General features: G+C 39.5%; 53 protein-coding genes and 1 pseudogene (1 of these 54 running past the window's edge). 25 read left to right on the top strand and 29 right to left on the bottom strand.

Features of this window, described 5'->3' with window-relative positions; genetic code table 11:
- Positions 1-256: 256 nt before the first annotated feature.
- From ggt to ACYUCW_RS08880, 3 genes are all read right to left on the bottom strand, one after another.
- The gene (gene ggt / locus ACYUCW_RS08870) at positions 257-2017 is read right to left on the bottom strand and encodes a gamma-glutamyltransferase (protein ID WP_036894229.1); all 1761 of its coding nucleotides are present in this window, start codon (positions 2015-2017) and stop codon (positions 257-259) included.
- 301 nt (positions 2018-2318) lie between these two features.
- Positions 2319-2921 (bottom strand): peroxiredoxin C, encoded by a 603-nt coding sequence (locus ACYUCW_RS08875; protein WP_460408408.1) that lies wholly within the window; start codon positions 2919-2921, stop codon positions 2319-2321.
- Positions 2922-3331: 410 nt separating this feature from the next.
- A complete protein-coding gene (locus ACYUCW_RS08880; protein WP_004245145.1) occupies positions 3332-3919 on the bottom strand; it encodes an acyl carrier protein phosphodiesterase in 588 nt (195 codons plus the stop codon).
- Between the two features lie 107 nt (positions 3920-4026).
- Between ACYUCW_RS08880 and queA the strand changes: the two genes are divergently transcribed.
- The 10 genes from queA to thiL all read left to right on the top strand — a co-directional run bounded on the left by queA (position 4027) and on the right by thiL (position 13678).
- Complete coding sequence (gene queA, locus ACYUCW_RS08885; protein ID WP_004245144.1) at positions 4027-5100, top strand: tRNA preQ1(34) S-adenosylmethionine ribosyltransferase-isomerase QueA; 1074 nt, start codon at positions 4027-4029, stop codon at positions 5098-5100.
- Positions 5101-5281: 181 nt separating this feature from the next.
- Complete coding sequence (gene tgt / locus ACYUCW_RS08890; protein WP_460408410.1) at positions 5282-6424, top strand: tRNA guanosine(34) transglycosylase Tgt; 1143 nt, start codon at positions 5282-5284, stop codon at positions 6422-6424.
- Positions 6425-6510: 86 nt separating this feature from the next.
- A complete protein-coding gene (yajC, locus tag ACYUCW_RS08895) occupies positions 6511-6846 on the top strand; it encodes a preprotein translocase subunit YajC (protein ID WP_004245142.1) in 336 nt (111 codons plus the stop codon).
- A gap of 32 nt (positions 6847-6878) precedes the next feature.
- Positions 6879-8726, top strand: a complete 1848-nt coding sequence (secD, locus tag ACYUCW_RS08900; protein WP_012367466.1) for a protein translocase subunit SecD — start codon at positions 6879-6881, stop codon at positions 8724-8726.
- A gap of 10 nt (positions 8727-8736) precedes the next feature.
- Positions 8737-9705, top strand: a complete 969-nt coding sequence (secF, locus tag ACYUCW_RS08905) for a protein translocase subunit SecF (RefSeq protein ID WP_004247209.1) — start codon at positions 8737-8739, stop codon at positions 9703-9705.
- Positions 9706-9823: 118 nt separating this feature from the next.
- Positions 9824-10273, top strand: a complete 450-nt coding sequence (nrdR, locus tag ACYUCW_RS08910) for a transcriptional regulator NrdR (protein WP_004245139.1) — start codon at positions 9824-9826, stop codon at positions 10271-10273.
- Positions 10274-10321: 48 nt separating this feature from the next.
- Positions 10322-11479 (top strand): bifunctional diaminohydroxyphosphoribosylaminopyrimidine deaminase/5-amino-6-(5-phosphoribosylamino)uracil reductase RibD, encoded by a 1158-nt coding sequence (gene ribD, locus ACYUCW_RS08915; RefSeq protein WP_004252583.1) that lies wholly within the window; start codon positions 10322-10324, stop codon positions 11477-11479.
- Positions 11480-11691: 212 nt separating this feature from the next.
- Positions 11692-12162 (top strand): 6,7-dimethyl-8-ribityllumazine synthase, encoded by a 471-nt coding sequence (gene ribH / locus ACYUCW_RS08920; protein WP_004245137.1) that lies wholly within the window; start codon positions 11692-11694, stop codon positions 12160-12162.
- A gap of 28 nt (positions 12163-12190) precedes the next feature.
- Positions 12191-12604, top strand: a complete 414-nt coding sequence (gene nusB / locus ACYUCW_RS08925; protein ID WP_004245136.1) for a transcription antitermination factor NusB — start codon at positions 12191-12193, stop codon at positions 12602-12604.
- Positions 12605-12697: 93 nt separating this feature from the next.
- Positions 12698-13678, top strand: coding sequence for a thiamine-phosphate kinase (thiL, locus tag ACYUCW_RS08930; RefSeq protein WP_012367469.1), 981 nt, complete (start codon positions 12698-12700; stop codon positions 13676-13678).
- Between the two features lie 85 nt (positions 13679-13763).
- Here the strand turns inward: thiL and ACYUCW_RS08935 are convergent, their stop codons facing one another.
- From ACYUCW_RS08935 to xseB, 12 genes and pseudogenes are all read right to left on the bottom strand, one after another.
- On the bottom strand, positions 13764-14099 hold the full coding sequence (locus ACYUCW_RS08935) for a zinc ribbon domain-containing protein YjdM (RefSeq protein WP_460408412.1): 336 nt from the start codon (positions 14097-14099) through the stop codon (positions 13764-13766).
- A gap of 427 nt (positions 14100-14526) precedes the next feature.
- Positions 14527-14953: pseudogene (gene vapC / locus ACYUCW_RS08940) on the bottom strand (type II toxin-antitoxin system tRNA(fMet)-specific endonuclease VapC).
- A complete protein-coding gene (gene vapB / locus ACYUCW_RS08945; RefSeq protein ID WP_004247212.1) occupies positions 14946-15188 on the bottom strand; it encodes a type II toxin-antitoxin system VapB family antitoxin in 243 nt (80 codons plus the stop codon). Before vapB ends, vapC begins: the two are co-directional and overlap by 8 nt.
- Before the next feature lie 102 nt (positions 15189-15290).
- Positions 15291-16298, bottom strand: a complete 1008-nt coding sequence (gene rbsR, locus ACYUCW_RS08950; RefSeq protein ID WP_012367471.1) for a ribose operon transcriptional repressor RbsR — start codon at positions 16296-16298, stop codon at positions 15291-15293.
- Positions 16299-16302: 4 nt separating this feature from the next.
- On the bottom strand, positions 16303-17229 hold the full coding sequence (gene rbsK, locus ACYUCW_RS08955; RefSeq protein WP_004245126.1) for a ribokinase: 927 nt from the start codon (positions 17227-17229) through the stop codon (positions 16303-16305).
- A 77-nt stretch (positions 17230-17306) separates the two neighbouring features.
- On the bottom strand, positions 17307-18197 hold the full coding sequence (rbsB, locus tag ACYUCW_RS08960) for a ribose ABC transporter substrate-binding protein RbsB (protein ID WP_004247214.1): 891 nt from the start codon (positions 18195-18197) through the stop codon (positions 17307-17309).
- A gap of 39 nt (positions 18198-18236) precedes the next feature.
- Positions 18237-19202, bottom strand: a complete 966-nt coding sequence (gene rbsC / locus ACYUCW_RS08965; protein ID WP_004245124.1) for a ribose ABC transporter permease — start codon at positions 19200-19202, stop codon at positions 18237-18239.
- 1 nt (position 19203) lies between these two features.
- Positions 19204-20712, bottom strand: a complete 1509-nt coding sequence (gene rbsA, locus ACYUCW_RS08970) for a ribose ABC transporter ATP-binding protein RbsA (protein WP_036908360.1) — start codon at positions 20710-20712, stop codon at positions 19204-19206.
- A 7-nt stretch (positions 20713-20719) separates the two neighbouring features.
- A complete protein-coding gene (gene rbsD / locus ACYUCW_RS08975; protein WP_460408413.1) occupies positions 20720-21139 on the bottom strand; it encodes a D-ribose pyranase in 420 nt (139 codons plus the stop codon).
- 340 nt (positions 21140-21479) lie between these two features.
- On the bottom strand, positions 21480-23354 hold the full coding sequence (gene dxs / locus ACYUCW_RS08980) for a 1-deoxy-D-xylulose-5-phosphate synthase (protein ID WP_460408415.1): 1875 nt from the start codon (positions 23352-23354) through the stop codon (positions 21480-21482).
- A gap of 66 nt (positions 23355-23420) precedes the next feature.
- Positions 23421-24344: a (2E,6E)-farnesyl diphosphate synthase gene (gene ispA / locus ACYUCW_RS08985; RefSeq protein ID WP_049203422.1), complete on the bottom strand. Its 924-nt coding sequence runs from the start codon at positions 24342-24344 to the stop codon at positions 23421-23423.
- Positions 24345-24608, bottom strand: coding sequence for an exodeoxyribonuclease VII small subunit (xseB, locus tag ACYUCW_RS08990; RefSeq protein ID WP_004247215.1), 264 nt, complete (start codon positions 24606-24608; stop codon positions 24345-24347). It abuts the gene before it with no gap.
- Positions 24609-24807: 199 nt separating this feature from the next.
- On the opposite strand from xseB, the gene thiI reads away from it, so the two are divergent.
- A complete protein-coding gene (gene thiI, locus ACYUCW_RS08995) occupies positions 24808-26259 on the top strand; it encodes a tRNA uracil 4-sulfurtransferase ThiI (RefSeq protein WP_460408418.1) in 1452 nt (483 codons plus the stop codon).
- Positions 26260-26364: 105 nt separating this feature from the next.
- Here thiI and ACYUCW_RS09000 read toward each other — a convergent pair whose 3' ends face one another.
- From ACYUCW_RS09000 to panE, 4 genes are all read right to left on the bottom strand, one after another.
- Positions 26365-26745, bottom strand: coding sequence for a type II toxin-antitoxin system YafO family toxin (locus ACYUCW_RS09000; protein WP_163748194.1), 381 nt, complete (start codon positions 26743-26745; stop codon positions 26365-26367).
- Between the two features lie 5 nt (positions 26746-26750).
- A complete protein-coding gene (locus ACYUCW_RS09005; protein WP_004245114.1) occupies positions 26751-27332 on the bottom strand; it encodes a hypothetical protein in 582 nt (193 codons plus the stop codon).
- Between the two features lie 170 nt (positions 27333-27502).
- Entirely contained in the window at positions 27503-28120 is a 618-nt protein-coding gene (gene yajL / locus ACYUCW_RS09010) for a protein deglycase YajL (RefSeq protein WP_004252560.1), read from the bottom strand.
- Positions 28089-29009: a 2-dehydropantoate 2-reductase gene (gene panE / locus ACYUCW_RS09015; RefSeq protein WP_004247218.1), complete on the bottom strand. Its 921-nt coding sequence runs from the start codon at positions 29007-29009 to the stop codon at positions 28089-28091. Before panE ends, yajL begins: the two co-directional genes overlap by 32 nt.
- Before the next feature lie 256 nt (positions 29010-29265).
- On the opposite strand from panE, the gene ACYUCW_RS09020 reads away from it, so the two are divergent.
- The gene (locus ACYUCW_RS09020; protein ID WP_004245110.1) at positions 29266-29757 is read left to right on the top strand and encodes a YajQ family cyclic di-GMP-binding protein; all 492 of its coding nucleotides are present in this window, start codon (positions 29266-29268) and stop codon (positions 29755-29757) included.
- A 63-nt stretch (positions 29758-29820) separates the two neighbouring features.
- Here the strand turns inward: ACYUCW_RS09020 and ACYUCW_RS09025 are convergent, their stop codons facing one another.
- The 7 genes from ACYUCW_RS09025 to ACYUCW_RS09055 all read right to left on the bottom strand — a co-directional run bounded on the left by ACYUCW_RS09025 (position 29821) and on the right by ACYUCW_RS09055 (position 37399).
- Positions 29821-31191, bottom strand: a complete 1371-nt coding sequence (locus ACYUCW_RS09025; protein WP_036919778.1) for an MFS transporter — start codon at positions 31189-31191, stop codon at positions 29821-29823.
- A gap of 173 nt (positions 31192-31364) precedes the next feature.
- A complete protein-coding gene (cyoE, locus tag ACYUCW_RS09030; RefSeq protein WP_004247221.1) occupies positions 31365-32249 on the bottom strand; it encodes a heme o synthase in 885 nt (294 codons plus the stop codon).
- Between the two features lie 11 nt (positions 32250-32260).
- Positions 32261-32593: a cytochrome o ubiquinol oxidase subunit IV gene (locus tag ACYUCW_RS09035; protein ID WP_004245105.1), complete on the bottom strand. Its 333-nt coding sequence runs from the start codon at positions 32591-32593 to the stop codon at positions 32261-32263.
- Positions 32593-33204 (bottom strand): cytochrome o ubiquinol oxidase subunit III, encoded by a 612-nt coding sequence (locus ACYUCW_RS09040; protein ID WP_004245104.1) that lies wholly within the window; start codon positions 33202-33204, stop codon positions 32593-32595. Before ACYUCW_RS09040 ends, ACYUCW_RS09035 begins: the two co-directional genes overlap by 1 nt.
- Entirely contained in the window at positions 33204-35186 is a 1983-nt protein-coding gene (gene cyoB, locus ACYUCW_RS09045; RefSeq protein WP_004247222.1) for a cytochrome o ubiquinol oxidase subunit I, read from the bottom strand. The genes ACYUCW_RS09040 and cyoB overlap by 1 nt, the downstream gene beginning before the upstream one ends.
- 4 nt (positions 35187-35190) lie before the next feature.
- Positions 35191-36141, bottom strand: coding sequence for a cytochrome o ubiquinol oxidase subunit II (gene cyoA / locus ACYUCW_RS09050; RefSeq protein ID WP_460408421.1), 951 nt, complete (start codon positions 36139-36141; stop codon positions 35191-35193).
- 496 nt (positions 36142-36637) lie between these two features.
- Positions 36638-37399: a nucleoside-specific channel-forming Tsx family protein gene (locus tag ACYUCW_RS09055; protein ID WP_004247224.1), complete on the bottom strand. Its 762-nt coding sequence runs from the start codon at positions 37397-37399 to the stop codon at positions 36638-36640.
- A gap of 356 nt (positions 37400-37755) precedes the next feature.
- Between ACYUCW_RS09055 and dbpA the strand changes: the two genes are divergently transcribed.
- Positions 37756-39129, top strand: a complete 1374-nt coding sequence (dbpA, locus tag ACYUCW_RS09060; protein ID WP_004247225.1) for an ATP-dependent RNA helicase DbpA — start codon at positions 37756-37758, stop codon at positions 39127-39129.
- A 99-nt stretch (positions 39130-39228) separates the two neighbouring features.
- Here dbpA and ampG read toward each other — a convergent pair whose 3' ends face one another.
- The gene (gene ampG / locus ACYUCW_RS09065; RefSeq protein ID WP_036919780.1) at positions 39229-40749 is read right to left on the bottom strand and encodes a muropeptide MFS transporter AmpG; all 1521 of its coding nucleotides are present in this window, start codon (positions 40747-40749) and stop codon (positions 39229-39231) included.
- Between the two features lie 57 nt (positions 40750-40806).
- Positions 40807-41385 (bottom strand): YajG family lipoprotein, encoded by a 579-nt coding sequence (locus tag ACYUCW_RS09070; RefSeq protein ID WP_460408423.1) that lies wholly within the window; start codon positions 41383-41385, stop codon positions 40807-40809.
- A gap of 330 nt (positions 41386-41715) precedes the next feature.
- On the opposite strand from ACYUCW_RS09070, the gene bolA reads away from it, so the two are divergent.
- From bolA to ACYUCW_RS09115, 9 genes are all read left to right on the top strand, one after another.
- A complete protein-coding gene (bolA, locus tag ACYUCW_RS09075; RefSeq protein ID WP_004247228.1) occupies positions 41716-42030 on the top strand; it encodes a transcriptional regulator BolA in 315 nt (104 codons plus the stop codon).
- Between the two features lie 322 nt (positions 42031-42352).
- Positions 42353-43657 carry a trigger factor gene (gene tig, locus ACYUCW_RS09080; protein WP_004245089.1) on the top strand — a complete coding sequence of 435 codons (1305 nt, stop codon included), beginning with the start codon at positions 42353-42355 and terminating at the stop codon, positions 43655-43657.
- Positions 43658-43913: 256 nt separating this feature from the next.
- Positions 43914-44537 (top strand): ATP-dependent Clp endopeptidase proteolytic subunit ClpP, encoded by a 624-nt coding sequence (gene clpP, locus ACYUCW_RS09085; protein WP_004245088.1) that lies wholly within the window; start codon positions 43914-43916, stop codon positions 44535-44537.
- A gap of 144 nt (positions 44538-44681) precedes the next feature.
- On the top strand, positions 44682-45953 hold the full coding sequence (gene clpX, locus ACYUCW_RS09090) for an ATP-dependent protease ATP-binding subunit ClpX (RefSeq protein ID WP_460408427.1): 1272 nt from the start codon (positions 44682-44684) through the stop codon (positions 45951-45953).
- 257 nt (positions 45954-46210) lie between these two features.
- Positions 46211-48565 carry an endopeptidase La gene (lon, locus tag ACYUCW_RS09095; RefSeq protein WP_004245086.1) on the top strand — a complete coding sequence of 785 codons (2355 nt, stop codon included), beginning with the start codon at positions 46211-46213 and terminating at the stop codon, positions 48563-48565.
- A gap of 221 nt (positions 48566-48786) precedes the next feature.
- On the top strand, positions 48787-49062 hold the full coding sequence (hupB, locus tag ACYUCW_RS09100) for a nucleoid-associated protein HU-beta (protein WP_004247229.1): 276 nt from the start codon (positions 48787-48789) through the stop codon (positions 49060-49062).
- Positions 49063-49529: 467 nt separating this feature from the next.
- The gene (gene ppiD / locus ACYUCW_RS09105) at positions 49530-51407 is read left to right on the top strand and encodes a peptidylprolyl isomerase (RefSeq protein ID WP_004247230.1); all 1878 of its coding nucleotides are present in this window, start codon (positions 49530-49532) and stop codon (positions 51405-51407) included.
- A 254-nt stretch (positions 51408-51661) separates the two neighbouring features.
- On the top strand, positions 51662-52036 hold the full coding sequence (locus ACYUCW_RS09110; RefSeq protein WP_460408429.1) for a ComEA family DNA-binding protein: 375 nt from the start codon (positions 51662-51664) through the stop codon (positions 52034-52036).
- A 212-nt stretch (positions 52037-52248) separates the two neighbouring features.
- On the top strand, positions 52249-52656 hold the full coding sequence (locus ACYUCW_RS09115) for an acyl-CoA thioesterase (RefSeq protein WP_004245082.1): 408 nt from the start codon (positions 52249-52251) through the stop codon (positions 52654-52656).
- Positions 52657-53048: 392 nt separating this feature from the next.
- Here the strand turns inward: ACYUCW_RS09115 and queC are convergent, their stop codons facing one another.
- Positions 53049-53747: a 7-cyano-7-deazaguanine synthase QueC gene (gene queC / locus ACYUCW_RS09120; protein ID WP_004252552.1), complete on the bottom strand. Its 699-nt coding sequence runs from the start codon at positions 53745-53747 to the stop codon at positions 53049-53051.
- Positions 53748-53904: 157 nt separating this feature from the next.
- Between queC and ACYUCW_RS09125 the strand changes: the two genes are divergently transcribed.
- The 3 genes in view from ACYUCW_RS09125 to ACYUCW_RS09135 are tightly spaced (at most 55 nt apart) and all read left to right on the top strand, a layout consistent with a single transcriptional unit that may run on beyond the window.
- Positions 53905-54366 (top strand): Lrp/AsnC family transcriptional regulator, encoded by a 462-nt coding sequence (locus ACYUCW_RS09125; RefSeq protein WP_004245080.1) that lies wholly within the window; start codon positions 53905-53907, stop codon positions 54364-54366.
- Between the two features lie 55 nt (positions 54367-54421).
- Positions 54422-56167 carry a SmdA family multidrug ABC transporter permease/ATP-binding protein gene (locus tag ACYUCW_RS09130; protein ID WP_049257567.1) on the top strand — a complete coding sequence of 582 codons (1746 nt, stop codon included), beginning with the start codon at positions 54422-54424 and terminating at the stop codon, positions 56165-56167.
- Positions 56154-57671: the 5' portion of a SmdB family multidrug efflux ABC transporter permease/ATP-binding protein gene (locus ACYUCW_RS09135; protein ID WP_163748202.1), read on the top strand. Its footprint extends 270 nt past the window's final position; 1518 of the gene's 1788 nt are visible here — the first part of the coding sequence; the start codon lies at positions 56154-56156; its stop codon lies off the right edge, out of view. The genes ACYUCW_RS09130 and ACYUCW_RS09135 overlap by 14 nt, the downstream gene beginning before the upstream one ends.

The raw sequence follows: 57671 nt of genomic DNA on the forward strand, positions 1-57671 counted from the left end.
TTGTTTATATATATTCTATTATTTAAATAGAATATAAAGATATTTGTTCTTATATTACGTTTGAAATTATTGTTTTAATGATGAATTGATATTTAATATTAATTATTTATTTAATGAAAAATGAATCTTGATTATTATTAATAAAAAAAGATATTAATAAATTGTAAAACAGTGACGAGATCATTTTCATAAAAAAAGAAACCTTGTCTAATAAAGAGAAGGTTTCTTTTGCCAATGGTATTATATAATTTTATGGTTAGTAGCCCACGGCTTTACCTGCTGGACGTCGAACATCATTTGAACCATAAAGATAACCTTCGCGTATCGCCCCTGAAACAGCAGAATCATTACCTGACGAAGCAGGGATCACTCCTTGTTCTCCTGGAAGGCCGACCATAATCAATTCAGCCGCGCCCCATGGCGTTTGTTCGACCATTTTATATCCCATGGCAGAAAGTTTTTCTAAGGTATCTTTTGATAATCCTCGTTGTTCATAATAAACCTCATCAGGTAGCCATTGATGATGAATTCGGGGGCTATTGACGGCTTCTTGGGGGGACATACCAAACTCAATAATATTAAGTGCCGTTTGTAAGGTGATTGAGATAATACGAGAGCCTCCCGGTGAGCCTAATACAAGAAAGGGTTTGCCATCTTTAGTCACAATGGTTGGACTCATTGAGGACAGTGGACGTTTTAATGGGGCAATACTATTTCGTTCACCTTGTACTAAGCCATAAAGATTTTTCTCGCCAACTTTAGTTGTAAAATCATCCATCTCATTATTGAGGAAAAAGCCAGTCCCCGGGGCGATAACGACAGCACCAAAACGACCATTGATGGTGTAAGTGGTTGAAACGGCATTACCATCTTTATCAATCACCGAATAATGGGTGGTTTCAGGGCTTTCATGAGGTGCAATACCGGGTTGTACCTTTTCTGATGGGGTGGCTTTATTCGGTGTAATTTGTTGGCGAAGCTCTGCGGCGTAGGCTTTACTTAATAACTTTTCTGTTGGATTGTTTATAAATTGCGGATCGCCAAGAAAGGTGTTTCTATCCATATAAGCATGACGCATAGCTTCTGTGAGCGTGTGAACATATTCGGCAGAGTTAAAACCCATCGATTTCAGATCGTAGCCTTCTAAAATATTCAGTGTTTGGCAAATAGTGACGCCCCCTGAACTGGGAGGAGGAGCAGAGATAAATTCATAACCTCGATAAGTACAGGTAATGGGAGGTGTTTCGGTAATAGTGAAGTTCGCAAAATCTTCTTTGGTTAATAACCCATTATGCTGTTTTGAAGCTTGTTCTACTTTTTTAGGGATTTCCCCTTGATAGAAAGCATCAGCACCTTGGTTGGCGATAAGTTCAAGTGTATTGGCTAAGTCTGTTTGAATGAGGCGATCGCCAGGCTGCCATGGTGTTCCATCAGGCTTTAAGAAAATTTTTGCTGATTCAGGATCTTGTTTAAATCGCTCTGTGGTGGTGTCTAATACGTCAGTATCAGCACGGGTTAAAATATAGCCTTCTCTGGCTAGTTTAATAGCGGGAGCCATCACTTCTTGGCGTGAAAGTGTGCCATATTTTTCTAATGCAGCATCAAGTCCTTTCACTGTACCCGGCACCCCTGAGGCAAGATAGCCGTATAGGCTTGCCTCTTTAATCAAGTTACCGTCTTTATCTAAATACATATTTTTAGACGCTGCCGTAGGCGCCGTTTCTCGAAAATTAATAAAGGTATTGGTGCCATCAGCAAGGTGTATAGTCATAAAACCACCACCGCCAATATTTCCACAACAAGCATTTACCACAGCTTGTGCATAGCCAACAGCAACAGCTGCATCAATGGCATTCCCTCCTTTTTGCAAAATATCTTTTCCTACTTGTGAGGCTAAATGTTGTGAAGAGACCACCATACCTTGTTGTGCTTCAACCGCTGGCTCATAGGCGGCATAGAGTGCAGGTGAAAAAAGTGTGGTAAGTAACAGCAGGTGCGTTTTTTTTATAGTAATCATGATTATATCCATTAATAACAGTGGGTTAGTTTCAATAGAGATAAGTGAAAGTAGGTGTGTATACGCTAGTATTAATGTGGTTAACAATTACGTAACAATAAGTATAGAGAGAAGTTATTAATGACGAGAATTTTTTTTGAAGAGATGATCACAAAATCATCTTTAAGCGAATAAATAATAATGTTATGTACAAATAGTAATCTTAATAAATTGAGTTGAAAGACAAAAGAATAGATGGAGTATTAATAAAAAAGCCTGTTTCACAGGCTTTTAGCAAATATTTGTTTAGCTTACTGGAATATTACAGTTTGCCTGAGTTCGCTTTCAGATATTTAGCAACACCGTCTGGAGATGCGCCCATACCTTCTTGGCCTTTTTCCCATTGTGTAGGGCAAACATCACCGTGCTCTTCGTGGAATTGTAGTGCATCAACCATACGGATCATTTCGTCAATATTACGGCCTAATGGCAGGTCGTTTACCACTTGGTGACGAACGACACCTTCTTTGTCGATCAGGAATGAACCACGTAGTGCAACACCCGCTTCTGGATGTTCGATACCGTATGCTTTAATGATATCGTGTTTGATATCAGCAACCATTGGGTATCTTACTTCACCAATACCGCCATCATCGATAGCTGTTTTACGCCATGCGTTATGTACGAATTCTGAGTCCATAGAAACGCCGATGATTTCAACACCACGTTTTTGGAACTCTTCAAAACGGTGATCAAATGCAATCAGTTCTGAAGGGCAAACAAAAGTGAAGTCCATTGGCCAGAAGAAAATAACCGCAGGTTTGCCTTTGATAAATGAATGCAGGTTGAAATCATTAACAATTTCACCGTTACCTAAAACAGCAGCTGCTGTGAAATCTGGGGCTTTGCGAGTAACCAGAACCATAATGTACTCCTGTAAATTGAAAGAGTTTATACTCGTCATATTTCAAGTTGTCGCGTTGTTGACTGCGTTCACTCGAACTATTTAGAGTAAATTTAGGGGATACCCTGTTTTTAAATTTAGGGTGATGCCCTGTTTTTAAATGATGTATACAGCATAAATAATCAATCGTTATTGATAAAATCATACAGAACAATCTATTTGATAGGTTATAACGATGAATTTTATACAACAAAAATGACTTATTTATGACTCCTTGTATAACTATCTATTCTAATCAACTTTATAAATGAATACTACGCTTGTTAACGGATCGTTACCAATAAAAAGATAAATTGACGTAGTCTCTGTTTGCTCGATTCAATGTAATGCTTAACCATGACAAACAGATGAATAAAAAGAGCCTTAATGTATCAGTCATCCAGCTGATGATGTTGTGCTCTTTCTAACAATTGTGGATAAAATTGCCAAAAAATCTCACTTAACTCTTTATAATGCGTTTCTAGTGCAATATAAGAGCCTGCAAGCGCACTTAAACGCGGTCTTCTTTTTGCCATGCCTTTTAACGTCTGTGCTATATAAGTTTTATCAGCATAACGAGTCAACCACGCTTGGGGCCATAAATATTCATTGAGCTCTTGAAATTTTTCCGGAGTTCGCCATAAATCCGGTTCAATGGTATTGCGCACATAAGTAACAAATTCCAAGAGCGGTATGTCAGGTTCAAATTTATCCCAATGTAGTGAGAGAAAATGATCCCAAAATATATCCAAAGTAATGGGTGCAACGCGGCGGTATTCATTCGGAAAAAGTTGTCGAGCTTGTTTAACTAATGGATGAGTATCAGTCAGCACATCAATACGCCTATGCATGCGAATGCCGTCAATTACCGCTTGGCTGTAATCGTTACTCGGCGTACCTTTTACATAGTCCGCCATCATATTGCCTAATAAGGAGCTTTTCGCTCTAAAGGCGAGGTGTAAGTGAGCAAGATAGTTCATTGTACTATCATAGCGCTTTTTAAATAAAAAAGTGCTTCTTTGTTGCACTGATTAACATGCAGCACTAGACTAGTGCGCCTGTTTTTTATGAAAGTAGTCGTTTAATTATGCGTGTATCCGATTTTAGATTTGACCTGCCTGAGTCCTTAATTGCTCACTATCCTCACCCCCAACGTAGTGGGTGCCGATTATTATCCCTAGAGGGGAAAACGGGCAATTTATCTCACGGTGTCTTTACGGATGTATTAGATAAACTCAATGCCGGTGATTTACTTGTATTTAATAATACTAGAGTGATCCCCGCGCGTATTTATGGTCGTAAAGCCTCCGGTGGCAAGATAGAAGTATTAGTGGAGCGTATGCTAGATGAACATCGTGTGTTAGCCCATGTTCGTGCATCAAAGTCACCCAAAGAGGGCGCATCACTGATTTTAGGGGAAGACGAAAGTGTACAAGCAACCATGATTGCACGCCATGATACACTATTTGAAATCCGTTTTGATGATGAAAGAGATGTGCTGACTATTTTAAATAGTATCGGTCATATGCCTCTTCCTCCTTATATTGATCGTCCAGATGAAAGATCCGATAAAGAGCTTTATCAAACGGTCTATAATGAGCGTCCCGGTGCAGTAGCTGCACCCACAGCCGGATTGCATTTTGATGAGCCGTTATTAGAAGCGTTACGTAACAAAGGCGTTGAGATGGCTTTTGTCACTTTGCATGTTGGTGCTGGTACTTTCCAGCCTGTTCGTGTGGATAATATCGAAGAACACACTATGCATTCCGAGTATGCTGAAGTCCCTCAAGAGGTGGTAGATGCCGTGCTCGCTTGTAAGGCACGAGGTAATCGGGTGATTGCCGTGGGTACAACGTCTGTTCGCTCTTTAGAGAGTGCGGCTAAAGCTGCCAAAGATGCATTAATTGCTCCTTTTTTTGATGATACGCAAATTTTTATTTATCCAGGTTACCAATATCAAGTTATTGATGCTTTGATAACTAACTTCCATTTGCCAGAATCAACCTTAATTATGCTGGTTTCTGCATTTGCTGGTTATAAAAATACCATGAATGCTTATAACGTAGCGGTTGAACAGAAGTATCGTTTTTTCAGTTATGGTGATGCGATGTTTATTACGCGTAATCCTTTAGCTATCAATGAAAAAGTGGGTGAAGAGTAGGGCTTTATTCTATTTTTTAACGTTTTTTTTCATTTTATGACCGGTTATGTCAATTTTGCTGCTTGATCTCTTTGACTAAGCACAGCTTTTGTTGATGTAACATATACAGCCGTCTAACAAATGATTAGAATGTGCTGTTTTTATTATGCATTGGACTGTTTTTCTGATGCTTGGAGGATGAGTGAAATACGAATTAGATAAAACAGATGGTCATGCCCGTCGTGGTCGTCTTAAGTTTGAACGCGGTGTCGTTGAAACACCTGCATTTATGCCTGTAGGGACATACGGTACAGTTAAAGGGATGACACCTGAAGAAGTTGAAGCCACAGGTGCACAAATCCTTTTAGGCAATACTTTCCATTTATGGTTACGTCCTGGTCAAGAGATCATGAAATTACACGGTGATTTGCATGACTTTATGCAGTGGAAAGGGCCAATTTTAACCGATTCAGGTGGTTTCCAAGTCTTTAGTTTAGGCGCAATGCGTAAAATTAAAGAAGAAGGTGTGCATTTCCGTAACCCAATTAATGGTGAAAAGATTTTCTTAAGCCCAGAAAAATCAATGGAAATTCAGTACGATCTTGGATCAGATATTGTGATGATCTTCGATGAGTGTACGCCATATCCATCAGATTGGGATTATGCTAAAAATTCCATGGAGATGTCATTACGCTGGGCTAAACGTAGTCGTCAACGCTTTGATGAATTAAACAACAAAAATGCATTATTCGGTATTATTCAAGGCGGCGTTTACGAAGATTTACGTGATATCTCGGTGAAAGGGCTAGTGGAAATCGGCTTTGACGGTTACGCTGTTGGGGGCCTAGCTGTTGGTGAACCTAAAGAAGATATGCACCGTATTTTAGAACATGCTTGTCCACAAATCCCTGCGGATAAACCTCGTTATTTAATGGGTGTAGGTAAACCTGAAGATTTAGTTGAAGGTGTTCGTCGTGGTATCGATATGTTTGACTGTGTGATGCCAACACGAAATGCACGTAATGGACATCTGTTTGTAACAAATGGTGTCATTAAAATTCGTAATGCTAAACATCGTTCAGATACATCAACTCTGGATGAACATTGTGATTGCTACACCTGTAAAAATTATAGTCGCGCTTACCTACATCATCTTGATCGCTGTAACGAAATTTTAGGAGCAAGGCTGAATACTATCCATAACTTACGCTATTATCAGCGTCTAATGGCTGAAATTCGTCAAGCAATTGATGAGTCACGTTTCGAAGATTTCGTGCATGAGTTCTACGAACGTATTGGTAAACCAGTTCCACCGCTAAATAGCAGTGCGAGTAAGTGCGATTAATGTATACGAGAAAGCCCAATTCTGTGTATGATATTGGGCTTATAACTTGAGTATCGTCGATATCGACAACAATGAGGAAAAAGTGAATGAGTTTTTTCATTTCTGATGCTGTTGCTTCTGCTGGACAAGCAGCACCTGAAGCAAGCTTTATGTCTATTTTACCGATGTTAGTGATCTTTATTTTAATTTTCTATTTTATGATCCTACGTCCTCAGCAAAAACGTACTAAAGAACACCGTAAACTGATGGAATCTATTGGTAAAGGTGATGAAGTGTTAACTACTGGTGGTTTAATCGGCCGCGTTGTTAAAGTTTCAGATAACGGCTATATCGTTGTTGCTCTGAATGAAACAACTGAAGTAACTATCAAACGTGACTTTGTTGCCGCTGTATTACCAAAAGGCACAATGAAAGCTATTTAATTTGATTTCCCCAAAGGGAAAAGGGAACTGCCGTGCTAAACCGTTATCCTTTGTGGAAGTATCTGATGTTGATATTCGCTATCCTCATCGGTCTGCTTTACGCACTTCCTAACCTATATGGTGAGGATCCGGCTGTTCAAATCACTGGCGCGCGGGGAACCGCCGCCAATGAGCAAACACTGGATCAAGTTCGATCTTTATTAGATAAAGAAAAAATTGAAGCGAAATCAATCGCCCTTGAAAATGGTGCGATTTTGGCTCGTTTCAGTAACCCTGACATTCAGTTACGTGCCCGTGAAGCGTTGTTACCTGCGTTAGGTGACAAGTTCGTTGTTGCACTTAACCTTGCACCAGCTACGCCAAAATGGTTAGAAGCCATTGGCGGTGAGCCGATGAAATTAGGGTTAGACTTACGTGGTGGTGTTCACTTCTTAATGGAAGTTGATATGGAAACCGCGTTAGGTAAACTTCAAGAACAAAATGTTGATAGTTTACGTACTTTATTACGTGACGAAGGCATTCCATATTCTTCTATCCGCAAAACGGATAATTATGGTGTTGAAATCCGTTTCCGCAACGCTGATGACCGTTCTAAAGCATCAGATTATCTTGCGCGTCGTAACCAAGATCTCATTTTTAGAAATGGGGATAATAACTCGTTAAAAGCTATTTTTACCGACGAGCGTTTACGTGATGCGCGTACTTATGCGGTACAACAAAATATCACCATCCTACGTAACCGTGTCAACCAATTAGGGGTTGCTGAGCCATTAGTTCAACGCCAAGGTGCTGACCGCATTGTTGTTGAATTACCGGGTATTCAAGATACGGCTCGTGCGAAAGAAATCCTAGGTGCAACAGCAACATTAGAATTCCGTTTAGTGAATACTAATGTTGATCCTTCCGCCTTAGAAACAGGACGCATCCCGGGTGACTCAGAAGTGAAATACACTCGAGATGGTAGACCAACCATTCTTTATAAACGTGTTGTATTGACGGGTGACCATATTACCGATTCAACGTCACAAGCCGATGAGTACGGCCAGCCTCAAGTAAGTATTTCACTTGATAGTGCTGGTGGCTCTATTATGTCTAACTTTACCAAAGATAACGTCGGTAAACCGATGGCTACTCTTTTTGTAGAGTATAAAGACAGCGGTAAACGTGATGAAAACGATCGCGCAATTTTGGTAAAAAATGAAGAAGTTATTAACGTGGCTAATATTCAAACCCGTTTAGGTAATAACTTCCGCATTACTGGTATCTCTAATGCGAATGAAGCACGTCAATTATCTCTGTTATTACGTGCTGGAGCATTGATTGCACCTATTCAAATCGTTGAAGAGAGAACCATTGGGCCAACATTAGGTCTTCAGAACATAACTCAAGGTTTAGAAGCTTGTTTATGGGGTCTGATAGCCTCTGTTGCCTTTATGATTATTTATTATCGTAAATTTGGTGTGATCGCGAGTACGGCGCTATTAGCAAACTTGGTGTTAATTGTGGGGGTCATGTCATTATTACCCGGTGCAACGTTAACCATGCCTGGTATTGCGGGTATTGTCTTAACCCTTGCGGTTGCGGTCGATGCTAACGTACTGATCAACGAGCGTATTAAAGAAGAGTTACGTAATGGTCGCTCAGTACAACAAGCTATCCATGAAGGTTATAAAGGTGCCTTCTCCAGTATTATTGATGCGAACTTAACCACGTTAATTACTGCCGTGATCCTTTATGCAGTCGGTACTGGCTCCATTAAAGGGTTTGCTATCACAACTGCTATCGGGGTTGCGACATCCATGTTTACCGCTATTGTGGGTACACGTGCGATTGTAAACCTGCTGTATGGCGGTAAACGCATCAAGAAACTGTCTATTTAAGGAGCACGTTGTGGCACAGGATTATACTGTTGAACAATTAAACCATGGTCGTAAAGTCATTGACTTTATGCGTTGGGACAACGTCGCCTTTACTATTTCGTTTCTGCTTTTGGTAGCATCTATTGCTATCATTTCCGTGAAAGGATTTAACTGGGGATTAGATTTTACTGGAGGAACGGTTATTGAGATCAATCTCAGTCAACCGGCCGATCTAGATAAAATGCGTGATAGCTTGGCAGCCGCCGGCTATAAAGATCCTCTGTTACAAAACTTTGGTAGCAGCCGCGATATTATGGTGCGTATGCCTCCTGTTGAAGGACAGGCTGGTCAAGAATTAGGTAAGAAAGTCATCGATATTATCAATGTTGAAATTGATAATGATGCAACAGTCAAACGTATTGAATTTGTTGGGCCAAGTGTCGGGAGTGAATTGGCTCAAACAGGGGCAATGGCGTTACTTTCTGCACTTATCTGTATTCTGATCTATGTTGGATTCCGTTTTGAGTGGCGTCTAGCATTAGGGGCTGTTATTTCACTTGCCCATGACGTGGTGATCACTTTGGGTATTTTATCACTCTTCCAAATTGAGGTTGATTTAACCATTGTCGCGTCATTGATGTCTGTTATCGGTTATTCCTTGAACGATAGTATCGTGGTATCAGATCGTATTCGTGAGAATTTCCGTAAAATTCGTCGTGGTACCTCTTATGAGATCATGAACGTTTCACTAACACAGACATTAAGCCGTACCATCATGACATCAGCAACAACATTATTAGTTGTGTTGATGCTCTATATCTTTGGTGGTTCAATGCTTAAAGGCTTCTCTTTAGTGATGTTAATCGGTGTTTCATTCGGTACTGTTTCATCTATTTATGTGGCTTCTGCATTAGCACTGAAAATGGGCATGAAACGCGAACACCTGATTGTTCAAAAAGTGGAAAAAGAGGGTGCAGATCAGACAACACTCTTACCTTAATAGAGCGTTTTTCTGACATAAACATCGCAAACACCCTGCCAGTTAATGACTGACAGGGTGTTTTTTGTTCACTGAACAGGTACACTGTTTAGGAGTTTTGTCAACAGTAGGAATAACTATGCATTGTCCATTTTGCACAGCCGTAGATACCAAAGTAATTGATTCGAGACTTGTTGGTGATGGCTCACAAGTGCGCCGTCGTCGTCAATGCCTTGTTTGCCATGAGCGCTTTACTACCTTTGAAGTCGCAGAGCTTGTGATGCCTCGTGTTGTGAAAAGTGATGAAATCCGTGAGCCTTTTGATGAAGAAAAGCTACGTAGAGGAATGCTCAAAGCATTAGAAAAACGCCCTGTGAGTTCTGATGATGTTGAAGCTGCCATTAATCATATCAAATCACAATTAAGGGCAACGGGCGAAAGAGAGATACCTTCCAAACAGATCGGTAATTTTGTTATGGAACAATTAAAGAAACTGGATAAAGTTGCTTATATCCGTTTTGCTTCGGTTTATCGCAGTTTTGAAGATGTGCGCGATTTTGGCGAAGAAATTGCAAAATTACAAGATTAATCATTCGCTTCACACGACTATTTGAAAATAACGATAAATAATAAATCTATGATGACAATTAACAACAGCAACAATCCTACGGGCAATGAGCCGGCTAATGATGAAACCTATATGCGTCGAGCGATAGAGTTAGCTGCATTAGGACGTTTTACAACATCACCTAACCCAAATGTGGGATGCGTGATTGTGAAAGAAGGGAAGATTATAGGTGAAGGTTATCACCATCATGCAGGTGGTCCACATGCCGAAGTGAATGCATTAAATATGGCGGGTGAAAATGCCAAAGGTGCTACTGTCTATGTTACGCTTGAGCCATGTAGCCACTTTGGTAAAACGCCTCCTTGTGCTGATGCTTTAATCAACGCCGGGGTAAAACGTGTTGTTGCTGCAATGCAAGATCCCAATCCTCAAGTGGCAGGACGTGGTTTACATAAATTAGTCGCTGCAGGTATTGATGTTTCTCATGGCGTATTAATGCAAGAAGCTGAAAAATTGAATATCGGCTTTTTTAAACGTATGAGAACAGGGTTTCCTTATATCCAATTAAAACTGGCCGCCTCTTTAGACGGTAAAACGGCATTAGCATCAGGGGAAAGTCAATGGATAACCTCTAACGCTTCGCGACAAGATGTGCAAAACTTTCGCGCGCAAGCTAGTGCTATTTTAACAACGAGTGCCACTGTTTTAGCCGATGATCCTGCAATGAATGTGCGTTGGGAAGCATTATCCGATGAGATAAAAGCGATTTATCCACTAGAGTCATTACGCCAGCCTATTCGCATTATTACCGATAGCCAAAATAGGGTAACTCCCGACTATAAAATTACACAACTTGCAGGTGAGTGCTTGCTTGCTCGGACTCACTCTCAGCAAGAAGATTGGCAAGGTGATGTCTCAGAAATTTTGCTTCCTACTAATGGCAAAAATAGTAGTGTCGATTTAGTGTTATTAATGATGCAGTTAGGTAAACGCAATATTAATAGTGTATGGGTTGAGAGTGGCGCACATTTTGCTGGCGCACTATTAGAGCTTGGTCTTGTTGATGAGCTTATCATTTATATTGCTCCGAAAATTTTAGGCAATGATGCTCGAGGTTTATTATCCATTTCACCACTGTCGTCATTATCTGAAGCCCCTGAATTTACAATAGATTCTCTTCAACAAATCGGTCCTGATATCCGCGTTTGTTTAAAACCTCGTTATTAATAGATGCAAATATGTGTGTCTATGGCGCTATTTGTAGTAAAATAGCGCCGTGTGTGTTATTCCCTGTCGTTACGACATTGTTATCAGCCAACTAACTACCTTGATTTATCAAGGATTTTTGGCTCCTTTGCTGTGTTATCATAAAACTGAGCGCAGTAAAGGAAAGAATGTGATAAAATCCGCGCCCCGCGGATAGGAGAAAAAGGTAACCTATGAACGTAATCAAAGGTGTTGTCGCGGCGCCAAACGCACGTGTAGCGATTGCAATTGCCCGTTTTAATAATTTTATTAATGATAGCTTGTTAGAAGGTGCCGTTGATGCACTTGAGCGTATCGGACAAGTTTCCTCAGAAAATATTACCGTCGTTTGGGTTCCTGGCGCTTATGAGTTGCCATTAACTGTAAAAGCATTAGCAGAAAGCGACAAATATGATGCAGTTATCGCGTTAGGCACTGTTATCCGTGGTGGAACCGCACATTTTGAATACGTTGCTGGCGAATGCAGCTCTGGCCTTTCTCATGTTGCAATGCAAAGTGAGATCCCTGTGACTTTTGGTGTATTAACCACTGAAAGCATTGAGCAGGCAATTGAACGAGCTGGTACTAAAGCGGGCAATAAAGGTGCTGAAGCTGCAATGACAGCACTTGAAATGATCAATGTACTTAAAGCCATTAAAGGCTAATCATCTGTTTTAACTAAAGGGGAATTTTGTGAAACCTGCTGCTCGTCGTCGTGCTCGTGAGTGTGCTGTACAAGCTATCTACTCATGGCAATTATCCGGAAATGACATCGCGGATGTGGAATTGGAGTTTTTATCCGAGCAGGATACCCAAGGTGTAGATATTGCTTATTTCCGTGAGCTTTTAGTGGGTGTTGCAATCAATGCAGCACGTTTAGATAAGGCGATGGAGCCTTATTTATCACGTCAACTGGAAGAGCTAGGCCAAGTTGAAAAAGCGATTTTACGTTTAGCTATGTTTGAACTCAGCTTCCGTGAAGATGTTCCTTATAAAGTAGCCATTAACGAAGCGATTGAATTGGCTAAGGTGTTTGGTGCTGATGACAGCCATAAATTTGTCAATGGCGTGTTAGATAAAGCTGCACCAACTGTACGTAAAAAATAACGTTCTTCACGTTTCCTCTATGGTAAATTAATAATCCAAGGCCGGTTACTCCGGCCTTTTATTTAATAAGCATTGCTTCATAGGAAATTGATAATGCCTTGTGGTGAATTCTCCCTCATTAAACAATATTTCACTTCTCAGCCAGTTAAACGCAAAGATGTGAGTACGGGAATTGGGGATGACTGTGCAATATTGACTGTACCTGAAAAGCAACAAGTGGCAATTAGTACTGATACCTTAGTCAGTGGAATACACTTCCTGCCAACCATTTCCCCTGAAGATTTAGCGTATAAAGCATTAGCGGTCAATATTAGTGACTTAGCCGCGGTGGGGGCAGATCCTGCTTGGGCTTCATTAGCTTTAACATTGCCAAAAGTTGATAATGATTGGCTTGAGGCCTTTAGTCGCTCTCTATTTGCATTAGCAGAGTATTATTCTATTCAATTGATTGGTGGGGATACAACCAAAGGGCCATTGAGCTTAACCATCACAATACAAGGTTTAGTTCCTCAAGGTATGGCTCTATTACGCTCAGGGGCTAAAATTGGTGACTGGATCTATGTTACAGGCTTTTTAGGTGATAGCGCGGCAGGACTCGCGGTTTTACAAAATAGATTACAACCTAGTCAACCAGAAAGCCGAGACTATTTTATTACTAGGCATTTGCGTCCGCAGCCTCGTCTTTTACAGGGGCAAGCATTAAGATCTTTAGCAAGTGCTGCTATTGATATTTCTGATGGTCTTATTTCAGATCTAAACCATATTTTAACGGCAAGTGGTTGTGGTGCTCGTATTAACTTAGATGCGTTGCCTTATTCTGCGGCAATGAAATCACAGGTGAGTAAAGAGCAAGCTGAAATTTGGGCATTAAGTGGTGGCGAAGACTATGAACTATGCTTTACCGTGCCTGAAATAAATCGTGGGGCTTTAGATATTGCTTTAGCCCATACGGGCGCTGACTTTCATTGCATAGGGCAAATTATGCCAATTGCAGAAGGTATACGTTATTTACGTGAAGGTAAAGAAGTGCACCCTAATCTGAAAGGGTTTGATCACTTTGGTGATAATAAATAAATCATATCGCTATAAACAAAAGGCGCTTAATGAGCGCCTCTGAAATCAAAATAATGTTATTAATCATTTTAATGATAATTCAAGATTAGCTTTTCTTCACAAATTCAGATTTTAATTTCATTTGTCCAAAGCCATCAATTTTACAATCAATATTATGATCGCCTTCCACTAAACGTATCCCTTTAACTTTTGCACCAATTTTGAGCGGCGTTGAGCTACCTTTTACTTTTAGATCTTTAATGACTGTCACTGAATCCCCATCGGCTAATAAATTACCATGGGCATCTTTAACAATCAGCTCATCGCTATCAGTTGTTGGCTCAGCATCGTTCCATTCGTGGGCACATTCAGGGCAAACATACATTGCCCCATCTTCATAGGTATACTCTGAGTTGCATTTAGGACAAGAAGGTAATGACATAATAATACTCTCAAATTTTTTCAAAATGGGAAGTGATTAATCGTCACAAAGAGGATAACACTTGCCCGATAAACAAAAGGACACATTATCGTTTTAGCGTAAAAAGTCTAATATGATGACCCAAATGACCAAAAATAGTATTGCCACAGATAATGCGAAAGAATAAGAGTATAATAGATCTGATAGAGTTTTGCATCTTTCATGGATTATTGGATAAAAGATGAGAAAAAGTAGATTAAATATAGAAGGTAATACACAAAATAATAAGAAATAATATCATTTAAAAACATAAATTAACTTATTGATTTTATAATTATTTATTTTGTTAACTTAGATAAAATAACTACTCTCTCTTTAAAAGAGAGTATCAGTAATAATAGTGTTAATCTTCTTGTTGTTATTTTATAAAATTTATCACCAGCCTCGTTCAATCAGTTTGGGGGTCTGAGTTAATAACGGTCCAATCCTCAATTCTTAAACCATCAACTCTTTCAAATTCTCGAGTATTATTGGTAACGACTATTAGCCCCTTACTTCTAGTATGTGCTGCTATATGTAAGTGGTTATCACCAACGTGTTTTCCCTGTTTTTCTAGTGTTGCTCTAATGTCTCCATAATGAAAAGCTGCTAAGTCATCGTAAGATAAAACAGTCAGTCGAGAAACAAAGTCGTTAACCGTAGCTAAGTTTTTGGCTGGATTTACACTTTTTTCAGCACCAAAAATGAGCTCAGCGAGTGTAATTGTAGAAATAGCTAATTGTTCAGCATGTTGGTTGAATTTTGGTAATAAAAACTCAGGCTTGCGTTTAATAGTGAATATAACAATAATTTGTATCTAATAGATATTTAATCATAAAAGGATCCTCTTTCACTTGTGGCTTGATCAGGCCTTTCAGATAAGAAATCATCTGTTACAGACTTTTCTGATAAGAAAAAGCTATCCCATGCATTTTGTATAGGTGTGATTATTCTCTCTTTGCCTTTGACGCGAACAAAAACTTCTTTTACATCATCCGGAAATCGAGTCTCAGCGGGTAATCGAACATTTTGTGTTCTATTGCTCATAAATACTTTGCCATACTGGATCATAGTAATAGCTCCCATAAAAACTGCCATATAGCAGTTTTTATAGGATACCAAATAGGTTGTGTGAAATATATACACAACCTATTAACCTATTAATGTAAAAGATTATTTCCTATGAGCTATCACCGAGCCTCGTTCAATCAGTTTGGGTGTTAACACTAATAGATTGGCTTGTGCTTCAATATCTTCCATACGACGTAATAATTGGCTTACAGCAAGTTTGCCCAATTCATCTTTGGGTTGATGAATAGTCGTTAAAGGGGGGATCATATAAGAGGCTAAATCGATGTCATCATAACCGACGATAGAAATATCATCAGGTACACGTAGTCCTTTTTGATAAATCGCTTGGTAAGCACCGACCGCCATTGCATCATTACAGGTAAATACGGCCTGTGGTTGTATAGGGAGTGAGAGCAGTGTTTGCATTGCACTAAAGCCACCCGCAAACTCAAAATCACTGGTTAAAACCAGCTCTTTACGAATGGGTAACCCAGCTTGTTGCATCGCATTATAGTAGCCTTGTAGGCGATGTTTAGCGGGAAGTTTATCTTGGGGACCCGCAATACAGGCGATGTCAGTAAAACCTTTTTCAATTAAATAATTCGTGGCTAATTCTCCCCCTAATAGGGAGTTATCTTGAATAATATCGCTACTGTATTCAAATGGAGACCAATCCATCATCACCATGGGTAACCGTGGATAACGATTTAATACTTCACTTGATGGTGCGCGGGCTTCAGTACACATTAATAACAGCCCATCGACACGCTTTTGTAGCAAGGTTTCCAGGCTAGTATCCATGCGCTCATAGTCGCCTTCGGTGTTGCATAAAATGAGGCTATAGCCTTGTTCATAGCAACTTCGTTCAACACCTCGAACGACTTCAGCATAAAAGGGGTTATTACTGGCGGTAACTAACATCCCTATGGTACGTGTGCAGTTCATTTTTAAACTACGAGCTAATGCTGAAGGGGCGTAATTTAAGGTTGCTATTGCATGATTAACCTTTGCGCGGATACCTTCACTCACATAACGATTGTTATTGATAACATGGGAAACGGTGGATGTTGAAACACCCGCTAAACGGGCGACATCTTTCATTGTTGCCAAAATATTATGCTCGCTCTGCTAAAAATGACTTAATTTCATCACGCCAAGGGACGGAGGATTGCGCGCCATGACGTGTCACTGCAATTGCCGCGGCTGCATGGGCAAAACGGATCGCATCATGAGCTGATTTACCTTCTAATATCGCTGTAACAAATGCACCGTTAAAGGTATCACCTGCGGCAATAGTATCAACTGCTTCAACACGAAAACCGGGAATGATCATACCGGTGCCTTGTTCACTAAACCATACTCCACGACTGCCTAAAGTGATTAAAACGTGTTTTATGCCTTTGCTGTGCAAAATATTAGCCGCTTTAGCTGCACCCACTTCATCATGCACAGAAATACCGGTTAATATTTCGGCTTCTGTCTCATTTGGCGTAATAATATCAATAAAACTCAGAAATTCATCAGATAACGGCTGTGCAGGAGCGGGATTTAAAATCACTTTTGTTTGATGTGCTTTGGCTTGTTTTGCTGCCTCAAAGACAGTGTCTAGAGGGGATTCTAATTGCATTAATAAAGCATCTGCTTGTTCAATAATATGACGATACTGATGCAAATGGCTTGGAGTGAGTGCACTATTTGCTCCGGCAACAATGCTAATGACATTTTCGCCTTGTTCATTAACTAGGATCATTGCTACACCTGTAGGTGTCTTGGGAATAATACGAATTGCATCAGTATCAATATTATCTGTTTTTAATTGAGCGATGATTTCGCGACCAATAGCATCATCTCCCACACAGGCTATAAACGTGATATCGGCACCACTACGTCCACAAGCGACGGCTTGATTTGCCCCTTTACCACCAAATGCTATTTTATAGTCATGACCAATCACGGTTTCTCCGGGCTTGGGAAATTGTGCAATATTCATAATATGGTCAACATTGATGCTACCTAAAACAGCAAGGCGGGGAGTTGTCATAGCCTTTTATCCTTTGAAAGCCTAGTTTATAACGAAACTAACCACGCAGCGAAAGTACTACGTGGTTAGATGGGTGATTATTTTTGAGTGACTAATTCAAGCTCAACAGGAATAGTGGGATCCACTTTTTCCCCTTTCAGAATTTTATCAGCGGTTTGAATACCAATAATACCAATTTGATCGGGGCGTTGTGCAATAGTCGCACCTAAAACACCTCGGTTAACCGCTTTAATGCCATCATTTGTGCCATCAAAGCCAACGACTAAGACATCGGTACGACCTGCTGTTTGTAATGCACGCAATGCCCCTAATGCCATTTCATCGTTTTGAGCAAATACCGCTTGCACTGAAGGATTAGCGGTTAATAGATTTTGCATAACATTAAGGCCTTTAGTACGGTCAAAGTCAGCAGGTTGGCTTGCTAATATATTAAGTTTGTGAGCATCAACAGCTTGTTTAAAGCCTTCTCCACGCTCACGAGAAGCGGAGGTTCCGGCGATCCCTTCTAGTTGGATCACTTTGGCATCATTACCCACTTTTTCCGCAATATAATCTCCCGCCATTTTTCCTCCTAGGCGGTTATCAGAAGCAACATGGCTAACAACCTCACCTTTATTGGCTACTCTATCTAGGGTTACTACAGGAATTTTAGCTTTATTTGCCATTAACACGGCATTACCTACAGCATCAGAATCCGTTGGATTAATGAGCATTAAACGGGTGCCTTTTACGGTTAAGTCCTGCACATTTGCCAATTCTTTGGCCGGATTATCCATTGAATCAAGTACGACTAAGTCATAACCTAATTTATCCGCCTCTTTTTGTGCACTGTCTTTCATGGTGACAAAGAAAGGATTATTGAGCGTTGAAATAACGAGGGCGATAGACTCTTTTGCTAATGCATTGGCACTTATGGTAGCGCTTAGAGCAACCACTGAGAGAAGCGTTGCTATTTTTTTTAGTTTCATAATATATTCCTGTCGGGGTTCGGATTAAGAGAAAGCGTATTATTTTTTGTTATCAACCAGCACGGCAAGTAAGATGACAACAGCTTTGACTATCATTTGATAATTGGATGATATGCCTAATAAATTGAGTGCATTATTGAGAAAGCCTAAAATTAACGCACCAATAAGTGTGCCCATTATGCGTCCTTTACCGCCAGCAAGACTGGTACCACCTAAGACGACAGCGGCGATAGCATCCAGTTCATAACCATTGCCTGCCATTGGTTGGGCGGAAGAAAGACGAGCAACTTCAATGACACTGGCAAGGGCCGCTAATAAACCGCAAAGCGCATAAACAATAATTTTGATTTTATCGACACTAATACCAGATAAACGGGTTGCTGCTTCGTTTCCTCCAAGGGCATAGATATAGCGACCCAAGCGTGTGTGATGCAATACATACCACGCGCTTAAAAAGACAATCATCATCAGCCAAATAGGGGTGGGGATCCCAAAGGGGCGTCCAATACCAAACCAGCTAAACAGGTCGGCATTATCGCTAAATCCTGTATTTATTGGACTGCCATCAGTATAAACACGCGTGACACCACGCAATAACAGCATCATCACTAATGTGGCAATAAATGCCTGCACTTTACCTTTAGCGATAATGACACCTGTAACGCCACCAATAGCGGCTCCTAATGCTAAAGCACCGACAACAGCCACTAACGCATTAACATCAGCCCCTACCATAGAAGCAGCAACAGCACCGGTTAAAGCGAGTAATGAGCCTACCGATAAATCGATACCAGAAGTTAAAATGACTAATGTCATACCCACAGCCATAATCGCGTTAACAGAGGTTTGTTGTAGGATGTTAAAAATATTATTTAAGGTAAAAAAATTCGGGCTGAGTGTTGAAACCACGACAATAAGCAACAATAAGGCAATGAGTGATTTTTGTTCTAATAACCAAGCCTTAGAGAACCATCGTTTTGACGCTGGTATTGATTTTGTACTCATCTCAAACTCCTACTGTAGCACCATATTGTTTACCAACAGCCGCCGCCATTAGCATCTCTTGTGTGACATTATTGGCAGAAAACTCACCGCTGATACGACCTTCATGCATAACTAAAATGCGGTCACTCATTCCCATTACCTCTGGCATTTCTGAAGAGATCAAAATGATGCTTAATCCCTCTTGTTTAAACTTATTAATTAATTGGTAAATCTCTTTTTTCGCCCCCACATCGACACCGCGGGTAGGCTCATCAAGAATAAGCACTTTAGGACGAGTCATTAGTCCGCGAGCAATAGCGACTTTTTGCTGATTACCGCCTGATAAAAAACCAATGATCTGATTGATGGACGGGGTTTTTATGTTGAACAATTTAATAAAGTCACTGACAGTTAATTGCTCTTCTTTATGATTTAAGATCCCCATAGTGCGACTAAAATAAGGTAGCGCCGTCAGTGACATATTCTCTTTTACTGACATACCTAGCACTAAACCATCGCGTTTTCTGTCTTCAGAGATATAAACAATACCTTGGGCAAGTGCATCTGCAGGCTTTTTGATCTGACAAATTTTACCTTCTAACGCCACGCTACCTTGTGTTTTTGGCAATGCACCGTAAATCATTTTCATTAATTCAGTACGGCCTGCGCCCATTAACCCTGAAATACCTAAAATTTCATTTTCATGTAGGGAAAAGCTGACATCATGTATATCTGCACCACTTAAGTGAGAGACATTAAGTTTAGTTTTTCCTGCAGGAATATGGATGCGAGGGTATTGATCTTCTAATTTACGGCCTACCATCATTTCAATAAGTGTCTCTTCTTGTAGTGAAGAAACGGGCTTTTCGCCAATAAATTGACCATCGCGCAACACAGTGACATCATCACAAATATCAAAAATTTCTTTTAATCGATGTGAGATATAGACAATGCCACAACCTTGATTTCTTAATTCAGTTATCACACTAAACAGAGAGCGAGTTTCGGTGTCTGTCAATGCATCTGTCGGTTCATCCATAATAATCACTTTAGAGCCAAAACTGAGTACTTTGGCAATTTCAACCATTTGCTGATCACCAATGGATAATTCAGAAACTAAGCGATGACTGCGATAAGGAAGGTTTAAGCGAGCAAGTAATTTATCCGCTTCTGCATACATTTTTTTCCAATCAATGGCACCAAATGCACGGGTAAACTCGCGACCTAAAAAGATATTTTCTGCAATGGTTAATTCAGGGATAAGATTGAGTTCTTGATGGATAATACCTATTCCGGCTTCTTGAGAAGACTTAGGACCATTAAAAGAGCAACGTTCCCCTTGATAAATAATTTCACCTGCGTCTTTTTGGTAGATACCTGTTAGCACTTTCATTAGTGTGGATTTACCTGCGCCATTTTCACCAACAAGTGCCATCACTCGGCCAGGATAAATTCGTAACGTCGCACCAGATAATGCTTTTACGCCTGGAAATGATTTATCAATATTTTTTAATTCAAGTAATGCTTCCATATTGGCCTCAGAAAGTCACACCAGAAAACAGCACGATATTGGCATAAGGAGAGCATTCACCTGTTCTTATCACCGCTTTATTATCTGGAAGTTGTGTTTTAAATTCTTCATGAGTGACATAAATGATCTCGATAGGTTTTTTTTGTTGTTGTTCTAATAAATGCAAATAACGGGTTATCCCACTAAAAAGAAGTGGGTTTATATTTTTAATTTCTATGGCAAGCATAACGGCTTCGACTTGCATTTCATGGGTGATCGTTTGTAACACTGACATAAAGTCAGGGATCCCCTGAGTTAAAGCAAGATCGATACGCTCAACAGAGGAGGGTATGGGTAATCCAGCATCTGCAATCGTTATTTTGTCAGTATGTCCTAAACGTGCAATTACGCTAGAAATTGAACTATTAAGTAATACACCTTTTTTCATCTTTGCCTCCTCAGCGAAACGTTTCGCTGTTCTACATAGTAGGAAATGAAAATAGGAAAACAAGTTGGATTTATTTATATTGTGAAGGTGATCGAAACGTTTCGTTAAAGGAAAGAAAAAAGGAAAAATCTAACTGATTGAATCAATTAACGCTGAATGGATTTAATTTTAAAATTGATAAATTACAGTTAATTTCATTAAAAAGTGATCTTTAACAAGATTTGAAAATAATTAAAAAAGAAAAGAAATAAGGGCAGTTTTTACAAGAAAATAAAGTCAGAATTTATTAACCTTATCAATAGTCTCTCCGGCTTTACAAGCAAGAGAGACTTTTGAAATATTAGCTCAAAGAATGAGCCTGATAAGCTTTAATCGATTTTTCAATGCCTGTTGCATCAAGTCCTAAATCGGCTCTGATCTCTTCTTGTCCACCTTGTGGCACAAAAAGATCAGGTAACCCTAAATTGAGTACGGGCACTAAACAACGCTCTTGCATTAATAACTCGTTAACGCCGCTACCTGCGCCACCCATAATGGCATTTTCTTCTAAGGTGACCAGTATGTCGTGTTGTTTGGCAAGAGAAAGGATCAGTTCTTTATCTAGTGGTTTGATAAAGCGCATGTCTGCAACTGTTGCATCCAGTTTTTCTGCAACATCTAAGGCTTCGGGTAATAAGGTTCCGAAGTTTAAAATTGCAATACTTTTACCTTGGCGACGAATAATACCTTTTCCTATAGGAAGTTCGCTCAGCGGTTGTAATAGCGCACCAACCCCTGATCCTCTAGGATAACGTACAGCGACAGGCCCTTCTTGATAATGGTAACCTGTGTGCAACATTTGGCGACACTCATTTTCATCGCTAGGTGCCATAATAATCATATTAGGGATACAGCGTAAGAAAGAGAGATCAAAAGCTCCTTGGTGGGTCTGACCATCCGCACCAACAATGCCACCACGATCGATAGCAAAGAGTACCGGGAGTTTTTGGATAGCCACATCGTGGATCACTTGATCATAAGCGCGTTGTAAGAAGGTGGAGTAAATAGCCACGATCGGCTTATAACCACCAATGGCTAATCCAGCAGCGAAGGTGACGGCGTGTTGCTCCGCAATTGCGACATCAAAGTATTGTGCGGGGTACTCTTTAGAAAAGCGCACCATACCAGAGCCTTCACGCATAGCAGGGGTGATTGCCATTAACTTTTCATCAGTGGCGGCTTCTTCACATAACCAGTCCCCAAAAATTTTTGAAAACGTCGGGCGTGCATTCGGGCTTTTAGGTAAAGTACCTGTCTTTGGATCAAATTTAGGTACCGCATGCCAACTGATTGGATCTTGCTCTGCGGGAGCGTAACCCCGACCTTTTTTGGTCATAATATGTAAAAGTTGCGGCCCTTTTAGATCGCGCATATTCGTGAGCGTTTGTACTAAAGCAATAACATCGTGACCATCAACTGGACCAATATAGTTAAAACCTAACTCTTCAAACATGGTGCCGGGCACAACCATGCCTTTAATATGTTCTTCTGTCTTTTTCAGTAATTCTTTAATTGGGGGAATACCAGAAAAGACTTTTTTGCCACCTTCACGTAGCGTGGTATACAGTTTGCCAGATAGAAGTTGTGCAAGGTGGTTATTTAGTGCCCCGACATTTTCTGAAATCGACATTTCATTATCGTTAAGTACCACTAGCATATCTGGATTAATATCACCGGCATGATTCATGGCTTCAAATGCCATTCCTGCCGTAATTGCACCGTCACCAATCACACAAACAGTCTTTCTGTCTAGTTTTTCTTGCTCTGCAGCAACAGCCATACCCAGTCCAGCACTGATAGAGGTGGATGAATGACCAACACAGAGTTTGTCATATTCACTCTCATCACGCCAAGGGAAGGGATGTAAGCCGTTTTTTTGACGAATAGTATCAATGCGATCACGACGACCCGTTAATATTTTATGAGGATAAGCCTGATGGCCCACATCCCAAATCAGATTGTCAAAGGGAGTTTTATAAACGTAATGAAGCGCAACCGTTAACTCAATAGCACCTAAACCTGAGGCGAAGTGACCACTTGAGCGGCTGACACTGTTAAGAAGATATAGCCTTAGCTCATCACAGAGTTTAGGTAAACTCTCTTTTGGTAATAGGCGTAAATCTTCGGGTGTTTCAACCAACGCCAATGTGGGATATTTTTCGATATCAATGCTCATGTGATGCCTATTAATTAATGACTTGTAATAGGGAAAGAGCAGGTAAGCTGCTCTTTTTATTTTTTATTAGTTTTTCCGTTCTACGATAAAATTCGCTAATTGTTTTAGCGTAGAGGTATCGTACTCGTATTGTTCAAGAAACGCTAAGGCATCCAATGCTTCGTTATACAATTCCTGTGCTTTCTTTTGTGCTTGTGCTAAACCAAGTAGAGCCGGATAAGTACTTTTTCCAGCTTCTTGATCACTTCCCTGTCGCTTTCCAGTCTCTTCAGTGTTCCCAATAACATCTAAAATGTCATCCTGAACTTGGAAAGCCAAGCCTATAGAGTGGGCATATTTATCCAGTGCAGGTAACACATCGTGCCCTTTTTGCCCTGCGCTAAGTGCCCCTAGGCGAACCGCTGCACGAATTAACGCACCTGTTTTATGTAAATGAATTTTCTCAAGAGCGACAAGATCAATTGATTTATCTTCGGCATCAAGATCAAGTGCCTGTCCACCACACATACCCGCTAAACCACTGGCTGTGGCTAATTCAGCAATCATGGCTACGCGATCGGCAATGGCGACATCAGGCATCGCATTTTTGGCTAAAATTTCAAAGGCCAAGGTTTGTAATGCATCACCCGCTAAAATGGCATTGGCTTCGCCAAACTCAATATGACAAGTGGGTTTTCCTCGACGTAAATCATCATTGTCCATTGCAGGTAAGTCGTCATGGATCAGTGAATATGCATGAATACACTCAATAGCGGCTGCTGGCACATCAAGATTAGCAACAGGTACGTTAAACATTTCTCCTACCGCATAAACGAGAAATGGGCGTAAACGTTTCCCCCCCAAGAGTGCTCCGTAGCGCATTGCTTGGCTGAGTGGCATATCAGAAAAAGGCAACGTTTGTAGCGCTTGGTTGAGTGCTTCATCAACACGCTGATGTGCAGAATGTAATTTTTGACGGAACGCATCCGTACATAAAGTTGCGTTACTCAATTATTCAGCCTCTTGGATAAAATCATCAGGTGTAGCGTCATCATCCTCTTTGAGTAAGATGCGAACACGTTGTTCAGCATCTTGTAATGTTTTTTGTCCCACACGAGCTAAACGAACACCATGTTCGAACTCATTAAGGGCCTCTTCTAAAGGTAATTCACCTGATTCTAAGCGGTTAACTATTTGCTCAAGTTCTTGCATCGAAGCTTCAAAACTTGGAGTTTGCGTGGTGTCTTGGTTAATTGATGTCGTTTTTTTAGCCATAATATTTTTGATGATAAAGCATGTTAGCTGAATAATAGTGATCATCTTACTACAATTGAGAAGAAAATTTCTTATTCAGTCAGCGATTTTTGCGGGTGAGGCCTAAATATTGGTGATATACTTTGTGACTTTTATAAACTCCAGTCAATTAATATCACTGTAGTTTATGTCTCTACTTAATAACCTATGACCATTGACTATGAAGTTTATTATTAAATTATTCCCCGAAATCACGATCAAAAGCCAATCTGTTCGTATACGTTTTATCAAAATTCTGACCAGTAATATTCGCAATGTATTAAGTACATTAGGTGATGATATCACGGTTGTTCGCCACTGGGACAACATTGTGGTTGTCAGTAAAGACGAAAGTAAAAGCGAAGCGGTGTGTGATGCGCTAACTCGTATCCCAGGTATTCATCACTTTTTACAAGTTGAAGAGCATAGCTATACCGATTTACATAATATTTTTGAACAGACCTTTGCTGCCTTTGGTCATTTAGTTGAAAACAAAACGTTTTGCGTAAGAGCTAAACGCCGTGGTAAACACAGTTTTACTTCTAATGAAGTAGAGCGTTATGTGGGTGGTGGTTTTAACCAACACGTTGAAAGTGCAAAAGTAAAATTAACTCGTCCGGATGTGACCATTAATCTAGAAATTGAAGATGATAAGCTGATCCTAGTTAATGCTCGCTATGAAGGTATTGGTGGTTTCCCTATTGGTACACAAGAAGATGTATTATCACTTATCTCTGGTGGTTATGATTCTGGTGTATCAAGTTATATGTTGATGCGCCGCGGTAGTCGTGTTCATTACTGCTTTTTTAATCTTGGTGGTTCAGCCCACGAAATTGGCGTTAAACAAGTTGCACATTATCTTTGGAACCGCTTTGGACGCTCTCATAAAGTACATTTTGTTGCCGTTGATTTTGAACCCGTTGTGGCAGAAATTTTAGAGAAAATTGATGATGGCCAGATGGGGGTTGTTCTGAAACGTATGATGGTGCGTGCGGCATCTCGTGTTGCTGAGCGTTATGGCGTACAAGCTATTGTAACAGGTGAAGCATTAGGGCAGGTTTCTAGCCAAACATTAACCAATCTACGTTTAATTGATAATGCGACGGATACCTTAATTCTGCGTCCTCTTATCACACACGATAAAGAAAATATCATTAATATCGCTCGCCAAATTGGTACGGAAGATTTTGCTCGTACTATGCCAGAGTTTTGTGGTGTTATCTCCAAGAATCCTACAGTAAAAGCGGTTAAAGCCAAAATCGAAGCTGAAGAAGAAAAATTTGATTTTTCTATTCTCGATAGTGTTGTTGAAAATGCTAAGAATATGGATATTCGCCGTATTGCTGAAGAGACGGTACAGCAAGTAACAGAAGTTGAAATGGTCTCTGAGTTTGCAACGAATGACGTTGTACTGGATATTCGCTCTCCAGAAGAGCAAGAAAACTCACCATTAAAATTAGAGTGTGTAGATGTTAAAGAATTACCATTTTATAAATTAAGTACACAATTTGGTGATTTAGATAACAGCAAAACTTATTTGCTCTATTGTGAGCGAGGTATGATGAGTCGTTTACAAGCACTGTATTTACGTGAACAAGGCTTTAATAACGTAAAAGTGTATCGTAAGAAGTAATATAGTTATTTTTTATGAAAGTCGTATTAATAATATAATAGAGATACCCCCAATAATTAGGATGCTAATATGATTTTGGGGGGATATATTAAAATGCAGTGTTTATTAAAAATTATTTTGAAATTCTTCAGCCCTTTTTTCCAACTCTGCTAGGAATGATGTTTTTGCTAACTCGTGTGCATTAGGTGACATAATAGCAATAATTTTATATCTATTTGGGTAAAGCCAATGTTGACAATAAACTAAGTAATGATTTGATTTTCTTTGTATTTGAGGCATATTTTCATGCCACTTAGGTTCATTAGGTATTCTGATATGTATTTTAGAAATGAGAGATTGACATAATTTCGCACTATTTTCCCATTTACCATCAGCACCTAAATAACAAGATAATACTTTTTTTTCTTTCCAAAGTTTTAATAATTTAGCGTATTCATTAGCAATAGTTTTATTTTCAATATCAGGATGTATTGAAATTTCGATCATATTTATTAATGGTTATTAAATTTAGGTTTACTTAGACCTAACTTTTTATGCTCTGTTTGTATTAATCTTTGCATATCAGCACTTATTATATTAGGTTTCTTATTAGTTGTTTTTGATGGTTGATGAGTTTGTTCTATAAATGAAATAAACTCTGTTAATACACTCCGATAATGAGCTAAAGAACGACCAAATAAGAGTACACTTTGTTTTTTTTGTGTATCACTCTTTGGTAATGAAAGAAGAATATTTTTGATATCAGTTAAAGAATTATCTAAACGTTTTATACTTTTGTTTATTTGATAATAATCATCTTCATTAATAAAATAATGAGGAGGATTTATCCATTTCTCTTTTAAATGAATTAAATGTTTATTAATTGATTCGGCTAAAATATTCATTTTTTCAGTAGCTTCATCAATAGGGATAGCAACGAATTGGTTAAATTGCGCTGAACTGAAAGAATATTGGATATCCGGTGTAAATGATAGTTGGTTATGTTTGAAGCTTTCTGCTGGCACTGAGGCTAATCCCATAGAAATTAAAGTAACAAGTTTGGGTAAGTTCTTGTGATATTGGAGAGTTTTCATTATGCCTTATCCTCCAGAAGTTATTTTACATTTTAACCTGTTAGTATGTTTTTTGAAATCAAAAACAAGAAACAAACATTGAAATAAGTCTTAAAAATAGATTTATAACTATTAAATAATATGTTTATTAATAAGATTAGGTGTTAAGTAAGAGATCCTATATATGGTATTTACCTATCCCCAAACCCAGTAAATTCATCTTGATAATTATAAATACCTGGTGGTAATACAAGTTGTTTAGCGACATCAGCTGCAACTGCTTTACCTTTTAGGCGCTCAATAATTTTAAGTGCGAAATCTATAGTGGTAGCAGGGGCTTGGCTAGTAATCAGATTGACTCTTTCGTCAAAGTAAACCCGATAATCAACCCATTTTTTAGGTTCGATTTTATCTTTTAAGCCGGGGAAACCTGTCATATTGCCTATTGGAAAGAGGTTATGAGACTCTAAGATGATCGCAGGAGCTGCGCAAATAGCGGCAACTAGTCTATTTTCACTGTGCATGCGGCGTACTTTTTCAACCACAAGAGGACTATCTCGTAAGGTTTCTGCACCTATTAATCCTCCGGGTAAAATAATGGCATCATAATGGTGATCAACAACACGAACTAATGGGACATCAGCAATTAATTTGATCCCTCGTGAGCAGGTGATCACTAAGTCATCAACATCATCTTCAGCACTAGCAAGTATGACCTTAATTCCAGCTCTAACGAGTAAATCAGCGGTGGTAACAACCTCTGTTTCTTCACTACCATTAGCTAGACAGATGAGTGCGGATATGGTCATAATTGCCTTCCTTCTGTTTTATAAATTGAAAAAGTCGCTTATTTTCGGGTAACACGAGTCCTTGCTCTGATGCCCTACGTAATAGATAGCCTGTAATATAATCGATTTCGGTATGGCGTTGATATTTCACATCTTGATACATAGATGAGTAATTATTAGCAGTTTGCTCTATGGTATCGATAATATAACCATGTAAATGTGATCTAGAGGTAGGTATAACACCTTCTCGCTCCATTACCTGATAAACTTCATCACAGACTTTCTGGATATGCTCAGGGTATTTTAATAAATCACCATTGCGACATTGATAAAACACCGTTAAAGGGTTGATAACACAATTTACGGCTAATTTTAGCCAGCTAATAGTATGAATATCATTGTGCCAAGCTACATCCGGTAAAGCTTGATGTAAAATTTCAGCTAAATAACCGTATTGACGTGCTGTTGTATTTAGTGGGCCAATGTGGGTGATCCCTTCTGCTGTATGGAGCACTTTTTGATCTTGTTGATAAGCACCATGAGTTATTATACCTTGTAATATCGCTCTTTTAGTCGGTGTTTCAGGTAGGGTGAGTTCATCTAGTGTTCCCATACCATTATGGATCAGTAAAATCGGGCAATCAGCAGAGAGGTGAGGGATAAGTGCATTAACCGCGTCTGAAACTTGCCAAGACTTTAAGCAAACAAGCAGTAACTCACTGTGTTGTAGCCATGTTTTTTGGTTGGCTATAATGCGTTGTTGAAATGGGATACCATTAATGGAGTCAACGTTAACGTCAAAATCAGGTTGAGGTATTCTTAACCATCCTTGTACTTCATGGGCTTGTTGCGTTAATCCTGCAATCCAAAGTTTACCAATTGAACCACATCCTAATACGGTTATTTTCATCATTTTTCTCCTGCTAAATGGTAAACAGGCGCTCCATATTATTCATCTAACATTAACCTAATATTATTAACAGTTCGGTAATTTTATCAATGCAAATTGAGAGCTATATCAAATTATAACATCGTTTATCTTCACTTGCTGAAGCTATCTCTGCTTTGTTATATGGAAAGTCAAGAGTAATGACATGAGTATGGCTTTTTTGCTGAGTGAAAAACAGCTATTATTCAGGTTGTTTTTATTTATTGAGGAAGAACGAATGCCATCTTTTGATATCGTATCTGAAGTTGACTTACATGAAGTGCGCAATGCGGTAGAGAACGCACAACGTGAACTGACTACTCGTTGGGATTTTCGTAATGTTGAAGCAAGTTTTGAATTAAACGAAAAAACTGAGTCAGTAAAAACAACTAGTGTATCTGAATTTCAGGTGCAGCAGTTATTAGATATTCTGCGTGAGAAAATGGCAAAAAGAGGGATTGATGGTGCTGTTTTAAATATCCCTGAAGAGATGACTCACAGCGGAAAAACATACAGTGTAGAAGCGACCTTAAAACAAGGTATTGATACTCCTTTAGCGAAAAAAATCGTTAAAATGATCAAAGACAGCAAATTAAAAGTACAAGCACAGATCCAAGGTGAGCAAGTACGAGTAACAGGTAAATCACGTGATGATTTGCAAGCTGTGATGAAATTAGTTAGAGAGGGTGAATTAGGTCAGCCTTTCCAATTTACCAATTTTCGTGATTAATGACGAAAGTATAAAAAAATGCGCTGTTTGGTTTATTCAGCGCATTTACAGGGTATATGAGGTTTAAACGCCGAGCACTAACGATTCTAATGTCGCTCTTGGTGTCTGCTTGGTATCCACTTTAATATAAGCACTTTGTTCGTGTGCCATAATTACCACTTCATTAACACCAGGTTGTTGCTTAAATTTCTGCTCTAATTGTTGTTGTTGAGCATTTGATAAATGTGCCGGCAATTCTATACGTAAGCTACTAACATAAGGTGGTTGACGTAATGTTAAGCTAATGGCAAACCAAACTAAGCCAATCAATAAACATCCAGCAAAGACTGCTTGAGCATCGTAATGTTGGTAGAGCCATCCACCTAAAATACCACCTAATGCTACACCTAGAAATTGGCTGGTGGAATAAATCCCCATTGCCGTGCCTTTATAACCTGCCGGTGCTTCTTTACTAATTAATGAAGGTAGCAGTGCCTCCATAATATTAAAACCAATAAAGAATATCTGAATACCTAAAATAATTAGCCACAAGCTGGTTCCTGAAATCATAAAAATAGCTTGAGCAATAATCAGCAGAAAGATACACAGTAAGAACACTTGTTTCATTTTACGTTTTTTTTCTGCATAGATAATAAAGGGTAATACTGAAATAAAGGCAATCAGCATAGTGACTAGATAGACAACCCAATGTTTCTCATTAACTAATCCGGCATTATGCATGATCAAAGGAAGTGCGACAAAAGCGGCCATCAATAAAGTGTGTAGTGAAAAAATCCCGACATTAAGCTTTAATAATTGCGCATCAAATAAAACTTTTTTGACACTTCCTCGTACAAAACTTGATTCTCGATTAAGTATATGATGTTCGCTATTCGGTACGGTAATGAGGGTGATCATAATCCCGCCGAAAGCGAGTAGGGCAATGCCCCAAAATAGACCTTGTAAGCCAAAAATATGTGTGAGTATTGGCCCTAAAACAAGGGCTAAGGCAAACGTAATACCAAAGCTAATGCCAATAAAGGCCATTGCTTTGGTTCTATTTTGTTCGCGGGTCAGATCAGATAACAGAGCCATCACTGCGGCAGATATAGCTCCAGCACCTTGTAATGCTCGCCCGATGATAATGCCATAAATGCTGTCACTTAAAGCAGCAATAAGGCTACCAACAATAAAAATAATTAAGCCGAAAACAATCATTGATTTTCGGCCAAATTTGTCTGAGAAAAATCCAAAAGGAATTTGGAAGATTGCTTGAGTTAATCCATAAATACCAATAGCTAATCCAATTAGCGATTCTGTCGCATGTTGTAGTTGCAGTCCGTAGGTGGTTAAAACGGGAAGTACCATAAACATGCCAAGCATGCGAAGAGAGAAAACAGCTCCTAGTCCCCATGTCGCTTTGCGCTCTAATGGAGTCATTTTATTATCATTCATGGATTACCTCGTATTACTGATACCTCATTGTAATAGTATTTTGTCACGAGGTTAATCAATAAATGGGATACAAAAAAAGACGAAATTGTACTGATAAGGCTGAATGTGGCATTTAAACTAAAAATGCCAGTCATGATTGACTGGCATTAGCATTTTTTGCAATTGAAATTACATTATCTCAGATAAGCGAGAACCGTTTCTGTTGAACTGGTGGGATCAACAGACATCATTACACTTAATGATGTAATGGCAATGATAGAAAATATAAATAATTTTCTTGCCCACACTTTATCATTGGTTGCTTTATAACCAGATAATGCCATGCCCAACCACCAGATACTGACTGCAGAGGCAACAATCAGGTATTTATACCCTGCATATCCCACTAAAGTCAGCATCAGCGTTGCAACCATAAAGGCCAGAATATAGAGAATAATATGGCGCTTAGCGACTGAGATCCCTTTAATAACAGGTAATACGGGGATATTGGCTGCTTGGTAGTCTTTAAAACGGAAAATCGCAATGGCATAAGAGTGAGGCATTTGCCACAAACTAAAGATAAGTAATAAAATTGCTGCACCCGCATCAAATTCACCGCTAACAGCACAGTAGCCGATAACCGGTGGTGCAGAGCCTGATAAACTACCGATCAGTGTGCCATAAACAGATTTACGTTTCATATAGAGGCTATAAACCCCAACATAAATAATAAAGCCGAATACAGCGATAAACATTGCAAGTGGGTTGGCTGCTACATAGAGCAGCACAACACCTGCAATACCTAATACTGAGGCATAAATAAGGCTAATTTGCGGGTCGATTAATCCTTGAACTAATGGACGATTCTTCGTTCTTTCCATGATACGGTCAATATCACGGTCAATATAGTTGTTAAAAACACAACCAGAAGCAACGACCAGAGACACCCCAAGTAGAGTCGCGAAAAATAGGGGGTAGTCAATCTCGCCTTTTGAGGCGAGAAGGAAACCACCTATCACAGAAATTAAATTTCCGAAAATAATTCCTGGTTTGGTGACTTGTAGGTATTGCTTAATCATAGCGACAACTCTTAATCCATCATCATATTGATGTTCAGGTTGTACATAATCCACAGTGAGCCAATCACAACAATGCCGATAATCAACAAGGTGAATAGGAATGCGATAACGTTCCAGCGCTCTTCTGAGGACGTGTTCATATGTAAGAAACAGACTAAATGAACAACAATCTGTACGACGGCCATACCAACGACTGTCCATAAGATAGTTGAGGTTGTAGCTGTTCCTTCCATCACCATCCAAAATGGGATCACGGTGAGGATAACGGACAGAATAAAGCCAATCAGATAGGACTTCATGCTGCCGTGGCTTGCGCCTGAAGGAGAAGTATTTGGATGACTCATTACATCGCTCCCATCAGATAAACTACGGTGAACACACAGATCCAGACAACATCAAGGAAGTGCCAGAACAGGCTTAAGCAACTTAAACGGGTGCGATTAACATCAGTTAAACCACGGCGTGATACTTGGATCATCATAATAATAATCCAAACTAATCCCGCTGTTACGTGCAGACCGTGTGTTGATACTAAGGCAAAGAATGCCGATAAGAATGCACTGCGATCTGGGCCATAACCTTCAGCGATAAGTTCATGGAACTCATACACTTCCATTACCACGAAGCCTAAACCGAATAAGAAGGTAACGAATAGCCACAGATTGACTTGGCTAACACTACCTTTATTCATGCTAAGCATGGCGAAACCAAAAGTGATACTACTAAACAGTAGTAAGAAGGTTTCAACTAAAACAAAAGGCAGGCTAAAGATTTCTTTACCAGAAGGACCATCAGCAATCCCGTTAACAAGCACCGCATAAGTGGCGAATAAGCTGGCAAACAGGATAAGGTCGCTCATTAGATAGATCCAGAAGCCGAAAACTTTCGTCGCTCCTGCATCGTGGTGCCCATGATGCTCATGGGCGTTTGCGTTATTTAAAGTTTGAGTTGACATTATTTCACACCTGCTTTTTTCAGTTCTTCATAATGCTTATTCTCGATGGCTTCAATTTCAGGTACTTGGACATAGTAATCAACATCTGTATCGAAGCTTTTCGCGATCCAAGTGACTATCATTCCTGCGAACCCAACAATAGCTAACCACCAGATATGCCAGATCATGGCAAAGCCAAACACTAAGCTAAATGCAGAGATAATGACGCCTGCTGCGGTATTTTTTGGCATATGGATAGGTTCATATTTTGCAGGGCGCTGATAAGCAGTACCTTTTTCTTTCTGATCCCACCACTCATCACGAGCTTTCACTTGCGGTTCAACGGCAAAGTTATAGAAAGGTGCAGGAGAAGAAATTGACCATTCCAGAGTACGTCCACCCCATGGATCACCTGTTAAATCACGGTTTAAGTGGCGGTCGCGGATACTGACGTAAATTTGGATAACTTGGCAAACAATACCAAGAGCAATCAGAGCGGCACCACCAGCAGCAACCATCAGCATTGGGTGGAATTCTGGGTTGATATTTTGGCTTAAACGGCGAGTCATACCCATAAAGCCAAGGATATACAGTGGCATAAAGGCCATAAAGAAACCGATAAACCAGAACCAGAATGCGCGGATACCCCATTTTTCATTAAGCGTGAAGCCAAATGCTTTAGGGAACCAGTAAGTCATACCAGCAAAACAACCGAACACCACACCACCGATAATGACGTTGTGGAAGTGAGCGATTAAGAACAAGCTGTTATGTAATACAAAGTTTGCGCCAGGAACCGCTAATAGTACCCCAGTCATCCCCCCTACTGAGAAGGTGACTAAGAAACCGATTGTCCATAGCATAGGGCTTTTATACTCGATACGGCCCTGATACATGGTAAACAGCCAGTTAAAGATTTTAACCCCTGTGGGTATAGCGATGATCATGGTGGCTATACCGAAGAAGGCATTAACGTTGGCACCTGAGCCCATGGTAAAGAAGTGGTGTAACCAAACGATAAATGATAAGACGGTGATAACAACGGTCGCACCGACTAAAGAGGTATAACCGAATAGACGTTTTTTAGAGAACGTCGCGGTAACTTCAGAGAACACACCAAAGACTGGCAGAATAAGAATATAAACTTCTGGATGACCCCAAGCCCAAACAAGGTTGATGTACATCATCATGTTACCGCCCATATCATTGGTAAAGAAGTGTGTACCAAGATAGCGGTCTAACGTCAGTAGTGTGATAGTGACGGTTAAAATTGGGAATGCAGCGATAATCAGTACGTTAGTACATAATGCAGCCCATGAGAACACTGGCATTTTCATCATTGTCATGCCTGGTGCACGCATACGCAGGATAGTGGCGAAGAAGTTAACCCCCGTTAGAAGCGTACCAATACCGGATATCTGTAAACTCCATATCCAATAGTCGACCCCGACCCCAGGATTGTACTCCAAGCCCGAAAGTGGTGGGTAAGCTAACCAACCTGTTTGAGCGAATTCACCAATACCTAAAGAGATATTGATAAGCAGTACACCGACGACAAAGAACCAGAAACTCAGTGAGTTTAGGAATGGGAATGCCACATCACGCGCACCAATTTGTAAAGGTACAACAAGGTTCATCAGACCGACAACGAAAGGTGTTGCCATGAAGAAAATCATGATAACGCCGTGTGCGGTAAAAATCTGATCGTAGTGATGAGGTGGTAAGAAACCAGCTTCACCCGCTGAGGCGAGTGCCTGTTGGCTTCTCATCATAATGGCATCGGCAAAGCCACGGAACATCATGACCATTGCAACGATGATATACATAATACCAATTTTTTTATGGTCAACACTGGTTAACCATTCGCTCCATAGCCATTTCCACTTACGGAAATAGGTTAAAGCGCCAACAACAGCAAGACCGCCAAGAATGATGCCGATTAGGGTTACGACAACAATGGGTTCTTGTAGCGGGATTGCATCGAGAGTTAATTTTCCGAACATGCCTTTATTCCTCTGCTCCTGCATGTGCCGCGTGGCTCATGTTCATATTCATTGTTGCATCAGAGTGTTCAGTCTGATTGCTACCGGTGTGAGCGCCATGACCTGTATGACCAAATTTAGAGATGGTCTCTTGGAATAACATCGGCTTCACGCTTGAATAGTAGGTCACTGGATTTTTCTGGCTTGGTTTAGCAAGTTCATCAAATGCAGCGGTGGTATTTAACGTATCTGATGACTGTTTTACTTTTGCAACCCATGCATCAAAGCCTGCACGATCAGGTGTCGCAATGGCGGTAAACTTCATGTCAGAGAAACCGTGTCCGCTATAACTTGCTGACATACCTTGGTATTCACCTGGTTCATTAGCAATTAAGTGAAGTTTGGTTTGCATTCCAGCCATGGCATAGATTTGTCCACCTAAGCGCGGGATAAAGAATGAGTTCATGACAGAATCAGAGGTAATTTTGAAATTAACAGGAACATTGGTTGGGAAAGCCAGTTCGTTAACGGTTGCAATACCTTGTTCTGGATAGATAAACAACCATTTCCAGTCCATTGAAACCACTTCAATGGTAACCGGTTTCTCATCTGAAACTAGTGGTTTATAGGGATCAAGTTCATGGGTTGTTTTCCATGTGATGGTTGCCAATATCACGATAATGATAATCGGCACGGTCCATACGACAGGCTCAATTTTATTTGAGTGAGCCCAATTAGGGCGATAAGTTGCTTTAGTATTGGATTCACGGTAGCGATAAGCGAAAACAATCACCATCAGAATTACCGGTATCACAACAATCAACATTAAACCAAGCGCAATGAGGATTAATGTTTTTTGCTCAGCGCCGATAGCGCCTTTGGGATTCATTAACGCCATATCGCAACCACTTAAAAGAACAGCGGCTGCTAATAGCGAGAGTGTCCCAATACTTTTTATGTATTTCATAAGTCTCATCCAACGACCCAAATGATAAAGGTTCTATTGTTGTTTCATCAGTATCAGTAAGGACATTTTACGGTAAGGTTGCGACAGTGTAAACAATTGTAATGGTAAGTAAGTGATTGGTTAGTCTTTTGTGTTAATGTGATCACAAGTAATTAAACTATTAAATAAATGTTAATTTAATTATTGTGAATTAACTATAATTTCATAAAGTAGCATGTTTTTAAAATAAATACATATTTTTACAAAAAAAATTACAGCAAAAAGTGTAAGAAAACGTTTTTTGTTTAAAAAGTAAACACAATACAGATCTGAGGAGTATTAGAAAGCAAATTTCGTTTTATCTTGATGTTTCGTATCTTTATTTAATCGCTATATGATTTTTTATATCGCAGATTGATTGTTTGTTGAATATTTCTATTATAGAAGAAATTTTTTTATTAACTGCTAAAAATGACAAACAGCGAATAAAAAGTGATTCGCTGTCACAAAAATTAACAATTAGCCATCAGAAGTTATATTTTAAGCTATAGATCACACCATCTTGTAAAAAGTTTTCTCCTAACTTTTTATAAGCATAGCGGTATTGAATACCTGTAGTAATGGAAGCGGTGGGGTGCCACCAAATAGCGACAGCTCCATTAAAGCCATTTTTTCCGCCATTGCCATAACGTTTATTACGATCAAACTCCATCTCATGCCAATTTGTGATGCTAAATTTTTGATTTACCAGGTTAAAATCGTAACCGGCAACCCAACCAACCACATAGCCATTATTTCCTGAATAATAAGTTTGATCGACATAATGTAAAGCTATAAAAGGTTTAAACCAGATATCTGCTAATTGTGTGTTATACCCAATACCATAAAGTGTATTAACCTCATGGAAATTACCGCCATATTCTTTTCCGGGCAGTGACCAAGTACCATATACATGGCCATAAAGGTTTAATCCACTGTCAGCTAAATAAATACGGCTAGTTCCTTTGACGGTATAGCGCTGATTATCGCCGGGCTGTGTTTGTCGATTATTAAAAGGATTTTCTAAGTCAAAAAAGCCATAAAACTCACCCCATGAAAAGTGGGCTCCCCCTTCAAGTTCTAAATAAGCAAAATCATCTTTATGGGAAGTTTGGCCTGTTTTATGGGTGGTATGTGTCGTCCAGTCAAGATAATTGATACTGATATTAGCAAATCCACCGAGATAATTAGCCTGTGCAGGTAAAGTGCATGTTGTTGTAATAAACAATAAAATTGATTTTCTTATCATAATATATAATTAGTTTTTCTGTTGTATTGTTTGTGGTGTGAATTATTCTCACTGTTTGTTTTGATACTATAATTTATAAAGTGTTTTTTTTATAGTGTTTTGTATCTAAAATATGATCACATTCTAGAATATTGATCTGGATTTTCTTTATCGGAAGTTTAGTATTGATTAGTTTATTTTTATTATTTTGGTATGTTAATGAAAAGAATATAGAGTGGGAGAAGAAAAATAATGATGGCAATAAGTTTTAATTAACAGAAATGACGAAGGTGAGGCGAAATATCTCACGACACCATAAAAAAGGGATAGTATCATGGCAGATAACTGTTTTTTTCTTATTAATTCGGAATTTTATTGTGACCTCATTTGCTGATCTTCATGCACTTCCTGCTGAGCAACTTACTAATCTTAATGAGCTTGGCTATTTAACGATGACTCCCGTCCAAGAAGCGTCTTTACCTGCTATTCTTGCCGGGAAAGATGTTCGAGCCCAAGCAAAAACCGGAAGTGGTAAAACAGCAGCTTTTGGCTTAGGTTTATTGCAACGTATTGATGCAAAACAATTTAATACTCAATCATTAGTATTATGTCCAACACGAGAATTAGCTGACCAAGTCGCTAATGAGTTACGTCGACTGGCTCGTTTTCTGCCTAACATTAAAATTCTGACTCTGTGTGGTGGTGTGCCTTTTAGCATTCAACGGGATTCATTAATTCATGCTGCTCATATTATTGTCGCGACTCCGGGGCGTTTGTTAGATCATTTAAACAAGCAGACTGTCACACTTGCTGATGTAAAAACATTGGTACTTGATGAAGCAGATAGAATGCTGGATATGGGATTTTTTGATGATATTAGCGACATCATTTCTCAAATGTCGACACAACGTCAAACTTTGCTCTTTTCTGCAACTTGGCCGGATGAAATCGCTAAAATTAGTCGAAAAATTCAACAAGATCCTGTCACTATTGAGATTAATTCACCGGATGAATTGCCAGCGGTTGAACAACAATTTTATGAGATCTCCCGTTATGGCAAATTGGGATTATTACAAAAGCTTTTGAGTCATCATCAACCTAATTCTTGTGTGGTATTTTGTAATACCAAAAGAGATTGCCAAGATGTGTATGAAGCTTTGACCGAAAGCAACCAAAGTGTCCTTGCGTTACATGGCGATATGGAGCAAAAAGAGCGCGACCAAACATTGATCCGTTTTGCTAATGGTAGCTGTCGAGTGTTAGTCGCCACAGATGTCGCTGCGCGAGGTTTAGATATCAAAGCGCTAGAAATGGTGATTAATTATGAATTATCACACGATCCGGAAGTTCATATACATCGAATTGGACGAACAGCCAGAGCGGGAGAAAGTGGTTTAGCGATTAGTTTTTGCGCACCAGAAGAGATCCCTCGCGCCAATGCTCTGGAAGAAATGTTGAATATAAAACTGAATTGGCAATCAGCCCCTTCAGGTTTATCAATCACACCATTGGTTGCGACAATGGCAACACTATGTATTGATGGCGGTAAAAAAGCAAAAATGCGTCCAGGGGACATCCTTGGTGCATTAACTGGAGATTTAGGGTTTAGTGGAGAAGATATTGGTAAGATAAATATCCATCCAACTCATGCCTATGTAGCGGTAAAACAGTCCATTGCTAAACAGGTATGGAAAAGCCTTCAACAAGGTAAAATTAAAGGTAAATCAGTAAAAGTCAGACTGTTTAGATAATTTGTTATATCACCTATCATTTTCTGTTTGAGCATAAAGAGATAACATAGAAAAAGGACAGCCTAGGCTGTCCTTGAATAGATAATAGATTGAGGCAACTTAATTAGCCGTTTTTTTCAGTGCCAAGTAATCTAAAATAGTCCCGATAATTAAGCTAACGGCGCCAATAATGACACCATATAAGAAGAGTGTAGAAGTAAGCTCGCTTAATAATTCACTATTAATAGATTGTATAAAATCAACTGACTGAAACATCTCTAAATTTGGTAGCGAATTAATAATAAGTAATATTAAGCTACACAAAAATAGTAATACGGCAAAGAGTAAACCATAAATCGCTAAACGGTATTGTTTAATAAATAATGTTCGTTGTAAGAATTCGCCAGTTTTTTGCGTATAAGTGAGTGTATTTTTAGCGATCATCAGCAAAAGAATACCGGGAACAGAGGCAACAATAGAGAACAGATAGAACGCTTCCCAGCCATGGGATTCTACATACCAGCCTGCAACAGGACCGACATAGACTCGGCCGATAGCCGCTAAGGCGGAAAGAAGGGCAAATTGTGTTGCTGAAAAAGATTGATGGCATAGTGTCATTAGTAGAGCAACGAAAGCCGCCGTTCCCATACCACCACAAATATTTTCGAAAGCGATTACCGCTCCCATGCTATAAATATTTTGCTCAGAGATAGCTAAATACCAATAGCCGATATTTGACCCCCCTTGCAAAATACCAAAGATCATCAGCGCTTTGAATAAAGTCCAACGGCGCATTAATAAACCGCCTAATAAGGCTCCGACAATGGTTGCTGCCAATCCAAGCGTTTTATTGACTAATCCCACTTCACCTGCATCAAATCCGGCGCCACGAATAAGGAATGTGGTACTTAAGCTTAACGCAAAGGCATCTCCCATTTTGTATAGCACAATAAGTAGTAAAATTAACCATGCATTATTACGAGAGAAAAACTCATATAAAGGCTCTATAACGGCTTCATAGAGTGTACGTGGAGGTTTGACGGCGGTTTCTGGCTCCTGAGCTAATAGCGTGGCGATAATACCAATGCCCATTAAGGCAGCCATTAGCCAGTACATGTTTTGCCAGCCAATATATTTATCTGCAAGCCATAGCGCCATACCCCCAGAAACCAGCATCGCTATTCGATAGCCCAGCACAGAGACTGCTGCACCTGTGCCTCGTTCATCGGCTTTTAGGATATCGGTTTTATAGGCATCAAAGACGATGTCTTGTGAGGCAGAACAGAAAGCGACGATGACGGCTAACGAGGCTAACCACCATAAATGATGGCTAGGGTTTAAAAAGCCCATACCCGCAATACCTAACACAAGACCGATTTGTGTTAATAACATCCATCCTCGGCGGCGGCCTAAGAATGAAGGTGTATAGCGATCCATAAACGGCGACCAGAGGAATTTAAACACGTAAGCTTGGCCAACCAATGAGAAAAAACCAATCGTTTTTAAATCGATATTTTCTACTGTCATCCATGCTTGTAAGGTTCCTGCTGTTAATGCAAGGGGTAAGCCCGAAGTGAAACCAAGTAACAGTAAAATAAAAGATTTATACCAAGTGGTCTGTTTAAAGGCGGCTTGAAGCATGCAAAATTCCTTTTAACGGCTTGTTTCTTGCTATCTTTACAAGCCGTTTTTTATTAATTAACGAGCGTTAGATTTGATGTATTGGCTGACAGAAGGATCTTTTGCCATATCACTGACAAGCTCAGATAAAACATTATTAATCGCTGCCGCTATTTTATCATTGGATGCGCCAAATGGGCCTTGTACATTGTAGCTAGTACGATAGGTTTTGGTGTTTGTACTGCCATTAGGCATGCTGACAACAACGGAAATATCTGCTTTAGCACTAATATTATGGCGTAGACTTCCTTCACTAATATCTGCGTTCAGTTTATTTATCACCACAATTACGTCAGCTGCGGCTGGAGAGCCAAAAGTATAGCCACGTGCCATCATCTGTTTTTGAACGATTTCTTGCATTAGAAAAGCTAAATCACGTGTAGGTACTAAAACCTCTAACTTACCATTACGACTCATTTCCGCTAAGTTTTTCGAAGGTCGTTTATCTTGGCTGGTGATACTAAGTGTAATTGGGTGCATAGTTGGATCTGATGGTGGTACAGACATCACTGGCTCAATCGATAATTTATTGCTTGGTGTTGCACATCCTGCTAGCAGTGTCAGCGCAAACACGGCACAAAGTAAATTTTTTATCATGATAGTGTCTCGATTAAGTAATTCTGCCGTTTTCTCAGCAGATAAGGGTGGCTATTTTGCCTATCATACCACTGCAAAAGCGTAGCTAATATCCCTTTAATGAACGAAATTATCTGATTTTTATCAATACGTTTTATTGTGATAAGAACAGATTTATAACTCACGCCATTTCTCTTGTTAAGGTGAGCATTTTACTCAAGAGAAAAAATAAGCGATTATCATAGGTAATGTTTAAGACAAGAAAGCCATTTATCTGTATTACGAAAAGTTATTTATTCACTTAACTAACAGATAACTTCTTTTTTTGATTGTTATGTTATAAGGACTGAGATGATCCGTGATGATATTGAGAATAAGCTGATTTCACGCTTTTCTCCCCATTTTTTGCAAGTCATTAACGAAAGCCATCGTCATAATGTACCTGCAGGCTCGGAGAGCCATTTTAAAGTCGTTATTGTGAGTGACTTATTTAATGATAAACGCAGTGTGTCACGTCATCGTGATGTTTATCAAACGTTATCTCATGAATTAGATAATGGCGTTCATGCTTTAGCTCTGCACACTTTTACCTTGAGCGAGTGGAATGAACAACAAGATAAAGCATTACACTCTCCAGGATGTCGTGGTGGAAGCCAGCAAGATTAATAAGAAGATTGTTAATCGTGAGTAAATGATGACTAAGATGCGTATTTTTTGTTCTTTATGGGGCTAAAAAGCAGTGTTAACCTTGTTTTTATGAAAAAATTGAGGAATAAAACGGCTCTTTCTCGACTCAACCCCTCTAGATCGTTATAATGTCGCGTCTAATTTTCAGTAAGGTTTCGGGATGCTTCTGATATCAGGGATCCTCGTTTTTTTAAATGTGGCGGCCCCGGTTCTGAAAGGAGTATTAAGTCTAATACTACTTGCCGTAGATTAGCTTCCTTTAAAGTAGACCGAGCACTAAAACTTATTTTGAGGTAACAAGATGCAAGTTTCTGTTGAAACGACTCAAGGCCTAGGGCGTCGTGTCACAATCACCGTACCAGCCGCTGATATCCAAAAAGCTGTAGACAGCGAACTGAAAAAAGCTGCTAAAACTGTTCGCATTGATGGTTTCCGTAAAGGACACGTACCAATGTCTATGGTTAAACAACGTTACGGTATGTCTGTTCTGAATGATGTTCTGGGTGATCTGATGCAGCGTAATTTCATCAACGCTATCATCGAAAACAAAGTTAACCCAGTAGGTGCACCTGATTACAAACCAGAGCAATACAAAGAAGGTGAAGACTTTGTATACTCTGTAGAATTCGAAGTTTTCCCAGAAATCGAACTGAAAGATCTGGAAAGCATTGAAGTGGTAAAACCTATCGTGACAGTTAAAGACGAAGACGTTGATAACATGCTAGAAACTCTGCGTAAACAACAAGCCGAGTGGAAAGATAAAGAAGGTGAAGTTGCGGCAGAAGATCGTGTAACTGTTGATTTTAATGGTTCTATTGACGGTGAAGAATTTGAAGGCGGAAAAGCTGAAGATTTCGTACTGGCAATGGGTCAAGGTCGTATGATCCCAGGTTTCGAAGAAGGTCTTATCGGTCATAAAGCAGGTGAAGAATTCACTATCGATGTGACTTTCCCAGAAGATTACCACGCTGAAAACTTAAAAGGTAAAAAAGCACAATTTGCTATCAACCTGAAAAAAGTGGAAGAGCGTGAACTGCCAGAATTAACTGAAGAGTTCATCAAACGCTTCGGTATTGCAGATGGTTCAGTTGATGGTTTACGTGCCGAAGTACGTAAAAACATGGAACGTGAGCTGAAAAATGCGATCCGTACACGTGTTAAATCACAAGTTATCGATGGCTTAGTGAAAGCTAACGAAGTTGACGTACCTGCAGCTGCGGTAGATAGCGAAATTGAAGTTCTGCAACGTCAAGCAGCACAACGTTTCGGTGGTGATGAAAAACAAGCTCTGCAATTACCACGTGAATTGTTCGAAGAACAAGCAAAACGTCGTGTTATCGTTGGATTACTGTTAGGTGAAGTGATCAATAGTAATGAACTGAAAGCAGAAGACGAGCGTGTGAAAGCGTTGATCGACGAAATGGCTTCAGCTTATGAAGATCCATCAGAAGTTGTTGAGTTCTACAATAAGAACGAACAACTGATGAATAACATCCGTAATTTAGCATTAGAAGAGCAAGCGGTAGAAAAAATCTTAGCAACTGCTAAAGTAACGGAAAAAGAAACTAACTTCACTGAACTAATGAATGAAGTTCAGATGGGTTAATTTTTAACCGCGATATCGGTTTTAAGCAAAAACCCGTGGTAAAAACCACGGGTTTTTTTCAGTTTGTGTATATTTATCAAATTTTGTCTTGAAATTTGAGCGATTATCTCCAGATAATTCTATAGTCATTTTATCACTCCTCGCGAGGCGCCTTGAATGTCTTGTGAGAGATTGGATCATTTGCAATGGTCATGATCAATTATCTCAAGTAAAATTGTTGTCATTGGCACCAATAAGAATGCAATAGGAGACAGATATGTCATTTAACGACACCCAGGAACAATTCGCACCTAATATGGCTTTGGTGCCGATGGTTATAGAGCAGACTTCACGAGGTGAGCGCTCTTACGATATTTATTCACGTTTATTAAAAGAACGTATCATTTTCCTGACTGGCCAAGTTGAAGATCATATGGCCAATCTCATTGTTGCTCAGATGTTGTTTTTAGAAGCTGAGAACCCAGAAAAAGATATTAACCTGTACATTAATTCACCGGGTGGTGTGATCACTGCAGGTATGTCGATTTATGACACAATGCAATATATCAAAGCGGATGTTAGCACTATTTGTATGGGACAAGCTTGTTCAATGGGTGCATTTTTATTATCTGCAGGTGCAAAAGGTAAACGTATTTGTCTACCTAACTCACGTGTCATGATCCACCAACCTTTAGGTGGATACCAAGGCCAAGCGACAGATATTCAAATCCACGCTCAAGAAATTTTGAAAGTGAAATCGCGTATGAATGAGTTAATGGCTCAACATACGGGGAAATCTATTGAAGAAATAGAAAGAGATACTGAGCGTGATCGTTTCTTATCCGCTAACGAAGCGTTAGAATATGGTTTAGTTGATAAAGTTTATACACAACGCAGCTAGTCATATTCCGTTGTAATAGCTATGGAGTTAACAGGTTTTCTTTGTTATAGATTGATATAAAGAAAGCTGCTATTAATCTCTAGATAAAAAAGTCTTTCTTCCTCTTATTCGCTGATAAGAGGAATAACTAAGTGAGGTTAACTGATGACAGATAAGCGCAAAGATAGCTCTGGGAAGCTTCTGTATTGCTCTTTCTGCGGTAAAAGCCAGCATGAAGTAAAGAAATTAATCGCTGGCCCGTCGGTTTATATTTGTGATGAATGTGTCGACCTTTGTGTTGATATTATTCGTGAAGAAATAAAAGAATTAGCACCTCATCATGAACGCAGTGAATTGCCAACGCCACATGAAATCCGTAAACATCTTGATGATTATGTTATCGGTCAGGAGCTGGCGAAAAAAGTATTGGCAGTTGCCGTTTATAATCACTATAAACGTCTGCGTAATGGCGATAAAGCCGATGGTGTTGAGCTAGGGAAAAGTAATATCCTGCTGATTGGCCCGACAGGTAGTGGTAAAACATTATTAGCAGAAACGTTAGCACGTTATCTTGATGTACCTTTTACCATGGCCGATGCGACAGCGCTAACAGAAGCGGGCTATGTAGGGGAAGATGTTGAAAACATCATTCAAAAACTACTACAAAAATGCGATTACGATGTGCAAAAAGCACAACGTGGTATTGTTTATATTGATGAAATTGACAAAATCACTCGTAAATCTGAAAACCCATCAATTACACGTGATGTTTCTGGCGAAGGTGTACAGCAAGCATTATTGAAATTAGTTGAAGGGACAGTAGCTTCTGTACCTCCTCAAGGCGGGCGTAAACATCCACAGCAAGAATTCTTACAAGTAGATACTTCGAAGATCCTCTTTATTTGTGGTGGTGCTTTTGCCGGACTGGATAAAGTAGTTGCGCAACGTCTAAATACCCATTCAGGTATTGGTTTTGGTGCAGAAGTGAAAAGCCAAAATGAGAAAGCGAGTGAAGGGGAGTTATTAGCGCAAGTTGAACCAGAAGATCTGATTAAATTTGGTCTGATCCCTGAATTTATTGGTCGTTTGCCTGTTGTTGCAACATTAGGTGAGCTCAATGAAGATGCGTTAATTCAAATTCTGCAAGAGCCTAAAAATGCCCTGACTAAACAGTATCAAGCATTGTTTAAATTAGAAGGTGTAGATTTAGAGTTCCGTAAAGATGCGTTAACCGCGATTGCTAAAAAAGCTATGTCGCGTAAGACAGGGGCGCGTGGTTTACGTTCCATTGTAGAAGCTGCATTACTTGATACAATGTACGATCTTCCTTCATTTGAAAATGCAGAGAAAGTGGTCATTGATGAAAATGTAATCAATGGGAAATCTGAACCGCTGATTATATATAGTCAACCTGAAAATCAGGCATCGGGTGAATAATATAGCGAAAATCAGCAATACCTCTTGTCTGATATTATCTATTTTCTCCCTTTTAGGGCAAAAAAATAGGATAACGCGTGCCAACGCAATAAAAATGAGGGAATTTTCCCTCATTTTGTTTTTTTAATAGGGAATGCTATTGAATGTCGGAAAACTGCCCTTATATATTTTGACAATCCGTAGAATTAATTTTATTTGGTGAGATGCGAATAAAATTACCTGTAAAAGCGTTAAGCTAAAAACGAAGAGAGAGCTCTATGAATCCTGAGCGTCCAGAACGTATTGAAATACCTGTATTGCCATTACGTGATGTCGTTGTATATCCACATATGGTGATCCCGTTGTTTGTTGGTCGTGAAAAATCTATTCATTGCTTAGAAGCTGCGATGAACGACAACAAACAAATTATGCTGGTTGCGCAGAAAGATGCATCTACTGACGAACCAGGTGTTAATGATCTTTTTTCTGTGGGGACAGTGGCTTCTGTTTTACAGATGCTGAAACTGCCTGACGGAACCGTAAAAGTGCTTGTTGAAGGTATTCGCCGCGCAAAAATTACCACATTATCTGATAATGGTGAGTATTTCCAAGCTAAAGCGGAATATCTAGACACGCCCGTTGTTGATGAGCGTGAACAAGAGGTACTAAATCGCACGGCGATCAATCAGTTTGAAGGTTATATCAAGCTGAATAAAAAAATTCCGCCAGAGGTATTAGCCTCATTGCATGCGATTGAAGAATCTGCGAAGTTAGCTGATACCATTGCTTCGCATATGCCTTTGAAATTAAAAGATAAGCAAGCTGTGCTTGAAATGTCTGATGTAACAGAACGCCTAGAGTATTTAATGGCGATGATGGAATCAGAAATCGATCTGCTACAAGTTGAAAAACGCATTCGTAACCGCGTTAAAAAGCAGATGGAAAAAAGCCAGCGTGAGTACTACCTCAATGAGCAGATGAAAGCGATCCAAAAAGAATTAGGTGAGATGGATGATGCACCTGATGAAATGGAGTCGTTAAAACGCAAAATTGAAGCGGCGAAAATGCCCAAAGAGGCGAGAGAAAAGACAGAAGCTGAACTTCAGAAATTAAAAATGATGTCGCCAATGTCTGCTGAGGCAACAGTAGTCCGTAGCTATATTGATTGGATGGTACAAGTTCCTTGGAATAGCCGTAGCAAAGTGAAAAAAGACTTAGTGAAAGCGCAGGAAGTACTTGATACGGATCATTATGGCTTAGAACGTGTGAAAGAGCGTATTCTTGAATATCTCGCGGTTCAGTCTCGTGTCAGCAAAATTAAAGGGCCAATCCTGTGTTTGGTAGGGCCTCCTGGGGTAGGTAAAACGTCGCTAGGTCAATCTATCGCGAAAGCGACAGGGCGTAAATATGTGCGTATGGCATTAGGTGGGGTACGTGATGAAGCTGAAATCCGTGGTCACCGTCGTACTTACATTGGGTCGATGCCTGGTAAGTTAATCCAAAAAATGGCCAAAGTTGGCGTTAAAAACCCGCTATTTTTATTAGATGAAATCGACAAGATGTCATCAGATATGCGCGGTGATCCAGCTTCAGCACTATTAGAGGTGTTAGATCCAGAACAAAATATCGCCTTTAATGACCACTATCTTGAAGTGGACTACGACTTATCCGATGTTATGTTTGTGGCGACATCTAACTCCATGAACATTCCGGCGCCATTACTCGATCGTATGGAAGTGATCCGCTTATCGGGTTATACCGAAGATGAAAAACTCAACATTGCAAAACAGCATCTGTTACCAAAACAGATTGAACGTAATGCACTGAAAGAGAATGAGCTAACAATCCACGATAGCGCGATTATGGGCATTATTCGCTATTATACGCGTGAAGCGGGTGTACGTAGCTTAGAGCGTGAAATTTCTAAATTATGTCGTAAAGCGGTTAAACAACTGCTGATGGATAGTACTATCAAGCATATTGAAATCGATGAAAATAATCTGAAAGATTATTTAGGTGTACGTAAAGTCGATTATGGTCGTGCTGATACAGAAAATCGTATTGGTATGGTAACAGGGCTTGCTTGGACAGAAGTTGGTGGTGACCTACTGACGATTGAAACGGCAAGTGTACCGGGTAAAGGTAAACTGACCTTCACTGGCTCGTTAGGTGAAGTTATGCAAGAGTCGATTCAAGCAGCGATGACTGTGGTTCGTGCTCGAGCTGACAAACTGGGCATTAATGGCGACTTCTATGAAAAACGTGATATTCATGTACACGTACCAGAAGGCGCGACGCCAAAAGATGGTCCAAGTGCGGGTATTGCAATGTGTACCGCGTTGGTTTCCAGTTTAACGGGTAATCCAGTTCGTTCAGATGTTGCAATGACGGGAGAAATTACCTTACGTGGTCAAGTATTGCCAATCGGTGGATTAAAAGAAAAGTTACTTGCGGCACATCGTGGCGGAATTAAGACAGTTCTTATCCCTGATGAAAATAAACGTGATTTAGAAGAAATTCCTGAAAACATTGTTGCTGATCTGGATATTCACCCAGTGAAAACAATTGAGGAAGTTTTAACGTTAGCCCTAGAGAAATCGCCATTTGGCATCGAAGTAGTGACTAACAAATAACACTAAATCGTGATGTGAATCATAATATTTCACTAAAAAAAAGGCTGGATAAGCAATAAAAGCTTGCCAGTCTTTTTTTGTGTCGTTAATTTAATGGGGTTTATTAATTAATAGTCCTGTTTTATCAGTCTTGCTATATATAAAAAGGCTTGATATAACGACGTTTGCAAAATTTGCCATTAATGGTAAAAAATAACGCATAAATTATGGGGATGAAAAGCGTGAATAAAACTCAACTGATCGACAAAATTGCTGCGAATGCAGATATCACTAAAGCGGCAGCGGGTCGTGTTGTAGATGCAATGGTAGCTTCAATCACTGAATCTTTACAAAAAGGTGATGACGTTGCATTAGTGGGCTTCGGTACATTTACCGTACGTGATCGCGCAGCACGTACTGGCCGTAATCCACAAACAGGTAAAGAAATTCAAATTGCTGCGGCCAAAGTGCCTGCATTCCGTGCGGGTAAAGGTCTAAAAGACGCAGTAAATCAATAATTGAGTAAATCGTTTTTCTGCCTAATGTGTTATTGGGTTGACGTTATGGATAAACAGAAAACGAATCGATTAAGAAATAAAGCGCATCTTTAAAGGATGCGCTTTTCTTTTTTACCACAGAAAAGGGGATTAAACCGAGTATTCTCTGGTGATAAGACGTGAAACTAAAGTAGTCATTTGATAGAATAGCGCGTTGTTCTATAACTGAAATAGACAACATGAAAGCATCTCATGGTTAGCTAAAGACTTAACTGACCAATGAGTCAATTAGAGCTGTTTATTTTGTATCTGTAAGATGTGTGTTAAGACTCAAATTTTATACGGGATTGGCTATTTCTAAGGATTGTCGCGTGTTGCGACATTTTGATATTAAGCCAGCGATGAGCATGTTAAATTAGCTGTGCTCAAAATAGTCGTGTAACACCAATAAAAAATAATTTTTTCACCAAACGGAGCCTAGTCTCGTTATGATGGACAACATTCGTTCAACTGCTAATAATCCTTTTATTAAGATACTATTAGCTGTGATCATCCTCTCTTTCGTCCTAACTGGTGTGGGCGGATATCTCTTTAGTTCTGGTGTTAATGATGCCGCTGAAGTTAACGGTTATAAAATAAGTCGTGCTCAGTTAGAGCAAGCTTATCAACAACGCCGAGCACAACTACAAAAAGACATGGGTGACAATTTTGCTTCCCTAGCATCATCAGATGAGGGACAAAAAATGATCCGCCAACAAGCATTGAATGTGCTGATTAACCAAGCTTTGCTGGATCAATTTGCTCAAGAGTTAGGTATTTCTGCTGGCGACCAGCAAATCAGAGACGCGATTTTTGCGCTACCTTATTTCCAAACTGATGGTAAATTTGATAACAAGAAATACGTTGAGTTATTAACGGCGAATAATATTGACGCTGATGCCTTTGCTGAAGGAATTCGTCAAAATCTGATTAATCAACAATTACGTTATTCTATTCAAGGCACTGACTTTGCTTTAGAGAGCGAAGTTAAAGACTTTGCCGGCTTAATGCTACAAAGTCGTAATGTGCGTCTCGCTTCATTAGATATTCAGCCATTCCTTGAAAAAGAGACAGTATCAGATGAAGAATTAAAAGCCTTTTATGACCAAAATACCTCTATGTTTATCGCTCCAGCACAAGTTAAAGTGAGCTATATTCAGTTAGAAGCCCAAAAAGATTTAAGCAACATCACTATTTCAGATGATGAAGTTAAAGCTTATTACGATAGTAATATCAGTGAATTTACTGTTCCCGGACAAAAAAAATACAGTCTACTTGTCTTAGCAGATGAAACCGCTGCGAAAGAAGCTGAAGATGCGTTGAAAAATGGCGCTGACTTCGTCACCTTAGTAAAAGAAAAATCCATTGATACTTTTTCTGCTAAACAAGATGGTTCATTAGGCTGGATCACTATTGGTCAAGAGCTACCAGAATTAGCAAATGCGAGTTTGACTGAGAAGGGGCAAATTTCACAGCCAGTTAAAATCAGCAACGGTTATGCTATTTTCCGTCTTGATGATATTAAACCTTCGGTGGTAAAACCTTTTGATGACATTAAAGCTGACTTATTAGTAAAAATGCGTGAAAACAAAGCCATTGATGATTTCTTCGCATTGCAGCAAAAAGTGAGTCAAGCCGCTTCAAATGATAACGACACGCTAGCGACAGCAGCAAAAGCAGGGAACGTCACTGTAATCAATACAGATTGGTTTGATGAAAACAATGTACCAGCAGCCTTGAATAACGAAAAGTTAACACAGCTTATCTTTGGTGGTTCACTGGTTGATGACAATGGCCCTACAGGCATGAACTCAGATATGGTTACCCTTGGTAATGATAGTGCTTATATTGTTCGTGTCGAAGGATATAAACCTGCATCAACCCAACCATTAGATAAAGTACGTGACAAGGTTATTACACTGGTCAAACAGCAAAAAGCTTCTCAAGCGATGAATGCGCAAGCTCAGAAACTCCTTGCAGCCTTAAAAGAAGGTAAAGGAGAGGCGGCATTGAAAGAAGCAAATATCTCGTTTGGTGAGGTAGAAAGCGTGGTTCATTCATCAGCCACAGATCCGATACAAAGTGCTATTTTTGCTATGCCAAAACCAGCAGAAGGTAAAAAAGAGTACGGTATGTCTAATGTACCGGGTTCAAAAGTGGTCTTAATCCAACTAGATAGTGTCACTGATGGTAAGCCAACGGCAGAACAGCTTGAATTTATGACTAATCTCTATCGCGCCCAAATGGGAGAAGAAGCTTTACAACTTATGCTCAGCGATTTAAGAGAAAAAGCAAAAATCGAGATTTTTGATAAAGATTATCAATAAACTATCTTAGATTGATTGAATAAAAACCCAGTTTCGACTGGGTTTTTTTATGGCTAAAATTATATTCAAGATTAGAAATTGCGAGCAGTCACGTCATTTTTTGTAACGCTATTTTTTTATTCAATTTATTTTTCTTACTCTCTCGTAATTCATATGGTTGCTAATTGCTGAATTATTTAAGGCTTGGCATTATTTGATGGCATTCAGTAATCGCTGTTTGCTGTTGAATATACAGTTATTTTTACAAAAAGGAGATGATTAAAATGGATAAAAAAACACTATCAGCATTTATGGCATCAATATGTTTAACATTAGGTTTAGGGTTATCACCACTCTCTTATGCCGATGATATATCGCCTTCAACATCAACCATGTTGATTGAAAAAGGGGATCAAAAAGAGAGTGCTATCAGTGAGGTAAACGCTAGTGCACAAGGAAAGTTGAATATTAATAGTGCAACACTTGATGAATTAATGACGCTAAAAGGGATCGGAAAAGCAAAAGCGCAAGCCATTATCGATTATCGAGAAAAAGTGGGGCGTTTTGCTTCTTTTGATGATCTCGCCAAGGTCTTTGGTATTGGTATGAAGCTTATTGAACAAAATAAAGATCTAATTATTATCAACTAATTACTCGATAATACTGTACCCCTTTTTTGTGATCAAAAAGGGGTACAGAATTGCCTTTATATAATATTAATAATCAGATGGTATTTTAATTTGGGTAATAAATAATCGGATGAAATATACCCTATTTGATATTTTTGACTATATTTAAGATATTACATAGAAATTTCTCTTAGCTAAAGTTTGTTAGGGATATCAAGAGGTAATAAAGTCATATGAGTACATTAATTAAAGTTTATGGATTCCATTTAGATGTTTTTGAGCATGTGAATAATGCACGTTACCTTGAATTTTTAGAACAAGCGAGATGGGATTGGATTGAACAACACTTAGATCTCGCTTGGTTTAAACGGCATGGTCTAGCACTCGTTGTCGCGAATATTAATATCAACTATCGTTTGCCCGCTAATTTAGGCGATGAACTAATCATTAGTTGTGATATTGCAGAAGTCGGTATTAAAAGTGGCGTGTTGTCTCAAAAAATAGTGAGAAAACAAGATGGTGCATTGATTTCAGATGCATTAGTGACTTTTGTACTCGTTGATATCAATACTAAAAAAGCATTAACACTTACAGATCAGTTACGAGAAAAATTGGAGTATGTACGCCAGTCTGCTGATTAGCATTGATGTTATCCAGTTAACCGTCTAATTTTATCGGTGATCGTAACATATTAGCGGCAGGATATACCGTACTTACCTGTGTAAGGGAGGGAGTAGTCAGCCCACTCGCTGAAGCAGGAACCCACCGAGACGAGTCAGACTGTGGTCTGAACCGCTGTAGGGAGCCACGTCCTTTAGGGCATGGAGGAGGTCAATTGGTTTTGGTATAGAATAATTCCCCGCTCTGTTGTTTTCAGGGCGGAGAAAATCACAGGGGAAAACTGGGTAAAACAACTGGTTAATTAGTTATCACGGCTTCGACGACTTTATTAGCAACCTAACAGGCCGCGAATTAAAAATAACTGCTACGGGTGTAAACGCACAGAAAACAAAGCTAACACATTTTTGACAGATTATTTAAGGCCAACTTTATTTTTCATGGCGTCCATGACGGCATTTTTGTCTTGTAAATAGCCATGAAGTCCACGCTCTCTTAAATGGCAAGCTGCACATTGACCACAACCATCACCTTGAATACCGTTATAACAAGTTAAGGTGTTGTGGCGTACAAAATCTAACTTACCGTAATAGTCAGCGAGTGCCCAAGTTTGCGCTTTATCTAACCACATCAACGGAGTGATAAACTGAATATCACGAGCAATACCTAAATTTACCGCATGATTTAGAGCCTTAACAAACTCATCGCGACAATCTGGATAACCTGAGAAATCAGTTTCACATACGCCGGTAATAACGCTTTCAGCACCAATCTGATAAGCATAAATGGAGGCTAATGTAAGAAATAAAATATTTCTACCAGGTACAAAGGTACTAGGAATATCGCTTTGTTCACTCTGTTTAAAATCAGGCACAGGAATATTGTCACGTGTTAAGCTGCTGATAGCGAGTTCATTGAGTAAACTGACATCCAAAACTTTATGTGCGGTTGCACCTAATAATTGACTGACTCTTTGTGCTACCTCAATTTCTTCTTTATGACGTTGTCCATAATTAAATGTAATACAATGAACTTCATCATACTGCTCTAGTGCTTGGATTAGGCAGGTTGTCGAATCTTGTCCACCACTAAAGACAACGACCGTTTTTTTCATCAGAATACTCCTGAATATTGATATTTTTTAAGGATTAATACGCATAATATTGCAGATATTATGACAAGTTATCACCAAATTATCAGTAAGAGATTATTCTTATAGCAGGGGTAGATTATTACTATTTTTTGTAGGGGCATATGTTAAAGGAGTATTTATGTTAGATAAGATTGACCGAAAACTATTAACGCTATTACAGGAAGATTCAAGCCTCTCACTGAATACTTTGGCAGAGGCGGTTAACCTAACCTCAACACCTTGCTGGAAACGATTGAAAAGACTCGAGGATGAAGGGTATATTCGTAAACGTGTTGCATTACTCGACAGCGAAAAAATTGGGCTTGGCTTAACAGTTATTGTTATGATAAGAACACAGCAACATAATAGCGAGTGGTATGAACAATTTGTATCATTCGTTAAGCAAATGCCAGAAGTACTGACATTCTATCGAATGGCGGGTGAGTGTGATTATCTAATGCATGTTGAAGTTGTAGACATGAAAAGTTATGACCAATTTTACAAACGCATGGTTAACGGCGTTCCTGGGCTTATTGACGTAACTTCTAACTTTGCAATGGAAAAAATTAAATACACAACGGCAATGCCGATACCTGAATAAGATCCCTCTTTACCAACTGGCACTTTTATTTTTGTACAACCTTAGGATTTAAGGCGTGGCTCTATTTTCACAGCTCAGTTGGTATTTTATCAGCGAATGGCGTCGTTATGTCGGTGCTATTTTCTTATTGATGGTTATCGCCGTTCTACAAGTGATCCCTCCAAAAATCGTCGGGATTATTGTTGATGGTGTTGATAGCCATAGCCTGTCTTTTCAGCAAATTATGGGGTGGATCGGGATCATGGTATTGATCGCCCTTGCTGTCTATTTATTACGTTATATTTGGCGACTGTGGTTATTTGGTGCTTCTTACCAACTGGCAGTGAAATTACGTATGCAAATCTATCGCCAACTTAGTCTTCAATCATCGGCTTTTTATCAACGTTATCGCACGGGTGATTTAATTGCACGTACCACTAATGATGTTGATAAAGTCGTTTTTGCCGCAGGGGAAGGGGTGTTAACCCTTGTTGACTCTATGGTAATGGGACTTGCGGTGTTAGTGATGATGAGTATTCAGTTAAGTTGGCAATTGACACTTATCTCATTGTTACCTATGCCATTAATGGCAATATTAATTAAACGCTATGGCGATAAACTACATCACCGCTTTAAAAATGCACAAGCACTATTTTCTTCATTGAATAATCAAGCGCAAGAAAGTTTAAGTAGCATTCGTATGATCAAATCTTTCGGTCTTGAACAGCAACATGCTTCACGTTTTGAAACGGTTGCAAAAGAGACGGGTCGACAAAATATGCGAGTGGCAAAAGTCGATGCATTGTTTGACCCCACTATTTTTATGGCAATTGGTTTTGCTAACTTACTTGCTGTGGCGGGAGGAAGTTATTTTGTTCTCAATGGCACGATGACATTGGGAGAATTAACCAGTTTTGTAATGTATTTAGGGCAAATGATTTGGCCTATGTTAGCGCTGGCATGGATGTTTAATATTGTTGAGCGTGGTAGTGCGGCTTATAGCAGGATCAATGCATTACTCAATGAGCAACCGGCTATGGTTGATGGTCAACTATCACTAATGCATCAAAAAGGAACTTTAGCGGTAGATATTAAAGCGTTTCATTACCCCAAACAGCAAGTTGATGTACTAAAAAACATTCATTTTACACTCTCTCCAGGGGATATGTTGGGTATTTGCGGTATGACTGGGGCGGGGAAAAGCACTTTGTTAGCGCTGATCCAGCGCTTATATGATGTCAGTGAAGGGGATATTCGTTTTCAATCTGTCCCCCTTTACCAATTAAAATTGGATGAATGGCGGGGAAGACTTGCTGTTGTCAACCAAACACCGTTTCTTTTTTCGGATACGATTGCCGGAAATATAGCCTTAGGACGCCCTGATGCTACCAAAGAAGAGATAGAGGCAGTAGCCAAAATCGCCAATATTCACGATGATATTTTAAATTTACCCGAAGGATATCTGACTCAAGTTGGTGAAAAAGGGGTCATGCTCTCGGGGGGACAAAAGCAACGTATTTCCATTGCTAGAGCTTTACTGTTAGATGCGGAAATCTTGTTATTAGATGATGCGTTATCAGCCGTTGATGGACAAACTGAATACCAGATCTTACAAAATCTGGCTCAATGGCGTAAAGAGAAAACCATTATTATTAGTGCTCACCGTTTATCTGCACTGGTTGATGCAACAAATATATTGGTATTAAAACAAGGCGAAATCATAGAGCAAGGTACTCATCAAACACTTATTGCAGTGCCAGGTTGGTATCAAGATATGTACCATTATCAACAACTCGAGGCCGCATTAGATGACGATAAATAATAATAAATCCATTAAAACGTTATTGCCGGCCTTAAAAAGATTATTAGCTTATGGCAAAACCTATCGCAAACCGATGACATTAGGTGTGGTGATGTTATGGGTGGCAGCGATTGCAGAAGTGGGTGGACCTTTACTTATTAGTTATTTTATTGATGCTAAAGTAGCGACTCATCAAGTTGAATGGCGAGACGCATTAGGTCTTGCTGCTGCTTTTATTCTATTACAAATTATTGCGGCACTATTGCACTATTACCAAACAATCGTCTTTAATTATGCCGCTGTTGGGGTGGTACAACAGTTACGAGCAGATGTGATGAGTGCTGCGCTAAAACAGCCATTAAGTGCATTTGATAATCAGCCTGTAGGACAGCTGATTTCTCGTGTTACCAATGATACAGAAACTATCAAAGATCTATTTGTTAACGTCTTTCCTGCTCTATTTCGTGCTATAGCATTGGTGGTTGTGATGTTAATCGCTATGTTTCTACTCGAATGGCAAATGGCATTAGTGGCGATGACGATTTTCCCTGCGGTTATTGGTGTGATGATGCTTTATCAACGGCTAAGTACACCGATTGTCCGCAATGTGCGTCATTATCTTGCCAATATTAATGATGGCTTTCATGAAGTGATTAATGGTATGTCGGTTATCCAGCAATTTCGTCAACAAGCTCGCTTCGGTAAGAGAATGTCAGATGATAGCTGGCAACATTATCAAGCACGTATGAAAGCACTAAAACTTGATGGGCTACTATTGCGCCCGTTACTCAGTATGCTCTCTGCATTGGTGCTATGTGGCTTATTGATACTGTTTGGATATCAAGGTAGTGCTGTGATTGGTGTTGGAGTAATTTATGCTTTTATCAGCTATTTAGGTCGTCTTAATGAACCTCTTATTACTCTGACGTCTCAACAATCTTTATTACAACAAGCGGTTGTTTCCGGTGAACGAGTCTTTGAGTTAATGGACGCCCCAATGCAGCAATATGGCAATGCAAGCTATACCATTAACCAAGGAGATATAGCCATTAACGGCTTGTGGTTTGCGTATCTAAAACAGCAGTGGGTATTAAAAGAGATTAATCTTGATATACCTGCTCGCCACTTTGTCGCTTTTGTGGGGCATACTGGCAGTGGAAAAAGTACCTTAGCCAGTTTGCTTATGGGAAATTATCCATGGCAAAAAGGACATATCTACTTAGATAACCATCCATTAGAATGCTATTCCCATCAGGCATTAAGAAGCGGTATTGCGATGGTACAGCAAGATCCTGTTTTATTATCAGGTACTTTGCGTGACAATATTACTTTAGGGCGTCACTGCTCTGAAGCTCACTTATGGCAAGTATTAGCAACAGTACAATTAAATAGCTGGGTAAAAACATTACCTGACGGTTTAGAAACCCCCTTAGGTGAACAGGGTAGTCGCTTATCCGCGGGACAAAAACAGTTATTAGCATTAGCTCGAGTATTATTATTTCCACCCCGTATTCTTATCTTAGAT

The sequence above is a fragment of the Proteus sp. MB838 genome, from assembly GCF_054767435.1.

Excerpts from the sequence above, each read along its gene's own strand:
- nrdR (WP_004245139.1), top strand. The coding sequence starts at position 9,824 with ATGCATTGTCCATTTTGCACAGCCGTAGATACCAAAGTAATTGATTCG.
- yajC (WP_004245142.1), top strand. The coding sequence starts at position 6,511 with ATGAGTTTTTTCATTTCTGATGCTGTTGCTTCTGCTGGACAAGCAGCA.
- cyoE (WP_004247221.1), bottom strand. The coding sequence starts at position 32,249 with ATGATTAAGCAATACCTACAAGTCACCAAACCAGGAATTATTTTCGGA.
- clpP (WP_004245088.1), top strand. The coding sequence starts at position 43,914 with ATGTCATTTAACGACACCCAGGAACAATTCGCACCTAATATGGCTTTG.
- clpX (WP_460408427.1), top strand. The coding sequence starts at position 44,682 with ATGACAGATAAGCGCAAAGATAGCTCTGGGAAGCTTCTGTATTGCTCT.
- ACYUCW_RS09005 (WP_004245114.1), bottom strand. The coding sequence starts at position 27,332 with ATGAAAACTCTCCAATATCACAAGAACTTACCCAAACTTGTTACTTTA.
- rbsC (WP_004245124.1), bottom strand. The coding sequence starts at position 19,202 with ATGAGTACAAAATCAATACCAGCGTCAAAACGATGGTTCTCTAAGGCT.
- vapB (WP_004247212.1), bottom strand. The coding sequence starts at position 15,188 with ATGATCCAGTATGGCAAAGTATTTATGAGCAATAGAACACAAAATGTT.
- rbsA (WP_036908360.1), bottom strand. The coding sequence starts at position 20,712 with ATGGAAGCATTACTTGAATTAAAAAATATTGATAAATCATTTCCAGGC.
- ACYUCW_RS09110 (WP_460408429.1), top strand. The coding sequence starts at position 51,662 with ATGATTAAAATGGATAAAAAAACACTATCAGCATTTATGGCATCAATA.
- rbsK (WP_004245126.1), bottom strand. The coding sequence starts at position 17,229 with ATGACAACTCCCCGCCTTGCTGTTTTAGGTAGCATCAATGTTGACCAT.
- ACYUCW_RS08880 (WP_004245145.1), bottom strand. The coding sequence starts at position 3,919 with ATGAACTATCTTGCTCACTTACACCTCGCCTTTAGAGCGAAAAGCTCC.
- queA (WP_004245144.1), top strand. The coding sequence starts at position 4,027 with ATGCGTGTATCCGATTTTAGATTTGACCTGCCTGAGTCCTTAATTGCT.
- ggt (WP_036894229.1), bottom strand. The coding sequence starts at position 2,017 with ATGATTACTATAAAAAAAACGCACCTGCTGTTACTTACCACACTTTTT.
- cyoB (WP_004247222.1), bottom strand. The coding sequence starts at position 35,186 with ATGTTCGGAAAATTAACTCTCGATGCAATCCCGCTACAAGAACCCATT.
- tig (WP_004245089.1), top strand. The coding sequence starts at position 42,353 with ATGCAAGTTTCTGTTGAAACGACTCAAGGCCTAGGGCGTCGTGTCACA.
- ACYUCW_RS09000 (WP_163748194.1), bottom strand. The coding sequence starts at position 26,745 with ATGATCGAAATTTCAATACATCCTGATATTGAAAATAAAACTATTGCT.
- ACYUCW_RS09035 (WP_004245105.1), bottom strand. The coding sequence starts at position 32,593 with ATGAGTCATCCAAATACTTCTCCTTCAGGCGCAAGCCACGGCAGCATG.
- ACYUCW_RS09020 (WP_004245110.1), top strand. The coding sequence starts at position 29,266 with ATGCCATCTTTTGATATCGTATCTGAAGTTGACTTACATGAAGTGCGC.
- dxs (WP_460408415.1), bottom strand. The coding sequence starts at position 23,354 with ATGAGCATTGATATCGAAAAATATCCCACATTGGCGTTGGTTGAAACA.
- ribH (WP_004245137.1), top strand. The coding sequence starts at position 11,692 with ATGAACGTAATCAAAGGTGTTGTCGCGGCGCCAAACGCACGTGTAGCG.
- ampG (WP_036919780.1), bottom strand. The coding sequence starts at position 40,749 with ATGCTTCAAGCCGCCTTTAAACAGACCACTTGGTATAAATCTTTTATT.
- ACYUCW_RS09040 (WP_004245104.1), bottom strand. The coding sequence starts at position 33,204 with ATGTCAACTCAAACTTTAAATAACGCAAACGCCCATGAGCATCATGGG.
- bolA (WP_004247228.1), top strand. The coding sequence starts at position 41,716 with ATGATCCGTGATGATATTGAGAATAAGCTGATTTCACGCTTTTCTCCC.
- xseB (WP_004247215.1), bottom strand. The coding sequence starts at position 24,608 with ATGGCTAAAAAAACGACATCAATTAACCAAGACACCACGCAAACTCCA.
- ACYUCW_RS09025 (WP_036919778.1), bottom strand. The coding sequence starts at position 31,191 with ATGAATGATAATAAAATGACTCCATTAGAGCGCAAAGCGACATGGGGA.
- yajL (WP_004252560.1), bottom strand. The coding sequence starts at position 28,120 with ATGACCATATCCGCACTCATCTGTCTAGCTAATGGTAGTGAAGAAACA.
- lon (WP_004245086.1), top strand. The coding sequence starts at position 46,211 with ATGAATCCTGAGCGTCCAGAACGTATTGAAATACCTGTATTGCCATTA.
- queC (WP_004252552.1), bottom strand. The coding sequence starts at position 53,747 with ATGAAAAAAACGGTCGTTGTCTTTAGTGGTGGACAAGATTCGACAACC.
- thiI (WP_460408418.1), top strand. The coding sequence starts at position 24,808 with ATGAAGTTTATTATTAAATTATTCCCCGAAATCACGATCAAAAGCCAA.
- rbsB (WP_004247214.1), bottom strand. The coding sequence starts at position 18,197 with ATGAAACTAAAAAAAATAGCAACGCTTCTCTCAGTGGTTGCTCTAAGC.
- rbsD (WP_460408413.1), bottom strand. The coding sequence starts at position 21,139 with ATGAAAAAAGGTGTATTACTTAATAGTTCAATTTCTAGCGTAATTGCA.
- thiL (WP_012367469.1), top strand. The coding sequence starts at position 12,698 with ATGCCTTGTGGTGAATTCTCCCTCATTAAACAATATTTCACTTCTCAG.
- ACYUCW_RS09055 (WP_004247224.1), bottom strand. The coding sequence starts at position 37,399 with ATGATAAGAAAATCAATTTTATTGTTTATTACAACAACATGCACTTTA.
- ACYUCW_RS09070 (WP_460408423.1), bottom strand. The coding sequence starts at position 41,385 with ATGATAAAAAATTTACTTTGTGCCGTGTTTGCGCTGACACTGCTAGCA.
- cyoA (WP_460408421.1), bottom strand. The coding sequence starts at position 36,141 with ATGAGACTTATGAAATACATAAAAAGTATTGGGACACTCTCGCTATTA.
- ACYUCW_RS09115 (WP_004245082.1), top strand. The coding sequence starts at position 52,249 with ATGAGTACATTAATTAAAGTTTATGGATTCCATTTAGATGTTTTTGAG.
- ACYUCW_RS09125 (WP_004245080.1), top strand. The coding sequence starts at position 53,905 with ATGTTAGATAAGATTGACCGAAAACTATTAACGCTATTACAGGAAGAT.
- ppiD (WP_004247230.1), top strand. The coding sequence starts at position 49,530 with ATGATGGACAACATTCGTTCAACTGCTAATAATCCTTTTATTAAGATA.
- panE (WP_004247218.1), bottom strand. The coding sequence starts at position 29,009 with ATGAAAATAACCGTATTAGGATGTGGTTCAATTGGTAAACTTTGGATT.
- ACYUCW_RS08935 (WP_460408412.1), bottom strand. The coding sequence starts at position 14,099 with ATGTCATTACCTTCTTGTCCTAAATGCAACTCAGAGTATACCTATGAA.
- ACYUCW_RS08875 (WP_460408408.1), bottom strand. The coding sequence starts at position 2,921 with ATGGTTCTGGTTACTCGCAAAGCCCCAGATTTCACAGCAGCTGCTGTT.
- ribD (WP_004252583.1), top strand. The coding sequence starts at position 10,322 with ATGATGACAATTAACAACAGCAACAATCCTACGGGCAATGAGCCGGCT.